The sequence below is a fragment of the Mycobacterium sp. PDNC021 genome (assembly GCF_048282635.1).
Taxonomy (GTDB): domain Bacteria; phylum Actinomycetota; class Actinomycetes; order Mycobacteriales; family Mycobacteriaceae; genus Mycobacterium; species Mycobacterium llatzerense.
In genome coordinates this window covers 108,852-164,789 of sequence record NZ_CP182502.1, presented here as the reverse complement: position 1 = coordinate 164,789, position 55,938 = coordinate 108,852, and the positions used below count along the sequence as shown (strand labels likewise).

54 protein-coding genes, 1 tRNA gene and 2 pseudogenes (2 of these 57 running past the window's edge) are annotated in these 55,938 nt (G+C 66.4%); 25 read left to right on the top strand and 32 right to left on the bottom strand.

The features are described 5' to 3' along the window. On the top strand, positions 1–29 hold the 3' end of the coding sequence (locus ACNO8X_RS00885) for a SulP family inorganic anion transporter (RefSeq protein ID WP_418003753.1). 1,729 nt of this gene lie to the left of the window's left edge; the window shows 29 of its 1,758 coding nt (coding positions 1,730–1,758); the start codon falls outside the window, past its left edge; the stop codon is at positions 27–29. A 9-nt stretch (positions 30–38) separates the two neighbouring features. Here ACNO8X_RS00885 and ACNO8X_RS00880 read toward each other — a convergent pair whose 3' ends face one another. The 5 genes from ACNO8X_RS00880 to ACNO8X_RS00860 are packed head-to-tail and all read right to left on the bottom strand — an operon-like array spanning position 39 to position 6,029. Next, positions 39–338, bottom strand: a complete 300-nt coding sequence (locus ACNO8X_RS00880; RefSeq protein ID WP_133762892.1) for a hypothetical protein — start codon at positions 336–338, stop codon at positions 39–41. Positions 339–357: 19 nt separating this feature from the next. Next, positions 358–624, bottom strand: coding sequence for a hypothetical protein (locus ACNO8X_RS00875; RefSeq protein ID WP_418003752.1), 267 nt, complete (start codon positions 622–624; stop codon positions 358–360). Between the two features lie 33 nt (positions 625–657). Further along, positions 658–3,507: an AMP-binding protein gene (locus ACNO8X_RS00870; protein WP_418003751.1), complete on the bottom strand. Its 2,850-nt coding sequence runs from the start codon at positions 3,505–3,507 to the stop codon at positions 658–660. Positions 3,508–3,558: 51 nt separating this feature from the next. Beyond that, positions 3,559–4,536, bottom strand: coding sequence for an alpha/beta hydrolase (locus tag ACNO8X_RS00865; protein ID WP_418003750.1), 978 nt, complete (start codon positions 4,534–4,536; stop codon positions 3,559–3,561). 14 nt (positions 4,537–4,550) lie between these two features. Further along, positions 4,551–6,029: a flavin-containing monooxygenase gene (locus tag ACNO8X_RS00860; RefSeq protein ID WP_418003749.1), complete on the bottom strand. Its 1,479-nt coding sequence runs from the start codon at positions 6,027–6,029 to the stop codon at positions 4,551–4,553. A gap of 377 nt (positions 6,030–6,406) precedes the next feature. Between ACNO8X_RS00860 and ACNO8X_RS00855 the strand changes: the two genes are divergently transcribed. Further along, entirely contained in the window at positions 6,407–7,861 is a 1,455-nt protein-coding gene (locus tag ACNO8X_RS00855; protein WP_418003748.1) for a DUF222 domain-containing protein, read from the top strand. Here ACNO8X_RS00855 and ACNO8X_RS00850 read toward each other — a convergent pair. Together ACNO8X_RS00850 and ACNO8X_RS00845 are read right to left on the bottom strand one after the other, a co-directional pair. Then, on the bottom strand, positions 7,858–8,373 hold the full coding sequence (locus tag ACNO8X_RS00850; RefSeq protein WP_418003747.1) for an MBL fold metallo-hydrolase: 516 nt from the start codon (positions 8,371–8,373) through the stop codon (positions 7,858–7,860). The genes ACNO8X_RS00855 and ACNO8X_RS00850 overlap by 4 nt on opposite strands. A 20-nt stretch (positions 8,374–8,393) precedes the next feature. Beyond that, the gene (locus tag ACNO8X_RS00845) at positions 8,394–9,803 is read right to left on the bottom strand and encodes a PLP-dependent aminotransferase family protein (RefSeq protein WP_418003746.1); all 1,410 of its coding nucleotides are present in this window, start codon (positions 9,801–9,803) and stop codon (positions 8,394–8,396) included. A 77-nt stretch (positions 9,804–9,880) separates the two neighbouring features. On the opposite strand from ACNO8X_RS00845, the gene ACNO8X_RS00840 reads away from it, so the two are divergent. Together ACNO8X_RS00840 and ACNO8X_RS00835 are read left to right on the top strand one after the other, a co-directional pair. Further along, positions 9,881–10,528, top strand: coding sequence for a pyridoxamine 5'-phosphate oxidase family protein (locus ACNO8X_RS00840; RefSeq protein WP_418003745.1), 648 nt, complete (start codon positions 9,881–9,883; stop codon positions 10,526–10,528). Between the two features lie 326 nt (positions 10,529–10,854). Next, complete coding sequence (locus ACNO8X_RS00835; protein WP_418003744.1) at positions 10,855–11,412, top strand: hypothetical protein; 558 nt, start codon at positions 10,855–10,857, stop codon at positions 11,410–11,412. 132 nt (positions 11,413–11,544) lie between these two features. Here ACNO8X_RS00835 and ACNO8X_RS00830 read toward each other — a convergent pair whose 3' ends face one another. The 5 genes and pseudogenes from ACNO8X_RS00830 to ACNO8X_RS00810 all read right to left on the bottom strand — a co-directional run bounded on the left by ACNO8X_RS00830 (position 11,545) and on the right by ACNO8X_RS00810 (position 16,288). Beyond that, entirely contained in the window at positions 11,545–13,281 is a 1,737-nt protein-coding gene (locus ACNO8X_RS00830; protein WP_418003743.1) for an ATP-binding protein, read from the bottom strand. Continuing rightward, positions 13,278–14,327: an SIR2 family protein gene (locus tag ACNO8X_RS00825; protein ID WP_418003742.1), complete on the bottom strand. Its 1,050-nt coding sequence runs from the start codon at positions 14,325–14,327 to the stop codon at positions 13,278–13,280. The genes ACNO8X_RS00830 and ACNO8X_RS00825 overlap by 4 nt, the downstream gene beginning before the upstream one ends. 163 nt (positions 14,328–14,490) lie before the next feature. Further along, the gene (locus ACNO8X_RS00820; protein WP_418006066.1) at positions 14,491–15,243 is read right to left on the bottom strand and encodes an ImmA/IrrE family metallo-endopeptidase; all 753 of its coding nucleotides are present in this window, start codon (positions 15,241–15,243) and stop codon (positions 14,491–14,493) included. A gap of 192 nt (positions 15,244–15,435) precedes the next feature. Then, positions 15,436–15,615, bottom strand: a pseudogene (locus tag ACNO8X_RS00815) (helix-turn-helix domain-containing protein); the annotation flags it as partial. Continuing rightward, entirely contained in the window at positions 15,584–16,288 is a 705-nt protein-coding gene (locus tag ACNO8X_RS00810) for a hypothetical protein (protein ID WP_418003741.1), read from the bottom strand. The gene ACNO8X_RS00810 and the pseudogene ACNO8X_RS00815, both read right to left, overlap by 32 nt. Positions 16,289–16,780: 492 nt before the next feature. On the opposite strand from ACNO8X_RS00810, the gene dnaK reads away from it, so the two are divergent. Genes dnaK through ACNO8X_RS00790 form a run of 4 tightly spaced genes read left to right on the top strand, consistent with a single transcriptional unit; the run spans position 16,781 to position 20,874 of the window. After that, positions 16,781–18,643 carry a molecular chaperone DnaK gene (gene dnaK, locus ACNO8X_RS00805; RefSeq protein ID WP_043390223.1) on the top strand — a complete coding sequence of 621 codons (1,863 nt, stop codon included), beginning with the start codon at positions 16,781–16,783 and terminating at the stop codon, positions 18,641–18,643. Continuing rightward, positions 18,640–19,287 (top strand): nucleotide exchange factor GrpE, encoded by a 648-nt coding sequence (grpE, locus tag ACNO8X_RS00800; RefSeq protein ID WP_418003740.1) that lies wholly within the window; start codon positions 18,640–18,642, stop codon positions 19,285–19,287. Before dnaK ends, grpE begins: the two co-directional genes overlap by 4 nt. A 28-nt stretch (positions 19,288–19,315) precedes the next feature. After that, complete coding sequence (gene dnaJ / locus ACNO8X_RS00795) at positions 19,316–20,506, top strand: molecular chaperone DnaJ (RefSeq protein ID WP_418003739.1); 1,191 nt, start codon at positions 19,316–19,318, stop codon at positions 20,504–20,506. Beyond that, positions 20,503–20,874 (top strand): heat shock protein transcriptional repressor HspR, encoded by a 372-nt coding sequence (locus ACNO8X_RS00790; RefSeq protein ID WP_418003738.1) that lies wholly within the window; start codon positions 20,503–20,505, stop codon positions 20,872–20,874. The genes dnaJ and ACNO8X_RS00790 overlap by 4 nt, the downstream gene beginning before the upstream one ends. A 4-nt stretch (positions 20,875–20,878) precedes the next feature. On the opposite strand, the gene ACNO8X_RS00785 is transcribed toward ACNO8X_RS00790, so the two are convergent. The 5 genes from ACNO8X_RS00785 to ACNO8X_RS00765 are packed head-to-tail and all read right to left on the bottom strand — an operon-like array spanning position 20,879 to position 25,037. Continuing rightward, a complete protein-coding gene (locus tag ACNO8X_RS00785; protein ID WP_418003737.1) occupies positions 20,879–21,604 on the bottom strand; it encodes a potassium channel family protein in 726 nt (241 codons plus the stop codon). Between the two features lie 37 nt (positions 21,605–21,641). Then, the gene (locus tag ACNO8X_RS00780) at positions 21,642–22,541 is read right to left on the bottom strand and encodes an aldose 1-epimerase (RefSeq protein ID WP_418003736.1); all 900 of its coding nucleotides are present in this window, start codon (positions 22,539–22,541) and stop codon (positions 21,642–21,644) included. Between the two features lie 14 nt (positions 22,542–22,555). After that, positions 22,556–23,722, bottom strand: a complete 1,167-nt coding sequence (locus ACNO8X_RS00775) for an FAD-binding oxidoreductase (RefSeq protein ID WP_418003735.1) — start codon at positions 23,720–23,722, stop codon at positions 22,556–22,558. Further along, entirely contained in the window at positions 23,712–24,356 is a 645-nt protein-coding gene (locus ACNO8X_RS00770; RefSeq protein WP_418003734.1) for a hypothetical protein, read from the bottom strand. The genes ACNO8X_RS00775 and ACNO8X_RS00770 overlap by 11 nt, the downstream gene beginning before the upstream one ends. Before the next feature lie 15 nt (positions 24,357–24,371). Continuing rightward, positions 24,372–25,037 carry a GAP family protein gene (locus ACNO8X_RS00765; RefSeq protein WP_418003733.1) on the bottom strand — a complete coding sequence of 222 codons (666 nt, stop codon included), beginning with the start codon at positions 25,035–25,037 and terminating at the stop codon, positions 24,372–24,374. Positions 25,038–25,228: 191 nt separating this feature from the next. Between ACNO8X_RS00765 and clpB the strand changes: the two genes are divergently transcribed. Next, a complete protein-coding gene (clpB, locus tag ACNO8X_RS00760; RefSeq protein WP_418003732.1) occupies positions 25,229–27,775 on the top strand; it encodes an ATP-dependent chaperone ClpB in 2,547 nt (848 codons plus the stop codon). Positions 27,776–28,049: 274 nt separating this feature from the next. Here the strand turns inward: clpB and ACNO8X_RS00755 are convergent, their stop codons facing one another. Both ACNO8X_RS00755 and ACNO8X_RS00750 read right to left on the bottom strand, forming a co-directional pair. After that, positions 28,050–29,126, bottom strand: coding sequence for a dihydrodipicolinate reductase (locus ACNO8X_RS00755; RefSeq protein WP_418003731.1), 1,077 nt, complete (start codon positions 29,124–29,126; stop codon positions 28,050–28,052). Positions 29,127–29,131: 5 nt separating this feature from the next. Then, the gene (locus ACNO8X_RS00750) at positions 29,132–30,118 is read right to left on the bottom strand and encodes a Rieske 2Fe-2S domain-containing protein (protein WP_418003730.1); all 987 of its coding nucleotides are present in this window, start codon (positions 30,116–30,118) and stop codon (positions 29,132–29,134) included. Positions 30,119–30,188: 70 nt separating this feature from the next. On the opposite strand from ACNO8X_RS00750, the gene ACNO8X_RS00745 reads away from it, so the two are divergent. From ACNO8X_RS00745 to ACNO8X_RS00725, 5 genes are all read left to right on the top strand, one after another. Then, a complete protein-coding gene (locus ACNO8X_RS00745) occupies positions 30,189–30,791 on the top strand; it encodes a TetR/AcrR family transcriptional regulator (RefSeq protein WP_418003729.1) in 603 nt (200 codons plus the stop codon). Positions 30,792–30,857: 66 nt separating this feature from the next. Next, positions 30,858–31,670 (top strand): trehalose monomycolate transport factor TtfA, encoded by an 813-nt coding sequence (ttfA, locus tag ACNO8X_RS00740; protein WP_133762848.1) that lies wholly within the window; start codon positions 30,858–30,860, stop codon positions 31,668–31,670. Positions 31,671–31,712: 42 nt separating this feature from the next. Further along, positions 31,713–32,612 (top strand): hypothetical protein, encoded by a 900-nt coding sequence (locus tag ACNO8X_RS00735; RefSeq protein WP_418003728.1) that lies wholly within the window; start codon positions 31,713–31,715, stop codon positions 32,610–32,612. Continuing rightward, entirely contained in the window at positions 32,605–33,270 is a 666-nt protein-coding gene (locus ACNO8X_RS00730; protein WP_418003727.1) for a TrmH family RNA methyltransferase, read from the top strand. Before ACNO8X_RS00735 ends, ACNO8X_RS00730 begins: the two co-directional genes overlap by 8 nt. Positions 33,271–33,285: 15 nt before the next feature. Beyond that, a complete protein-coding gene (locus tag ACNO8X_RS00725) occupies positions 33,286–34,428 on the top strand; it encodes a glycoside hydrolase family 76 protein (RefSeq protein ID WP_418003726.1) in 1,143 nt (380 codons plus the stop codon). 7 nt (positions 34,429–34,435) lie between these two features. On the opposite strand, the gene ACNO8X_RS00720 is transcribed toward ACNO8X_RS00725, so the two are convergent. After that, the gene (locus ACNO8X_RS00720) at positions 34,436–34,750 is read right to left on the bottom strand and encodes a DUF732 domain-containing protein (RefSeq protein WP_418003725.1); all 315 of its coding nucleotides are present in this window, start codon (positions 34,748–34,750) and stop codon (positions 34,436–34,438) included. A 166-nt stretch (positions 34,751–34,916) separates the two neighbouring features. On the opposite strand from ACNO8X_RS00720, the gene ACNO8X_RS00715 reads away from it, so the two are divergent. The 3 genes from ACNO8X_RS00715 to chrA are packed head-to-tail and all read left to right on the top strand — an operon-like array spanning position 34,917 to position 36,863. Beyond that, positions 34,917–35,192, top strand: coding sequence for a hypothetical protein (locus ACNO8X_RS00715; RefSeq protein ID WP_418003724.1), 276 nt, complete (start codon positions 34,917–34,919; stop codon positions 35,190–35,192). Positions 35,193–35,241: 49 nt separating this feature from the next. Beyond that, positions 35,242–35,691, top strand: a complete 450-nt coding sequence (locus tag ACNO8X_RS00710; protein WP_418003723.1) for a lipoprotein LpqH — start codon at positions 35,242–35,244, stop codon at positions 35,689–35,691. A 17-nt stretch (positions 35,692–35,708) separates the two neighbouring features. Beyond that, positions 35,709–36,863: a chromate efflux transporter gene (chrA, locus tag ACNO8X_RS00705; protein WP_418003722.1), complete on the top strand. Its 1,155-nt coding sequence runs from the start codon at positions 35,709–35,711 to the stop codon at positions 36,861–36,863. A 6-nt stretch (positions 36,864–36,869) separates the two neighbouring features. On the opposite strand, the gene ACNO8X_RS00700 is transcribed toward chrA, so the two are convergent. After that, entirely contained in the window at positions 36,870–37,223 is a 354-nt protein-coding gene (locus ACNO8X_RS00700; RefSeq protein WP_418003721.1) for an Rv2640c family ArsR-like transcriptional regulator, read from the bottom strand. A 101-nt stretch (positions 37,224–37,324) separates the two neighbouring features. Between ACNO8X_RS00700 and ACNO8X_RS00695 the strand changes: the two genes are divergently transcribed. Continuing rightward, positions 37,325–37,750 carry an ArsI/CadI family heavy metal resistance metalloenzyme gene (locus ACNO8X_RS00695; protein ID WP_418003720.1) on the top strand — a complete coding sequence of 142 codons (426 nt, stop codon included), beginning with the start codon at positions 37,325–37,327 and terminating at the stop codon, positions 37,748–37,750. Then, positions 37,747–39,215: pseudogene (gene arsB, locus ACNO8X_RS00690) on the top strand (ACR3 family arsenite efflux transporter). The gene ACNO8X_RS00695 and the pseudogene arsB overlap by 4 nt, the downstream one beginning before the upstream one ends. Here arsB and ACNO8X_RS00685 read toward each other — a convergent pair. Beyond that, the gene (locus ACNO8X_RS00685) at positions 39,212–40,261 is read right to left on the bottom strand and encodes an oxygenase MpaB family protein (protein WP_418003719.1); all 1,050 of its coding nucleotides are present in this window, start codon (positions 40,259–40,261) and stop codon (positions 39,212–39,214) included. The pseudogene arsB and the gene ACNO8X_RS00685 sit on opposite strands and share 4 nt — an antisense overlap. Before the next feature lie 14 nt (positions 40,262–40,275). Beyond that, positions 40,276–40,905 (bottom strand): TetR/AcrR family transcriptional regulator, encoded by a 630-nt coding sequence (locus tag ACNO8X_RS00680; RefSeq protein ID WP_418003718.1) that lies wholly within the window; start codon positions 40,903–40,905, stop codon positions 40,276–40,278. Between the two features lie 66 nt (positions 40,906–40,971). Between ACNO8X_RS00680 and ACNO8X_RS00675 the strand changes: the two genes are divergently transcribed. Beyond that, the gene (locus ACNO8X_RS00675) at positions 40,972–42,879 is read left to right on the top strand and encodes an acyl-CoA dehydrogenase (protein ID WP_418003717.1); all 1,908 of its coding nucleotides are present in this window, start codon (positions 40,972–40,974) and stop codon (positions 42,877–42,879) included. Between the two features lie 6 nt (positions 42,880–42,885). On the opposite strand, the gene ACNO8X_RS00670 is transcribed toward ACNO8X_RS00675, so the two are convergent. The 6 genes from ACNO8X_RS00670 to ACNO8X_RS00645 form a co-directional block, all read right to left on the bottom strand. Beyond that, on the bottom strand, positions 42,886–43,434 hold the full coding sequence (locus ACNO8X_RS00670) for a DUF1254 domain-containing protein (protein ID WP_418003716.1): 549 nt from the start codon (positions 43,432–43,434) through the stop codon (positions 42,886–42,888). 13 nt (positions 43,435–43,447) lie between these two features. Beyond that, entirely contained in the window at positions 43,448–43,720 is a 273-nt protein-coding gene (locus ACNO8X_RS00665) for a hypothetical protein (protein ID WP_418003715.1), read from the bottom strand. A gap of 472 nt (positions 43,721–44,192) precedes the next feature. After that, a complete protein-coding gene (locus tag ACNO8X_RS00660) occupies positions 44,193–44,687 on the bottom strand; it encodes a hypothetical protein (RefSeq protein WP_418003714.1) in 495 nt (164 codons plus the stop codon). Between the two features lie 2 nt (positions 44,688–44,689). Beyond that, positions 44,690–46,681, bottom strand: coding sequence for a DUF4185 domain-containing protein (locus tag ACNO8X_RS00655; protein WP_418003713.1), 1,992 nt, complete (start codon positions 46,679–46,681; stop codon positions 44,690–44,692). A gap of 93 nt (positions 46,682–46,774) precedes the next feature. Continuing rightward, complete coding sequence (locus tag ACNO8X_RS00650; protein ID WP_043390286.1) at positions 46,775–47,140, bottom strand: hypothetical protein; 366 nt, start codon at positions 47,138–47,140, stop codon at positions 46,775–46,777. A gap of 6 nt (positions 47,141–47,146) precedes the next feature. Continuing rightward, on the bottom strand, positions 47,147–48,544 hold the full coding sequence (locus ACNO8X_RS00645) for a threonine/serine ThrE exporter family protein (protein WP_418003712.1): 1,398 nt from the start codon (positions 48,542–48,544) through the stop codon (positions 47,147–47,149). 156 nt (positions 48,545–48,700) lie between these two features. Between ACNO8X_RS00645 and ACNO8X_RS00640 the strand changes: the two genes are divergently transcribed. From ACNO8X_RS00640 to ACNO8X_RS00630, 3 genes are read left to right on the top strand one after another with little or no spacing between them, the layout of a single operon-like run. Next, a complete protein-coding gene (locus tag ACNO8X_RS00640) occupies positions 48,701–49,819 on the top strand; it encodes a hypothetical protein (protein ID WP_418003711.1) in 1,119 nt (372 codons plus the stop codon). A gap of 45 nt (positions 49,820–49,864) precedes the next feature. Beyond that, positions 49,865–51,091: an AAA family ATPase gene (locus tag ACNO8X_RS00635; protein WP_418003710.1), complete on the top strand. Its 1,227-nt coding sequence runs from the start codon at positions 49,865–49,867 to the stop codon at positions 51,089–51,091. Then, complete coding sequence (locus ACNO8X_RS00630) at positions 51,088–52,110, top strand: tetratricopeptide repeat protein (RefSeq protein WP_418003709.1); 1,023 nt, start codon at positions 51,088–51,090, stop codon at positions 52,108–52,110. Before ACNO8X_RS00635 ends, ACNO8X_RS00630 begins: the two co-directional genes overlap by 4 nt. Here the strand turns inward: ACNO8X_RS00630 and ACNO8X_RS00625 are convergent. From ACNO8X_RS00625 to ACNO8X_RS00615, 3 genes are all read right to left on the bottom strand, one after another. After that, the gene (locus tag ACNO8X_RS00625; RefSeq protein ID WP_418003708.1) at positions 52,107–52,511 is read right to left on the bottom strand and encodes an HNH endonuclease; all 405 of its coding nucleotides are present in this window, start codon (positions 52,509–52,511) and stop codon (positions 52,107–52,109) included. The genes ACNO8X_RS00630 and ACNO8X_RS00625 overlap by 4 nt on opposite strands. 44 nt (positions 52,512–52,555) lie before the next feature. Next, a tRNA-Thr gene (locus ACNO8X_RS00620) sits at positions 52,556–52,630 on the bottom strand. Positions 52,631–52,672: 42 nt separating this feature from the next. Further along, positions 52,673–53,986, bottom strand: coding sequence for a hypothetical protein (locus tag ACNO8X_RS00615; RefSeq protein WP_418003707.1), 1,314 nt, complete (start codon positions 53,984–53,986; stop codon positions 52,673–52,675). A gap of 133 nt (positions 53,987–54,119) precedes the next feature. Between ACNO8X_RS00615 and ACNO8X_RS00610 the strand changes: the two genes are divergently transcribed. Both ACNO8X_RS00610 and ACNO8X_RS00605 read left to right on the top strand, forming a co-directional pair. After that, a complete protein-coding gene (locus ACNO8X_RS00610; protein WP_133762436.1) occupies positions 54,120–54,839 on the top strand; it encodes a response regulator transcription factor in 720 nt (239 codons plus the stop codon). Positions 54,840–54,915: 76 nt separating this feature from the next. After that, on the top strand, positions 54,916–55,938 hold the 5' portion of the coding sequence (locus ACNO8X_RS00605) for a sensor histidine kinase (RefSeq protein ID WP_418003706.1). Its footprint extends 471 nt past the window's final position; only the first 1,023 of its 1,494 coding nucleotides appear in the window; the start codon lies at positions 54,916–54,918; its stop codon lies off the right edge, out of view.

The following is a 55,938-nucleotide window of genomic DNA, read 5'->3' as shown; positions in this document are numbered from 1 at the left end:
GCGTCGAGGAGCTGTACTACCTGGTCTGACGGGACCCGCTACTGCGGAGGCAGCACCGGCGGCCGGCAGATGTTGTTGATCGGGTCCCACCAGGCGCCGTCGCGGCAGTCGAGCGGTGTCGTCGAGACCGGCGGCCGGCAGCTGTTGATGTTCGGGTCCCACCAGCCGCCGGGACAGTTCTGCACCAGCGGCGCCTGGCACCGGTTCTGCACCGGGTCCCACCAGGTGCCGTTGTCGCAGTCCGCGTGACTCACGGCGGGGGTGATCGCCGCGGTGATGGCCATGGGCGCCAAGGCGGCCGCGGCGATGATGGCGACACGCTGCAGAGACTTGTGCATGCCTTCACCCTAAAGGGCTTCAGTTACAAGGCAAGTCGCCCGGCGTGTAGTAGGGCACCCCGGCCGGGGTGTAACACGGCGGCCGGCCCGCGGCAGCCTGGGCGGCCGCGTCCTCCGGAGCGGCGGCGGCCACCGCGGCGTCGCCGGCGACGTTCGTGCACCCACCGGCACTGACGTGCCGGCCGCCGACACTGCCACACACATCGGCGTGCGCGACCGGTGTACCGACGGCCGGTATGGCCGCGGACGTCAGCAGGAAAAGCACTGCAGCTGCGGACTTCTTCATGGGGCGATTATTGACGAAGTCGTCAGGCTGATGTCAGTTTTCCTTGTAACTGCCGTCGTCGGTGCGGGTGAAGGAGCGGCCCGGGGGCGGCAGGGGATCGCGGCGCAGCGGCCCGGCGACGGGGCGGTGCCACGGCGTCATCGGCACTTCGTCGACGACGCGGACGAAAGCGGGCCGTTGCTCGGCCGGCAGGTTCGCCAGCGCCTCGTTCAGGTCGGTAGCAGAGATGTCCCGCCCGTCGACCAGTGACAGTGCCGTCACCGCGATGTCGTCGTCGCCGTCCCGAACCCCGTAGGTGTGGACCAGGTCGACGGCCGGCAGCTTGCCGATGGCCGCGGTGATCACCAGGGACGCCACTACGCCGTCGGCGGTGTGGATCTGGGTGTCGACGGAGTCGATCAGCCAGTAGTCGCCATCGGCGTCCCGGCTCACCAGGCTGCCGCTGGAGAACCAGGCGTCGCCGGCGTCGAACACGTTCCGGATCGGCGGCGCGGAGGCGGTGGTCGCCGATCCGATCTTCACCAGCAGTAGCCCGGTCTCGTCGTCTTCGCAGCGGATCGCGTAGCCGTCGTCACCCGAAATGACTTGTTGCGCTTCGGGGTCCCAGCGCACCACCGCCACCGTCGCGCTGCCGGGTAGCGGCCGGCCCAGCGACCCGGGCTTGGCCGGGTTGATGTTGGCCAGGATGGCCTCGCCCTCACTGGTGGCCCAGAAGTCCAGGACGCCGGCGGGTGCGAAGCGATCCAGCACCCGGCGCCAAAGTCCGCGGGGCATACCGGAACCGACGAACAGTCGTACTGAATGGTTGCGCTCAGCGGGTTGTGGCGCGGCGTTGACCAATGGTCGCAGTTGCGCCCACGTGTAGCAGACGATGGTGACGCCGTAGCGGCGCACTTCGGTCCAGAACGTGGTCGGGTCCAGGTCGGTCGCCATGGCCAGGCGGCTACCACCGGCGACTGCGCCGCCGATACCGGTGAGCAGTCCGGAGGTGTGGTAGATCGGGTTGATGCAGTAGACGGTGTCGGAGTTGGTCAACTCCGCCGAGGTCGCGGTGCCGTACGCCGATAATCCGAAGCGGCCGTTGGTGACTCGGATGGGTCGGGGGTCGCCGTCGGGGCCGCCGAAGAAGATGAACGCGAGCTCTCCGGCACGGCCCGGGTTGGGGCGGTACCAGTCCGGGATGCGCACGGCGTTCGTCTCACCGATCTCGAGCGCGGTGAGCGTGCGGTCGCGATGCAGGTAGGGCGTGTCGAGCAGGAAGGTGTGCAGCGGGCGCCCGGCGAAGTCTGCCTCGGAGTGTTCCGGGTCGGCAATCACCCTGTTCACCTTGCCGAGTTCGACTTCCCGCGCGGTGTCGGCATCGGGCCGCAGCATCACCACGACTGCGCCGACACGGTTCAGTGCGACCACCACGGCCAGCGCCGAGGGGCGGGTGCCCATCATGACGCCGACGTGCTCACCGGCCCGCACGCCCGCGGCGAGCAGGCCACGCACCACGGCGTCGATGCGGACCTTGTTCTCGCCGTAGGTGTAGCTGCGGTCCTCGTACATGAAGCTGACGTCGTCGGGAGCGTGCTGGGCCTGTTCATCGAACAAGAGCGCCAACGAGATTCGCGTATTCGCGTCGAGGCTGCGGATGCGCGCCAACCGCGGCATCTGGCGTGCCACCGTGCCGAACATGCCGCGCATGTTGCCTACTGAGCGGGCCACCGAACCGGCCACCGTGCGGCCGGCGTCGATCAGGGTCTGGACGCCCTCGGCCGGGCCGGCGGACGCCGTCTCGGCGACGGTGGTCGTCGTGTCGACCTTGATGACGTGCTCCGGCAACGGGCCGAGGCCCTCGGCGTACCGCATCCAGTCGGCCACCAACGGCCAGGTGTGGTTTGTCGCGGTGCTACCCACTACCAGCCCGAAATGCCCTGCGTGCAAGGTGCTTTCGAAAATCTCGGTGCGCGGTGCGGCGCCGACGATCCCGCGGACCGATGCGGGAGGGGCGATTTCGTCGACTTCCCCGACGAATGCCAGGATCGGCGAGGTGATGTCGGCGAGCGTGACCGGGCGTCCGGCGATGCTGAAGCCACCCGTCAACATCCGGTTGTGGACCAGGAACTGCTGCAAGAACTCGGCGAGGGCGGGCCCGGGCCACGCCACCCAACCGTCGTTCATCAAATAGCGGCGCTGGCCCTCGCGGGGCAACAGCGCGTCGCGGTCGTGCAGCGCGAACAGGAACTGCAGCTGCCCTGTCACCGCCTTCACCGGGTCGAGCATCTGGAAGCCCAACCGGGTCGCCCAGCCCGGCACCGACCGGCCACGCAGCACGTTCTCCATGACGAAGCCCATGCCGGGGATGGCGAGTTCCGCGGGGACGCCCATCGGGGCCGTCTTGCTCAGGTCCACCGGGCTGCCGAACGTCACGACGCTGCCGATGCCTTCGCTGCGCCGGTACGCCGACGCCTGGTAGCAGAACATGCCGCCCTGCGAGTACCCGGCGAGGTGCACCTTGGTTCCGGTGGTGGCGACGATCTCGTCGATGGCCGCGTCGATGGCCAGCACGTGATCGGCCAGGGTGCGCTTGAGCCCGCCAGGCTCCTGCTCCGGCGAACCGAAGTCGATGGTCCACGGATCGATGCCGTGCTCGATCAACGTGCGCACCCCGCTGGCCTGCGGCGACACGTCGAACACGTCGGCGGTCAGCATCAGCGGCGGCACCAGCAGCACCTGGGGCCGGCCCATCTCGCCGTCGGTGCGGTACCGCCGCAGCTTGTGGATCCGGCCCTGGGCGACGACGTCGTACGGCGACGGCTCTTCACCCGTTTCCAACCCGCCGTAGCGGGCCACTTCCAGCCAGTTACGAGTCGTTGCCACAACCCTGTCGAAGATCACGGTCCGCCCTTTCGATCAACACTCGGTGCAGATCATGCCAAGCGGACGCGCTCACCATGGCAGTTTGACCGCCAGTCTGGGTGATGGCGGGTTCGTCGACCGCAAATGCACGTCGGTGGAGCGGATCGGATCGAGCACGCGGGTCAGGAACGTCAGCTCGTCGGCGAGGGCCGCCTCGTGGCACGGCCCCGAGTAGAAGTCGAAATGGTCGGCCGGGTACTCGCACAGATGGGCCAGGTAGCCGGCCTTTTTCGCGGCGCGGCGGGCGGCGTCGGGCGGAGCGATGAGGTCGTTGGTGCCGACTTGGACGAGCAGCGGGCACTCCAGCCGGCTGGCGTGCACAGTCGGTCGGTTGAACGCGATCTCCAGCACCGTGCGGGCGGTGAATTCGTTGCGCCAGGTCGGGCCGGCCATGGCCAGGTAGGCCTCCTCGGCGCCGGGCGTGGTGAGCACCGCGGCGGCGCCGTGCTGCCCCGTGAGTGGCAAGTTGTGCGGACGGCGACCGAGCCGCGCCCCCGCGGCGTCGAGCATGCCGTGGGCGACCAGACGGGCCAGCGGCCCGGCGCCGGCCTCGTGGAATCCCTGCACCAGGGCGGCCAGGCCGTCGGTCGCCGGACACAGCGACACCACGGCGGCCACCCGCTGGTCCTCGGCGGCAACGGCGATGACGTGCCCTCCCGAATAGGAGGTGCCCCATAGCGCGATGCGATCCCGGTCGACGCCCGGCAGATTTCTGGCGGCGTCGATGGCGGCGTGGTAGTCCTGCCGCTGTTTCTTCACCGAGATGTATTGACGCGGTTCGCCTTCGGAATCGCCGAAGCCGCGATAGTCGAACACCACCACGTCCATCCCGGCGGAGGCGAAGGGCTCCGCGAACGCGAGCAGGCCCGAGTCGCGGGTCCCACCGAAGCCGTGGGCCATGACCACGCACGGCCGCCCGGTCTGTCCGGCCAGCGCGTCACTCTCAGCGGTCAGATGCCAAGCGGCACAACGCTCGCCGTGGCTGAGGAAGAAGAAGTCGGTTGTCATGATCGCTCCTTCGGTCAGACCACGGGCAGGGGTGCGGCAGCGGGCGTGAAGACGAGAGCCGGGTCTTCGATAGGCCCGTTGCGCAGCCGCTCCTGGTCCATTTCGTAGGCATGTTTGAATGCCCATGGGCCGTAGGTGCCGCCGCGCGGGAACTGCGCCACGGCCCGCTGGACGTAACCGGAAGTCATGTCCAACAACGGAACTCGCTCCATCGTGCCGTCTTCCAGGATCGGGACCACCTTGCCGTAGCCATGCTCGTCCATGTAGTCGAGCATCCGGCAGAAGTGCTCGCACACCAGATCGACCTTCAACGTCCAGGCGATATTGGTGTAGCCGACCGCGAACGCAAAATTGGGTACCCCGGAGAGCATCATCGCCTTGTAGACGGTGAGGTCGGGCAGGTGGAGCGAGTGCCCGTCGACGCTCAGCGCGATCTTGCCGAAGGGCGTCATGTTCAGTCCGGTCGCCGAGATGATGATGTCGGCGGCCAGCTCCTGCCCGGACTTCAGCACGATGCCGTTCCTGGTGAACCGGTCGATGTGGTCGGTGACGATCGAGGCCTTACCCGACGCGACCATCTTGAACAGATCGCCGTCGGGCACCATGGCCAGCCGCTGCTGCCATGGGTTGTACTTGGGTGTGAAGTGCGTGTCGACGTCGAAATTCTTGGGTAGCTGACGAGCTACGTTGGCGATCAACAGCTTTCGCATGAGCTTGGGGTAGCGCATGCACATCTTGAACATTCCGCGGTTCAGCGAGATGTTCTTGCGCCGCACGATCTTGTACGCCCGCTCGTGGCCGAGCACCTTGTTGAGCACATTGGCGATCGGGTCGGATGCCGGAATCGAGAACACGTAACTCGGGGAGCGCTGCAGCATGGTGACGTGCGCGGCCTTGTCGGCCATGTTCGGGATCAGTGTGACGGCCGTGGCACCGCTGCCGATGACGACGACGTTCTTGCCGGTGTAGTCCAAATCCTTCGGCCACAGCTGGGGGTGGATGACCGGGCCCTCGAAGTCGTCGCGGCCGGGGAAGTCGGGGATGTACGGGTTCTCGTAGTCGTAGTACCCGGTGCCCAGGAACAGGAAGCGCGAGGTGAAGGTCTCGGTCTTGCCGTCGTGGGTGGTCGTGACGGTCCAAAGCCCTTGGCGGGAATCGAAATTCGCCGAATCGACGTGGTGGCCGAACCGGAGGTGGTCGGCGAGGCCGTTCTCTGCGACCGTCTGCTGCAGGTAGTCCAGGATGATGTGCCCGTCAGCGATCGACTTGCGGTGCGTCCAGGGTTTGAAGCCGAAGCCGAAGGTTGGCATGTCCGAGTCGGAACGGATGCCCGGGTACTGGTGCAGGCTCCAGGTACCGCCGATCGCGTCCCGCCCCTCCAACACCGTGAACGACGTACCCGGCCGAAAAGTCTTGAGGTGATAGGCCATGCCGATACCGGAAATCCCGGCGCCGATGACCAGAACGTCAACGGGAGCGGTGATGGTGGTCATGGGCACTCCTTTGCCGGCCCGGCGGGTGTACCTGGACTGTAATTCCGTGACGCCGTGTCCACGCTGGGTTTGGCGGGGCCGGCATTGCACCGTTGATGCTTAGGTGGGCTGGGTAATCCGCGACCCGGCGTGCCGGTTCTCCGACTGCCACCCCTTCTCATGGAGGCGTCGTCGGCGGACCCTCGACGATTAGATCGGCTAAGGGCTGAACGGGGCGCTGAGGCGGCTAGGTGGCCTAAGCGTCGACGGTCACGCGGTCATCCCACGTCCCCGTCCAATCCCGCTGCGGCGCTTGTGTTTAGGTGTCCTAACCGTCGCCGATGCAAGCTCGCACTCTCCGCGGGTTCTTGTCGGTAGGCGGGAGTAGAGTCGCACAGATGTTCGAATTTGATAGTGATCCCCACGCCGAGCCCGCGGCGGTCGACGCGATCACCCTCGCCACCCGGGAAGAGAACGCGGCCGGTGCCCGCCGCCTGGCCGCGATCGGTGACCTGTGGGCGCTGCGGGCTCCTGATGATGATGTGGAAAAGCGGTATTGGGCGATCGACGGGTATTCGGGGCTGGTGGTCGAGGTCGCGGCCGCTCTTGGGGTGTCCCGCAAGCGGGCGCAGGCGCAGGTGGACCGGGCGGTGATGCTGCGCACCCGGCTGCCGAAAGTGGCGGCGGTGTATGCCAAAGGTCTGATCGATGCGGTGCTGGTCGCGATGATCGTCTCGCGCACCGATTTGGTCATCGATGACGACGTTGCCCAGCAGGTCGACGCCGACCTCGCGGCCAAGATTGTGTCCTGGGGCCGGTTGTCGAAACCGAAGATGGAACAACGCATCGACGCGATCATCGCCGCTTCCGACCAAGCGGGGGTGCACGCCCCCCAACCTCCGTCGCAGGCCCGCTACCTCGACATCCGTGTATCCGGCCCGGGAAGTGCCAATGTCTGCGGCACGGTGGATGCGGCGACCGCCGCCGTGCTGGACGCCGCCCTCGATGACCTGGCCCGCCGGGTGTGCAAGAACGATCCGCGATCGCATGATCAACGCCGCGCCGCCGCCATGGACGCCCTGGCCCGGGGTGGCCGGCTGCAGTGCCAATGCGGGCAATCCGACTGCGAGGCCGCGGCCACGCCGAATCTGCCGGCGCCGACCGTCGGGACCCGCTCGGTGATCCACGTGATCACCACCGCCGACGCCCTCGACGGTGGTGGGCCGGGATTCCTGCCGGCGTACGGGCAGATCCCCGCAGGCCAGGTGGCCCAACTTGCCGAGGGCGCGACGCTGCGGCAGGTGCACACCCCGCCCGATGTCATCGAACCGCGGTATCGGCCGTCGGCCAAGCTCGCGGAGTTCGTGCGGTGCCGCGACCTGACGTGCCGATTCCCCGACTGTGACCGGCCGGCCGAAGCCTGCGACATCGACCACACCGTGCCCTACCCAGCTGGGCCGACGCACCCGTCAAACCTCAAGTGCCTGTGCCGGTTTCATCACTTGCTCAAGACGTTCCACGGTTGGACCGATCACCAGTTCCCGGACGGGACCGTGGTGTGGACCGCGCCCACTGGGCACACCTACGTCACCAAACCTGAAGGTGCGCACTGGTACCCGCAACTCGGCAAGCCGACCGGCGCAGTCGAAATCACTGGGGAGCCGGTGCGGAAACCGGGGCGGGGGTACTGCATGCCCAAACGCAAACGCACCCGAGCCCAAGAACGCCAAGAACTCATCAATGAGACGCGGATGTTCAACGAAGAACACATCGCCGACGACGAATGGCGCCGCCGCCTCGAACTCGAAAAGATTCTGGCCGCAGAACAATGGGATGAGCCGGCGCCGTTCTAGGCGGTGGCTGCCATTTCGGCGTAGCCCTCGGCGAGCGCCCGCAATTGAGCGGCGCCGTCGCCGGTGTAGGACGAGCCGTGCATGAGGGCCAGGGTCGACGGATTCAGGGCGGCGAGCTGCTCGGGTGTTGGCGCGAGGTTGGTGGTGAGGCCGGTGGCGTGGAAGATGGATTCGGCCTCCAACGCCGGTGCCACGCAATCGGATTCGGTCAGCGCCGGGCATCGCCCGGTGTGGGTCAGAAGATCGCCGGCGAGCAGCGTGGAGGTGGTCTCGTCGAACCACAGGCCCGCTTCCCAATTGTGGGGAACATGCGGCGTGGCGATGAATCGCAGCCGGTGTCCGCCGATATCCAGCGTGTCACCAGGGGCGGCGATGGGTGGGCGGTCGCACATGTCGACCAGTGACAGCATCAACGCGAGCCCGCCGTGCACAACCTCGGCGTGCGGAGCGGCGGCCAGCAACAGGTTCATCGCGCCGCACTCGTCGGCCTCGAGATGTCCGAACGAGATCATTCATCTGCCCATGGTGCGCCCTAGTTGAGCGCCGCGGCGACGGAATCAGCAAAGCGCTTCGCAGTCGATCGGTCGATCTGCGCGAAGCCGACCGCGAGGCCATTGATCACGTAGTCGGCCCGCTGGGGAAAGTCTGACAGCGGTGCGACGAGGAGGCCGCCGGCCCCGAGCCTCCCGGCCACTTCGCGGTCGCGACGGTCACCCGGCAGCAGGATGGCGACGTGTAGGCCCGCTTGCACTCCGAGCACCTCGAGGTGCGGGCAGCGTGCTTCGAGTTCGGTGATCAAAATATCTCGGCGACAACGATATTCACGGCCGGCCCGGGCCAGGTGTCGTTGCAGTTCGCCGGCGGTGATCAACTCCGTGAGGGCGGCGCGCGTGATGGCGGATAGCGCGATCCGATGGTCGCGGAGATAGCTCTGAACCGCGTCGCGCAGGGACAGTGGCGGCACCAACCAGGCGGCGCCCAGGCTCGGCGCGAGGATTTTCGACGCGGTGCCGACGTAGGCGACGTGTGCCCCGGCGCCCGGTATCGACCGGATGGCAGGCAAGGGAGCAACGCCGTAGCGAAACTCGCCGTCGTAGTCGTCTTCGATGACGATCGACCCGGTCCTCTTGGCCCACGCGACCAGTTCGGCGCGGCGATTCACCGAGAGCCGGTGCCCGAGCGGGTACTGGTGTGCCGGTGTCGTGTAGACGATGCCGGCCTCGTCGCCGAGGCTGTCGACGCACAGCCCGTCGTGGTCGACGGGTACGAAGATCGGGTGCAGGGCGGCCCGGGTGAACTCCTCCGCTGCGGCGGGGTAGCACGGCGACTCGAGATAGCAGCGGGTCAGGCCGCTCACTGCGGCCAGCGTCTGAAAGGCCGCAGTCGACCCGGGAACGTCGAAAACCGCGTCGGTATCGATGCCGCGGCTGATGCGGAGATGGTGGGACATGGCGGCGGTGAAGGCGTCGTCGGTGTCCTGCCACGGTGACAGCGTCGTGGGCTGGGACGATGCCGCCGTCCGCCATGCGCGGGTCCAGGCTCGCATGTCGATGAGCCTGGTGTCCGGGGAGCCGGGGCGCAGATCAACGACGGAGTCGGTCTGGTGCGCCGCAGCAGCAGCCGCCGGCACGACACTCTCGTCGAGGCGGGGCGCACGGCTGGACAGCCCTGCCCGGGCGGCCGCTGTGGCGCCGGCAGTCGTCCGAGTTCCGGCGCCGGGCACACCTTCGAGGAATCCGGCAGCGACCAGCTCGTCGTAGGCGGCAGCGACCATGGTTCGTGAGGCCCCGAGCTCGTGGGCAAACGCGCGGGTCGACGGCAGCCAGTCCCCGTCGCCGATCTGTCCGGCGGCGATCAACGCCACCAGCTGACTCGCGATCGCCCTGGCGCTGAGGTCGGTGGTGTCGAGCGGCAGATGCACCGCGCGGGTGTGACGGGCCATCCCGTCAGAATAGTGGCCTCTCGAAAATTGGGTTTCCGGCTATTTCAACCAGGCCGCAATCATGGTGATCTTGAATCATGGAAAAGCTCACCCGCAAATACGGTCGGCAGTCCACGGCCCGCGCTGCTCTCGAAGAGTTCCTCGACGAACAGTGGTGGGGCGTGCTGAACGTCGGCGCAGTAGCGCGTCCGAACGGCAAGGTCAGGCCGCTCGCGGTGCCGACGCTGTACGTGCGTCACGAGGACCGGATTCTCATCCACGGTTCGACTGGCGCCGGTGCGTTGGGGGTCAGCGGCAAGCCGGTCTCGGTCGCCTTCTGCGTGACGGCCATGGATGCACTTGTGGTGGCGCACAGCACCTTTGACTCCTCGGTGCACTACCGTTCCGCGGTGCTGTACGGCGAGGCGGAACCCGCCGGCCGCGCGGATCGCGAAGCCCTGCTGGAGCGGTTCAGCGAGCTGCTGATCCCCGGACGCACCGCGGAGGTGCGCGCGATGCTGCCGAAGGAGGTCGCGGCGACCAACGTCATTTCCCTGCCGATCGTCGACGGCGACTGGGTGTACAAGGTCAACGGCGGCCCGGTCGACGAACCGGACGAGGAAACCACCGCCTGGGCGGGCATCGTGCCGTTCTCCGTCACCTACGGCGCACCGCAGCGCGCGGAGTGGTCGACGGCGGAGCTACCGGAGTCGGTGCGGGCGATGGTCGCTACGGGGGGCGCCTAACCAGGGCCGTCGCGGCTGGATAGCATTCTTGGTGTAGGAAGTCGCCGAATGCTCCGGAATCAGTTCAGCACGACCTGGGAGTTTCCAAAATCGTGTCGCCTCGGCACTAGTTGCCATGGCCTGGTGCTACATACCAGAACGCACCATCCAATGTGGGCTGGGGAGTCGTCAACGGTCGCCTGGACTTATGGCGCGATATGACGGGGTCGTCCTGGCCGGTCAAACCACAACATCCGCTACCGCGCACTGCTGCTCAACGGCGCGCCGGCGTGGGCGCCGGCTTGCGCAGTCGCGGGTCCGAGTGTTGTCAAAGTACCGTGCCGATCATGGCCAAGCGGGACCTCGACAAGTCAGCCAGTCGATTCCTAAGCGCGCTCCGGCGCACGTCGGCCGGCTTGGAGCAGCAGCGACAGCGGATCCTCGATCGCGCCGCCACGGCACCGCGCCTGCTTCCGAACAGTCAGTTCTCAGTCATAAACCTCACCGGCGACCTCGGGAACGATCTGGACTACTACATCTGCGAGCTCGCTCGGCTGCAAGACATTGGCAAGTCGATGATCAAGGTATTCGGTCGGCCCCAGGAGCTACTTGATGCACAGGCGAAGTTCGACGTGGGCATCCCTAGTCTGCGGGTGATCCGCAACCCGTTGACGCACCCGAACGACAACGACGAACTCGACGAGGTCGCCTGGTTCAGCTCGGCCGTCAAGCTCAAGCCCGACGGCAGCGTCGAAGAGCTGGTCGATCCCCGCTACGAGCAACACGAAGTCGCCACCGCCTACTGCCTAGCTTTGACACAGTTTCTACGCGCCCGCGTTCGATTGGCGATCGCCGTGGATCCACCCAAGCCGATTGACCAACAGATCGCCGATCGAATGCACTAGACGTACGAGGCCGGCGCTGATTCCCAATACGTCTGGAATGCCTCGGCGAAGGGCTGAGCCGATGTGCTCGGGAACAGCTGAGAGTGGGTACATCAAACGTTCCGGATTCGGTTCGGTGGTCCGGTAGCCAAACTATCGGCGCGACTGCGCGCGCATCGCTTCAACCGCGGCGACTAGATCCGCCTTCTCGACGGGCTTTTCGTTCCATTCGGTCCAAAAGTCCTTAGTCGCGCTGGCCGGCTTGATCTTTGGAACATCGAGCTTGATGCGCGTCGGCAAGATGATGGCGTCTCCGAGGAGGAGTGCTTCGCCAACGTCGAGCAGAGGCAGTGCCGCGGTGAGGCCGTCCATGCTGTCGGGCATGAGGCGTTTAACGACCGCCTGATCTTGGTCATTAGTCAGCCTGAGGACCACGAAGTTGTTGCACTGCGACAGAACGGTCTTGCTTACATCTGAGGGACGTTGGCTCACGACGAGTAGTGAAACACCGTATTTGCGGCCTTCCTTCGAGATTCGCTCGAAGACATCGAGTGCCCGCAGTTCGGCCGCGTCGGCATTCCCGGAGGGAAGATAGAGGTGCGCCTCATCGCAGACCAAGGTGATTGGGGTTCGCTTCTTTTCATCGGTCCAGAAGTGGATCTCGTACAGCAGGCGCGCCAGTACGCCGACGACGATTGGCAGCACGTCGCTGGGGACCTCGCTGAAGTCGATGATCTTGATGCCAGGGTCTGTGCCGAGGAGTCGGCCTGCGAGGTCGTGGAGCCATTCGTATCCAACTTCGTCCTCGGGCGGGCTGAACATGAAACCGTGGCGGCGGTCCTCCAATCGGCTCTTCATCCGATTGACGAAGCGAGTCAACCGTCCGAAGAACGGACCTTGCTTATCGCGTCCATTCGCCCCAGGGACCATCTCGGCGTCGTCGCCCTCTAATCGGGATACGAGTTCCTTGAGGCTGTATGGGACTGGGGAGTCGACCGTGAAAAGTGTGGCCAACTCTGCATGGTCGTTGGCGATCAGCCGCTCATGTTTGAGCTCGCGTACGTGATGCGTCAGGCGTGCGGCTTGGTTGGGTGCATTCTCCTCCGAACGATCCAACAGCAACGCCTGCATCTCCTCCTGGTTCAGGAGCCACCACGGAAGGTATAGAACAGCATCGTCTTTCGCGCCAAGGTCGCCAGGCCCCGCGATCCGGAATCGTCGCGCGATTGGATGGTCACCCTCGCTCAGCGGCGTGTACTCGCCGTGCATGTCGAACACGATGAGATTTGGATGGGCCAACGCGTGCGCCCGCTCAAGAATTAACGCGACGGCCCAACTCTTGCCTGAGCCGGTGCTACCAAGAAGCGCTGCATGACGTTGAAACAGTCGGTCGCCGTCCGCGACTGCTGCCGCGGTTGGGTCGGCAACGAATGTTCCCAATCTGAGTTGTTTGCCGGGTTGCAGTTGCTTCGCGAGAAGCCCCATCAGTTTCTGCAAGTTGAGGCCATCAACAACCCAGCAGAGCGATTCGACGAGTGGGTAACTATCGGCACCACGCTTGAAGGTATCTCGCTTGGTGCCGTCGACCGTTCGGTAGGTACCCAAGAGCACTACTCGAAGCAGGTCGCGCTGTCGTGTCTCGACAGGAATATCGCCTTCTGGCGTGCTGTCATCGACAAGTGCTTCATCGTGTAGGTCACGCGTGACTCGATCGAGGACACCGACGAGGTACTCCGAAGAGTTCGAGCCTTGGAAAGCAATCAAGCTGCTGACGCCGATCCGCGTTAGTCGCTCATGGTCGAGCGCCTCGGCCCAAACGCTTGAGGTATCCACACGGAAAGCGCGTCCGAGTGCATCGCTCTCAGCGAAGTCCAGTGTGGAATCAGTCATATTGCGAGCACTTCCTTTGCGAGATCTTCGAGATTCCAAAGGGGAAGGGGTATTTCGAGTAGCTCGGAGCCCTGTGTCATGAGGCAGGTTTCAGGCGTTGCGCCCATCTCGATCGCGACGGCCGCAGGATTTGAGTTCATGTAGTCGCGGGCGCGGTCTGTCAGGTTGCGACTAATCACAACGCTGGGCACTTCGGCGAAGCGCGTCCGGATATGTGTTTGGAGATGCTCATCGTTGAATCCGTACCCGATGAAGAGGAGCGCGGCAGCATTGTCGATCGCTTCATTGGCCCGTTTTCTTTGTGCGTCAAACGGTACTTCGTAGCCGAGCCGATACTTGTTTCCGCCAGGAGCGATGATTTGTCGCGTTCCGCGCAAGGCGAGGTCGCTCCGGAGGCACTCGCCGTTGTGGCTGAACCAATCTAGGCTGCCGTGCGGTTTCGATAGACGGATGTGAGGGCGCGGTCGAACTGTGAGTCTGGAGCTCTTGCCCGCAAAGGGCTGGCGTTGGAGGAGCTCGTCGCGGCTCAATGACTCGTTCAATCGTCCGACTGTGTGCCCGTAGAACATCGTGTCGACCCTCACGGCCGCCCGTGCTGCATGCACTTCAATCAGGCGGTCGTAGTTGGTGGTAATTACATCGGCCACGTCACTGGTCCGGAGGATGTGCGCAAATAGTCGTCCGAATGCAGAAACTGTGCTGTCTGAGAGGATTTGCGAGATTGCCGCCGTTTCGGCTTCCTGAACCTGGCTCGCGATGACCGAAGTCAGACAATCTGCGAGGCTGTCGGCCAAGTTGCCCTCACCAAGGGCGGACTCCAGTCCCGCACCTGCGGCGAGTTCTGTGCTGATGCGTTCCCACTGGGACTTCCCCTCTGGGCACAACTCGTCGATCGCTGCAGGTATCGCCCGCTGTAATCGCTCGGCAAGGGCGCCCATGCTGGGCAGCCCGTACTGACACGATGCGCCGGACCCCACGACAATCGTCAGGCCACGGCGAAAGACGCCTTGTATAGCGCTGTACAGATCGTCGGCGGTGATCCCCATGTCAGCCCCGCCCCCGTGCAGCCCTTCGCTAGCAGTGCTGCACGACAGCGCCACTCCGCGTTTGGTCGGATCGTACGACCAGTGGTGCGTTGATCGTTGGATCAACCTCCTGCGAGTGTCGCAACTGGACTCAGATCAAAACGCGACCATCTGCTGACGATCGTCAATGAACCAACCGCAGCTGCGAATGTCTCATCGTCGAGGAGGTGTTCATGGCAGGCGCATCCACACCGGCAACGGCGGCGCCAAGCTCGACGCCGAACGTCAACGCTCGCACTTCCTGGACGGGCACACGTAGGTCCGCGGCAATCTGTCGTGCGGTGACGGTGCCCTGAGGGCCGAGAATTTGGGGAAATACCCGTGACATCTCGTGGACCGGCATCCCGCCCGGCTCGCCCCTTCGGAACCCGCGACCGGATAGTTCGATACAGGTGTTGCGGTAGGCCCAGTCGGTCATGCGTCCCGCGCTGTGCGTCGCGTGCGCTAGCGCCATCGCCGACACCTTGAACCGGTCCCGCACCTCTAGCAACTCCGAAATCGAAGGGTTGGTCCGCAGGTATTCCGGGATGGCGTCACGGGGGATCAGGAACTCGGAGGCAAACTCATTGGCCTCGCGCTCCTGTGCTGTGTCGTCGCAGGCAGCGGCTGGATGTAGCACCAGGTGCCCGAGTTCATGGGCCACATCGAACCGCATCCCCTCCGGGGACCGTCGGCGGGCCAGGAACACGAACGGCTTGTCCTCGTGCCACGCGGAATAGGCGTCCACTTCCTCGGCGATAGGCGGCAATGTGTAAACCCGCACGCCGCGTGATTCGGCCAGCTGCACCGCGTTGGGCAGCGGCCGTGTGCCCAACCCCCACTCGGCCCGCACCAGTCGTGCCGCAAGTCGCGGTTGTTCCCCGGGGTGTGTAGGCACGTCTACGAGAGGCAAAACGAATCGCCTGGATATCCACTGGTCGATCTCGATGCCGATCGACCCCGCAGCCACTGCGGCGCCGCGGTGTCGTGCCGTCGCTCTGCGGGCGGCCCGGAAACTGACAGTTCCCACCTCGATCTCGGGCGCACCCGGGAAAGTAAAGAACTCCGCCGGGAACTTCAGGGCCTGCGACAGAGTTTCCGCGGAATCACGGGGTGCCTCACCGGATTCGTACCGGGTGATCGACCTTGGCGTCATTCCAAGCGCCCGTGCGAGCTCAGCCTTGGTCAGACCTCGACGGGCGCGAGCTATGCGGATGCGGTCTGGATCGAGGAATCGGTCAGGATGCCCGGACGATGGTGAAGTCGACATCGTCGCCTCCCACGTCCAATGGCTGCTTGCCTGCCGCGGCGGGCCCGGGCTGGTAAGGGTTAAGGATTACACGGACCAGCCAGCCGGTGAACTGGCCCGTCTTCCGGTCGTCACCCTGCTCGTCGATACCTGCCGCCTTCGATACCTCCAATTGCACTCCGCCCTCGGCGCGGTGGTACAGCACAAACCATTGCCCCAAGGGTGGGTCATCTTCGATCGAGGTGGGGGGCGAGCCGCCCGACACTAATGCTGCGACCATGATCAAGTCCAGCTCCAGTTGGTCTTTGAGCGCAGCGATGGTGGCGGGTCCGCGGCGGTTGGCCGCGCGCGGGCCGTCGACGGACTCGGGATCGCCGGTCGCGTCGTTGCAACCGACAACCGAAAGGCTCACCTTGCCGTCGGCACGTTCGACAGTCGGGCGGTTGAGCTTGTCGAGCTGTTTCCACTCCCGGCCGTCCACCATGCTGCGTCGCAGGCCGCCCACGGTGCCGATCCATCGGGTGACGCCGGCCGATCCGCGGGGGTGGAAGGCGTCGACATCGGCGGCCCGAAGGTCACCGAGCTCAACACCCTGGTAGATCGCTTGAGTCGGGATCCCGAGGCGACGCAGGTAATCCTCGGCTCGATCAGCCGGGACGATCAACGGTGATGGTGCAGGTGCGGGGAGCGTCATAGGAAAGTCCTTACTGGGCAGGATGACGATCCTCATAGTTTTGCATGAAACCGGACAATATCGAGGTCAGTGCAGGTCGCGCGTGCGTGTCGCGCTGCCCCGTCCGCGACGCTGGGATGCGAACTGGCTGACCGCCCATCAACCGGCGGGCATTGACGCGGTCGAAATCCACTGCGACCGGTCATCGTCGTCGGCGATGAAGCTGACATCGGTTGCTACGCCCTTGCGGGGATCTCACCCCCCGACTGTGCCCGAAGCCGATACGTTGATGGCTTTCCAAACGCTTCCGTCAGCTAGATGACAATCCGACAACTTATGCGGATTCCTACATTGGGGAATCGGGAATAGATCGGGAAGTGCCCCCGTTGGACTCACCGACACCAAGTTGAGTGCATTCGGCTCAAGTTCGGCTTGACAGACGGCCCCGTCCGATAGCAAGCTTGAGCGCAGTTCGCTCAGATCACCCAACAATGTCTATCAGGAGGCATCACTATGGCTCGTGCGGTCGGTATCGACCTCGGGACCACCAACTCTTGCGTCTCGGTGCTGGAGGGCGGCGACCCCGTCGTCGTAGCCAACTCTGAGGGCTCCCGGACCACCCCGTCGGTCGTCGCGTTCGCGCGTAACGGCGAGGTGCTGGTCGGCCAGCCCGCGAAGAACCAGGCAGTGACCAACGTCGACCGGACGATCCGTTCGGTCAAGCGTCATATCGGCACTGACTGGACCGTCGAGATCGACGGCAAGAACTACACCTCGCAGGAGATCAGCGCGCGCACGCTGCAGAAGCTGAAGCGTGACGCGGAGGCGTACCTCGGTGAGGACATCACCGACGCCGTGATCACCGTCCCGGCCTACTTCAATGACGCTCAGCGTCAGGCCACCAAGGAAGCCGGCCAGATCGCCGGCCTCAACGTCCTTCGCATCGTCAACGAGCCCACCGCGGCCGCCCTGGCCTACGGCTTGGACAAGGGCGAGAAGGAACAGACCATCTTGGTCTTCGACCTCGGTGGTGGCACCTTCGACGTCTCGCTGCTGGAAATCGGCGAGGGCGTCGTCGAGGTCAAGGCGACCTCCGGTGACAACCACCTCGGTGGTGACGACTGGGACGAGCGCATCGTGCAGTGGCTGGTCGACAAGTTCAAGGCCACCAGCGGCATCGACCTGACCAAGGACAAGATGGCGATGCAGCGTCTGCGTGAGGCTGCGGAGAAGGCCAAGATCGAACTGAGCTCGAGCCAGAGCACCTCGATCAACCTGCCGTACATCACCGTCGACGCCGACAAGAACCCCTTGTTCCTCGACGAGCAGCTGACCCGTGCCGAGTTCCAGCGCATCACGCAGGACCTGCTCGACCGGACCCGCCAGCCCTTCCAGTCCGTGATCAAGGACGCCGGCATCTCGGTCTCCGACATCGACCACGTGGTCCTCGTCGGTGGCTCGACCCGGATGCCCGCCGTCACCGAACTGGTCAAGGAACTGACCGGTGGCAAGGAGCCCAACAAGGGCGTGAACCCGGACGAGGTCGTGGCCGTCGGTGCCGCGCTGCAGGCCGGTGTGCTCAAGGGTGAGGTGAAAGACGTTCTGCTGCTTGACGTCACCCCGCTGTCCCTCGGTATTGAAACCAAGGGTGGCGTGATGACCAAGCTGATCGAACGCAACACCACCATCCCGACCAAGCGGTCCGAGACCTTCACCACGGCCGACGACAACCAGCCGTCGGTGCAGATTCAGGTCTTCCAGGGTGAGCGCGAGATCGCTGCGCACAACAAGCTGCTCGGCAGCTTCGAGCTGACCGGCATCCCGCCGGCCCCGCGTGGCGTGCCGCAGATCGAGGTCACCTTCGACATCGACGTCAACGGCATCGTGCACGTGACCGCCAAGGACAAGGGCACGGGCAAGGAAAACACGATCAAGATCCAGGAAGGCTCGGGCCTGTCGCAGGACGAGATCGACCGGATGATCAAGGACGCCGAGGCGCACGCCGAAGAGGACAAGAAGCGTCGCGAAGAGGCTGACGTCCGCAACCAGGCCGAGTCGCTCGTCTACCAGACGGAGAAGTTCGTCAAGGACCAGCGCGAAGCTGAGGGTGGCTCGAAGGTTCCCGAGGACACCTTGACCAAGGTCGACGGTGCCATCGCCGAGGCCAAGACCGCGCTCGCCGGCACCGACATCGCCGCCATCAAGACGGCCATGGAGAAGCTGGGTGTCGAGAGCCAGGCCCTGGGCCAGGCGATCTACGAGGCCACCCAGGCCGAGCAGGCCGCCGGTGCGGGCGCGGGTGCTCCGGGTGCCGCTGCTGCCGACGACAACGTCGTGGACGCCGAGGTCGTCGAGGACGATCAGGAGCACAAGTGAGCCAAGACGATTCGCACGAGCCGGTGACCATCACCGACAAGCGGCGCATCGATCCGGAAACCGGCGAAAAGCGTGAGGGCGCTCCGGCGTCGGCCCCTGAGGGGTCGACGCCGGAGGCCCCGGCCGCTGGTCAGGGTGGCGAGGCCGCCGAGGCTCCGGTGTCCGACGAAGCCGCAGAGCTCAAGGCAGACCTGCAGCGACTCAAGGCTGAGTACGACAACTACCGCAAGCGGGCGATCCGTCAGGAGCAGGCCGCGGCCGAACGGGCCAAAGGCATTGTCGTGCAGCAGTTCTTGCCGGTGCTCGACGATCTCGAGCGGGCTCGCGCCCACGGAGATCTGGAGTCCGGGCCGCTGAAGTCGGTGGCGGACAAGCTTTCCGGCGCGCTCGACAGCCTCGGTCTCTCGGCGTTCGGCGCCGAGGGCGACGAGTTCGACCCGTCGCTGCACGAGGCCGTTCAGCACGAGGGCGACGGCTCCAACCCGGTGTTGGGCACCGTCATGCGTCGCGGCTACAAGCTCGGTGAGCAGGTGCTGCGGCACGCGATGGTCGGTGTCGTCGACGCCGAACCCGCAGCTGATGCGCCCGACACGCCCGCCAATGCCACCGCTGCGACCGAACAGAAACCACAATCAAACGAATAACCGAGCGACGCTGAGGAGGTGACGCGACATGGCTCAACGGGAATGGGTCGAGAAGGACTTCTACAAGGAACTCGGCGTCACCTCTGACGCCACGAAGGATGAGATCAAGCGCGCCGCGCGCAAGGTGCTGGCCGACAACCATCCGGACCGCAACCCGAACAACCCGGCAGCCGAGGATCGCTACAAGGCGGCGACCGAAGCCAAGGAAGTTCTGACCGACGACGCCAAGCGTGCCGAATACGACGAAACCCGGCGGCTTTTCGCCAACGGTGGATTCGGCCGCCGCTTCGGTGGCGGCGGGGGTGGTGGCGGCTTCGGAGGTTTCGGTGGCGAGACGTCGGACTTCAACCTGGGCGACCTGTTCGACCAGGCCGGGCAGACCGGCGGCGCCAACATCGGCGACCTGTTCGGCGGCCTGTTCGGCCGGGGTGCGCAGCAGCCGCGTCCCAGCCGTCCGCGCCGCGGCAACGACCTGGAAACCGAAACCGAGCTGAGCTTCCTGGAAGCGACCAAGGGCGTGGCGATGCCGCTGCGCCTGACCAGCCCGGCACCATGCACCAACTGCCACGGCAGCGGCGCGCGTCCGGGCACCAGCCCGAAGGTGTGCCCGAACTGCAACGGCGCGGGCGTCATCAACCGCAACCAGGGTGCGTTCGGCTTCTCGGAGCCGTGCACCGATTGCCGCGGCACCGGCTCGACCATCGAGCACCCGTGTGACGAGTGCAAAGGCACCGGCGTCTCGACCCGGACGCGCACCATCAACGTGCGCATCCCGCCGGGCGTGACCGACGGTCAGCGCATCCGGCTCGCCGGCCAAGGTGAGGCGGGTCTACGCGGGGCGCCCTCGGGCGACCTGTACGTCACCGTGCACGTCCGGCCCGACAAGGTGTTCGGGCGCGACGGCGACGACCTGACCGTCACCGTTCCGGTGAGCTTCCACGAGTTGGCTTTGGGAACAACGCTTTCCGTGCCGACGCTGGAAGGCAAGGTCGGTGTTCGGGTGCCAAAGGGGACCTCTGACGGACGCATCCTGCGGGTGCGTGGGCGCGGTGTGCCCAAGCGCGGCACCGACGCCGGTCACGGCGACCTGCTGGTGACGGTGAAGGTTGCCGTGCCGCCGAACCTCGAAGGTGAAGCGGCCGAGGCGCTCGAGACATATGCAAAGGCGGAGCGGGCCAGTGGATTTGATCCACGGGCAGGATGGGCCGGGTCGCTATGAGCGCCCGGCGCAAGGCCGAGGAAGCCCGCACCTTCCTGATTTCGGTGGCCGCCGAGCTGGCCGGTATGCACGCACAGACGCTGCGTACATACGACCGGCTCGGTCTGGTCAGCCCCGAGCGCACCTCGGGCGGCGGGCGGCGGTACTCGCAGCACGACGTCGACCTGCTGCGCGAGGTGCAGCGCCTGTCCCAGGACGAGGGCGTCAACCTGGCCGGCATCAAGCGCATCATCGAGCTGACCAACCAGGTCGAGGCGCTGCAGTCCCGGCTCACCGAGGTGACCGCCGAACTCGAACGCGTCCGCAAGCCCAGCACCGCTCTGGTGCTGTGGCAGCCGCGGCGGGGCGGTAGCTCGCAGCGGGGTTAGACGTTCAGTCGGCGACCTTCTCGCGCAACAACTCCCGCAACTGGGCGATCTCTCCGCGAAGGTCTTCGATGTGCGCTGCGGTCACGGCGTCTTGTTTCTGGTCATCGTCCGACACGGTCTGCACGATCCACGACGCGATGGTCGCCGTGATCGAACCGACCAGGCTGATGCCGCCAATCATCATGAGACTGGCCATGACTCGGCCGGTGGTGGTGACGGGATACATATCGCCGTAGCCGACGGTGGTGATCGTGGTCATCGCCCACCACACCGCGAGTCCGAAGCTGGTGATGTGGGCGTCCGGTGCGCCGCGTTCGGCTTCGTACACCGCTAGCGCCCCGACGTATACGAGCAGCACGGCACCGGAGATGGTGTAGATGATCACCTTGCCCCGGATGGCGCTGCCGATGGCCTTCTGCAGGGCGCCGACCAGGACGACCAGGCGCAGCAGGCGCAGCGGCCGCAACAGCGGCAGCAGCACGATGGCCAGGTCCACCAGATGCCGGAAGAACCACTGCTTGCGGTTGGGGGCCAGGTAGAGCCGTGCCGCGTAGTCGGCGGTGAACACCGCCCACGCCAACAGGGTCGCCAATGTCACGAGCCGCGCGACCAGTCCGTGCGGCTGAGCGAGGACCTCCACGCTGTACGCGGCCAGGAACACCGCGGCAACCGCGGCGAGCGGCCATTCGGCCCGATGTTCCCACCTGTCGAGGCGGTCTTGCGTAGTCACGTCAGAAAGTGTGCGGCACCGGCGAACTTTTCGGAACTCAGTTGACCGAGATGGAGAAGCGTGCCACCGCTGGTCGGCCCGGGGACGCCACGCGGTAACCGTCGCGACGCAGCGCATCGGTGGGCGCGGCCATGGGCTCGATGGCCACCAGTGCGTCGCCGGGCGGCGCGAACAGTTGTGCGGCGGGGTAGCCGGTTTCGAACGTCACCGTGATCCGGTGGTCGCCGCCGCTGAGAATGAACTGCGCGCCGTCGGGCACCTGGTCGAAACCGTCGTCGTAGACGGTGTCGCCGAGCGGCGCGGAACTCGCCGGCCAAGCCTCAACCACACCGGAAGGCAACCCGCGATCATCGGTCGGCAGGTGTCGCATCCCCGGCGTCTCCAGCACCCAATCCTGCCGAGGCACGCCGGGAATGGTCAGGTACGGGTGATAGCCGAAGCACAGCGGTACCGCCGCCGACGTGGACGGCCGGGTGGTGGTCTCGACCGTCAACCTGCGGCTCACCAACGTGACGCGCTGCGTCAACACATGCGGGAACGGGAACGACGCCAGCAGGCCCGGCCGGTTGAAATCGACTGCGGCAGTTACTGCGTTCGGCGACTGCTCGGTGATCACCCAGCCCGGGTAGGCGGCCAGGACGCCGTGCATGGGCGAGCCATGTTGGTCGACGCGCACGCCGCCGGAGCCAGGCGTCAACGTGACGACCGCGCCGTCGACGTCATAGGTGGTGGCGCCCAACCGATTCGCCCACGGATACAGCAGCGGGATGCCCATGGTCTTGGCGTTGGTCAGGTAGGCAGCCAGGCCGCGCCGCTGGCCGAGGAACTCGACATCGCCATCGGAAAAAGACGTGCCGATCATGCCGGCGGCGGGGACGAACGTCGCCGTCATTGCGGACTCGGGGTCGCTCAGTACGACGGTGTCGAGTTCGGCCATCGGTTCCTCCAGTGTCAGTGGGCCAACGGATCGTGCTGAATGCGTTCTGGTGGTGCGCCTTTGGCGATCAGGGCGGCTTTGGTCGCGGTGACCATCTTGGGCCCGCCGCACAGCAGGATCTGCCGGTCGCCCCAGCTGCCGTAGCTGGTCACCACGTCGGGCAGCAGCCCCGTCTGCCGGACGTGCAGCCCGCGCGGCGGCTGGACATCGGGGTAGTCGCCGGCCCACGGTGGGTCACTGGTGTATTCGGATACCGGCGTGACGGACAGCCACGGATTGGTCGCGGCGATCTCCCACAGCGTGCGCAGGTCGTAGAGATCGCAGGGGTAGCGGCCGCCGAAGAACAGGTGCACGCGCGGATTCTCGGCCTCGCGGCACAGGTTCATCAGCAGGGCCCGCAGCGGCGCCAGGCCGGTGCTGCCGGCCACCATGAGCACGTCGCCATCGGAGCGCGAAACATGCATTCCGCCATGGGGATTCGACAGCCGCCAACGGTCACCGGGTGCGGTCTGGTTGACGATCGCGGTGCTGACCATGCCGCCGCTGACCGACCGGATGTGGAATTCGATGGCACCACTGGCATCGGACGGCATCGAGGGACTCAGGTGCCGCCAGCGCCGCGGCCACTGCGGCACCTGCACCGCGACGTACTGCCCGGCGTGATACGACAGCGCCTGGTCCAGTTGCAGCCGGACCACCGACACGTCGCGGGTGACGCGCAGATGCTCGACGACGGTGCCGTCGACGTAGGGCGGGGTCTGTTCGGAATCGGCGGCGCCGCGCATGACGCCGACGATCAGGTCGACCGCGTGCGTGGTGGCCTCGGCGACCCGCGCGTCCCAGCTCGCGCCGAGCTCGTCACGCAGGGTGACCAACAGCGCGTCATGTAGCGCCGCGTAATGCTGTTGCCCCACACCGTATTTGCGGTGATCTCGGCCGAGCTGTGCCAGGAACGCGACCGGTTCCTCGGCGCGCTGCTCGATGAACTCGCCGAGCACCCAGAACAGCGCCTGGCTGAACGCCGTGCGCTGCGTGGCCAGCTCCGGGGGGAACAGGTCGCGCGCCGACAGGTCGCCGGCGAACCACCGGGAGTAGAAGCGGCCGATCACGTCGTCCCCGCCGTGCGCGGGGTCGACCGCGGCGCGCACCGTCATCAGGGCTTCGCGGTCGTCAAGCCCCATCGGGCATCGGCGAGGTGGTGTCGAAGTGGTTCTGCCCCAACGTGCTGACGAAGGTAGGGCCCAGCAGGTCGAGTTCGCGCCGGTGCGCGTCGGCCCACGTGCCGTACGGCTGGTGCGCCAGGTATTCGTTCCGGAACCGGTCGTCCTCGGACACCTCGGTGACGCAGAACGTCGGGATCGCCAGGTCGACCACCGGCCCGCCGCGCTCGACCTCGGCCAGCAGCAGCGGGGCGTTGCCATTCAGGAACCGGTCGATGATCCAGCCGTCCTCGCCCAGCCACACCGAGTACCGCACCTTGGTGACGACATGGTCGGCGCGACGGACGATTTCGCCGGCCACCAGCGGATCGAGTTCGCGCTCGGCCTCGTAGCGGGTGCCGCCCGCGGCCGGGCCCTTGGCGGTCATGGTGCCGATCGAGTCCTCGCTGATGGCCTCGATGAGGTCGATCGCCGCATTGCTCAGATCGGCGGGGGCGGGCCCCTGGACGCGCACCCGGACGGCGTAGCCGTCGGACGCGAACAGGTACGCCTGCACGATCAGGGCAGGGGTCGGGTCGGACGCTACGACAGCGGGCAGTTCGCGGACGAGGAACTTTCGTTCGAACTCGAAATCGCCGAAGCCGGATTCGGACATGCTTAGACGGTAGTCCTAGAGGTGGCTGAGACCCTTGTATGCCACGAGGAGTCCGATGATGATCAGGATTCCGGCGACCAGCACGGCGTGCTGACGGTGCAGCCAGGCGCCGAGACGGGCCATGGCCGGGTCCAGCCGCTCACCGGTGGCGACGTAGGTGAGGACCGGGATGGCGACTGAACTGCCTGCCACCACCGCGAAATACAGCACCGACGCCCAGGTCGCCGCTTGCGGGAGTTCGTCGGTGCTGATCGCCAGGCCGGCGGCGATGCACATGAACAGCACCTTGGGGTTCACCACGGCGAGTACCGCTGCGGTCACGAATCCCCGTGCCGGAGTGACCGTGGTCAGCTTGCGCATCCACGCCGGCTCGTGGGCGTCGTGCTTTCGGGTCGCCCATCGGTAGATGCCGAAGGCGACCAGCAGGGCGCCGATCACGATGCGCACCCATGACGCCGTGGTCGACGGGTGGCCCGCCGCGGGCATCAGTTCGGACAGTTGGACGAACACGCCGGTGAGCACCGCGATGGTCAGCAGCCACCCGGCGAGGAAAGTCAGACCGGTGATGCGGGCGTGGGGTGATTGCAGCACGAGCACTGCGGGAATGATCGACAGTGGCGATAGCGCGATCACCAGGGCCAGGGGAATCAGTTCGGTCAGCACCGAAACCCAGTCAGTCATTCACTGCACCCCTTCGCGTCGCGACCAGTATGGACGGGGATCGGGCGGAAAGGCATTCGGGCCGTCATGAAAAGGTCTTGTGGCCGTATTGAAAACTCGTGGAAATTTTCTAGACTTGAGCGGAACAGACTCAACCTTGACGGCGTTGAAATCAGCGACAAGCATTTTTCTCTAGACGAAAGGGAGGTGTCGTGGACTCGTTCAACCCGACCACGAAGACTCAGGCGGCGCTGACCTCAGCGTTGCAGGCGGCGACAGCCGCCGGAAACCCGGAGATCCGTCCGGCGCACTTGTTGATGGCTCTGCTGACCCAGAACGACGGCATTGCCGCACCCCTGCTGGAGGCTGTCGGCGTCGAGCCCGCGACCATCCGGGCCGAGGCCCAGCGGTTGATCGACCAGCTGCCCAGTGCGAGTGGCGCCAACTCGACGCCGCAACTGTCCCGTGAGTCGGTCGCGGCGCTGACCGCTGCCCAGCACCTGGCCACCGAGATGGACGACGAATACGTCTCCACCGAGCACCTGCTGTACGGCCTGGCCAGCGGCGACTCCGACGTCGCCAAGATTCTGGTCAACCACGGCGCCGCGCCGCAGACGCTGCGCGACGCGTTCGTGAAGGTGCGCGGCAGTGCCCGCGTCACCAGCCCCGATCCCGAGGGCAGCTACCAGGCGCTGGAGAAGTACTCCACCGACCTGACCGCGCGCGCCCGGGAAGGCAAGCTCGACCCGGTCATCGGACGCGACAACGAGATTCGTCGCGTGGTTCAGGTCCTGAGCCGGCGCACCAAGAACAACCCCGTGTTGATCGGTGAGCCCGGCGTCGGTAAGACCGCGATCGTGGAGGGCCTGGCCCAGCGCATCATCGCCGGCGACGTGCCGGAGAGCCTGCGCGACAAGACCGTCGTCTCCCTGGACCTCGGGTCCATGGTGGCCGGCGCCAAGTACCGCGGTGAATTCGAGGAGCGGCTCAAGGCCGTGCTCGACGACATCAAGAACTCGGCCGGGCAGGTCATCACCTTCATCGACGAGCTGCACACCATCGTGGGCGCCGGCGCGACCGGCGAGTCCGCGATGGACGCCGGCAACATGATCAAGCCGATGCTGGCCCGCGGCGAGCTGCGGCTGGTCGGCGCGACCACGCTCGACGAGTACCGCAAGTACATCGAGAAGGACGCCGCCCTGGAGCGCCGGTTCCAGCAGGTGCTGGTCGGCGAACCGTCGGTCGACGACACCGTCGGCATCCTCCGCGGCCTCAAGGAGCGCTACGAGGTGCACCACGGTGTGCGCATCACCGACTCCGCGCTGGTCGCGGCGGCCACACTGTCGGACCGCTACATCACCAGCCGGTTCCTGCCGGACAAGGCCATCGACCTCGTCGACGAGGCCGCGTCGCGGTTGCGCATGGAGATCGACTCCCGACCCGTCGAGATCGACGAGGTCGAGCGGCTGGTCCGTCGTCTCGAGATCGAGGAGATGGCGCTGTCCAAGGAAGAGGACGACGCCTCGAAGGAACGGCTGGAGAAGCTGCGTTCGGAGCTGGCCGACTACAAGGAGAAGCTGGCCGAGCTGACCACCCGGTGGCAGAACGAGAAGAACGCCATCGACATCGTCCGCGAACTCAAGGAACAGCTGGAAGACCTGCGCGGTGCGGCCGACCGGGCCGAGCGCGACGGCGACCTGGCCAAGGCCGCCGAGCTTCGGTATGGCCGGATCCCGCAGCTCGAGAAGCAGCTCGACGCCGCGCTGCCGGTCGCCGAGGCCCGCGAGAACGTCATGCTCAAGGAGGAGGTCAGCCCCGACGACATCGCCGATGTGGTGTCGGCCTGGACCGGCATCCCGGCCGGCCGGATGATGGAAGGCGAGACCGCCAAGCTGCTGCGCATGGAGACCGAGCTGGGGCACCGGGTGATCGGTCAGGAGCTCGCCGTCCAGGCCGTCTCCGACGCGGTGCGTCGCAGCCGGGCAGGGGTCGCCGATCCCAACCGGCCGACGGGCTCGTTCATGTTCCTGGGCCCGACCGGTGTCGGTAAGACCGAACTGGCCAAGGCGCTGGCGGAGTTCCTCTTCGATGACGAGCGCGCCATGATCCGCATCGACATGAGCGAGTACAGCGAGAAGCACGCGGTAGCTCGCCTGGTCGGTGCCCCTCCGGGCTACGTCGGATACGACGCAGGTGGTCAGCTGACCGAGGCGGTACGCCGCCGGCCGTATTCGGTGGTGCTGTTCGACGAGATCGAGAAGGCGCACCCCGACGTGTTCGACATCCTGCTGCAGGTGCTCGACGACGGCCGGTTGACCGACGGTCAGGGCCGCACGGTCGACTTCCGCAACACCATCCTCATCCTCACGTCCAACCTGGGCGCTGGGGGTACCGAGGAGCAGGTGATGGCGGCGGTGCGCTCGCGGTTCAAGCCCGAGTTCATCAACCGCCTGGACGACGTCATCATCTTCGAGGCGCTCAAGCCCGAGGAGCTGGTGCGGATCGTCGATATCCAGCTGGCTCAGCTGCAGAAGCGGCTGGCGCAGCGGCGGTTGACGCTCGAGGTGTCGCTGGATGCCAAGAAGTGGCTGGGTGACCGCGGCTTCGACCCGCTGTACGGCGCCCGTCCGCTGCGTCGCCTGGTGCAGCAGGCCATCGGCGACCAATTGGCGAGGAAGCTGCTGGCCGGCGAGGTGCACGACGGCGACGTCGTGCCGGTCAACCTCAGCGCCGACGGCGAGAGCCTGGTGCTCGGTTGATCTAGCCCGCCGAGCGGACGTGAAAACCCCCTATTTCACTGGAAATAGGGGGTTTTCGCTGGGGCACCCTGGGGCGCCGGCACAGTCAAGTGGTCGTCGCAACAAATGTGGTCGGAAAAGTACATGAGTTCAATCGGATTGGGCATTCGCAAGTGGAGATTGAACTCAGGGACCTCTGAGGTGCCAAAAAAGTACCTGTTTTCAATCAGTTTGGTTGCCAGTGCCGCGTGATTGAAGCTAGGTACTTATCGCGACGCCGACGTTGATTCCGCGGTTATAGGGCGAAGCGGCCGGCGAATCCGCGCAGTGGCACGTCGGCGCTCGTCAGCAGTCCGGGCGGCGCCTTGACCACCGAGGCGATGACGTTGAGTGCGGGTAGCCCGGTCACCGTCATCCCGATCGAGGCGAAGGACTCCGGATCCGACAGGTCCACACCGGGTTTCGGGTAGATCATGTGCTTGTTGTAGACGCAGGGATCACCCTTGATCTGGGTGATGTAGCAGCCCTTGATGTTCCAGTTCGGTTCGGTGTGCGGCGTCATCTGCCATTCGAGATGGGTCTCGATGCGCGGTACGCCGTCGACCATGCCCTGGTACTTGATGTAGTTGCCGCCCAACGATCCTTTGGGCAGCGTGTACCAGCCCAAGTCGACATCCTTGGTGCAGGCGCCGAGCTCGGCGCTGAACTTCACCTCGTCGAGCTCGAGGCCGAAGCAGTCGGCCATCATCAGCACACTGTCGGCGAACACCCGGGTGTACTTCTCCAGCTTGGCCGGGATCGACGGATCATCAACGGGCAGACCGTATCCCACCTCGATCCAGGTGTCCTTGCTGTGATGGCACGACACGTCGACGGACTCGATGGTGGTCACGTTCTCGATCTCGGCGACGTCGGCCGAGCACACCACGCCCAGAATCTGATTGACGCCGGGGTTCATGCCGGTGCCGTAGAACGTAGAACCACCACGTGCGGCCGCTTCCGCCAGGACCTGGGTGACCGGTCTCCCGGAGGGGTGCGGGTGGTTGGTGTCGCGGTGCCAGCCGGTGATCCAGTCCGCCGTGGTGACGATATTGATCCCGGCCTCAAGGACTTTCACGTACAGGTCTTCGTCGGGGAAGACGCCGTGGAAGGTGAGGACGTCGGGACGCGCGGCGATGATGTCATCGACCGACCCGGTGGCGACGACGCCGATCGGTCCGATCCCGGCGATCTCACCGGCGTCGCGCCCGACCTTTTCCGGTGTGTAGCAATGCAATCCGACCAGCTCTAGGTCGTCGCGCTTGCCGATGCGCTTGATCATCTCGGTGCCGACGTTGCCGGTCGCCACCTGGAAGACACGAATCTTGGACATCTGGCTCAGCCCTTCTGATCGGGATAGAACTGCATGGCCCACTTGCGGATTGCGGTGAAGCCCTCGTATTCGGCGGTGGCCAGCGCCGGCGGATCGGAGTAGCGCTGGTGTGACCAGATGTGGATGTCCTGGGTGAACTGCCGGATCACCTCGTCGCCGAACGCGGTGGCCCGCTCGGCCGCGCGGGGACTGTCCTTGCCGGGCGTCCGGCCGATGTAGACCATGAACCGCACGTCGGAGGTGGACTCGTCGACGGGCGTGACGGCCGAGATCGTGCGGTTGTCGATCATGCCCCAGCTCTTGGTGACAGCGATGCCCAAACCGCCGTTGATGGCCTCCACGCCGCTGCGCACATCGTCGATCGACTGCTGGTCGCTGCCCTCGAAGGTGATGGTGAAGTCGACGTAGGAGATCGGCGCGGCGAAGTCGTGCCGGGTGAACACCGGCACGATCGGCGTCTGGTGCACGAACTTGAAGTGCGCGAAGTCGACGCCGTTCTCCAGCACGTACTGCGGATGCAGTTCCAGAGTTTCGCGGAACAGCCGCTGCTGGGGGTAGTAGTCGGCGGCGGTGCTGCCGTCGTTGAACGATGCGAACACGTCGGGCGCCTCGAAGAACGGTTCGCGGCCTTCGGCGTCGTGCCAGATGTAGATGGCCTCGTTGCGCTCGGTGACGGGGTAGGTGCGAATTCGGCGGCCGCGGTTGGGCCGGTCCTGGTACGGAATGCAGACGTTGTGGCCGGCGGCGTTCCACTGCCAGCCGTGGAACGGGCACTGGATCGCCTCGCCGACGACGTGGCCGCCGAAGCCGAGGTGCGCGCCGAGGTGCTCGCAGTAGGCGTTCATGACGGTGACGGCCCCGGATTCGGCGCGCCAGGCGACCATCTCCTCGCCGAAGTACTTCATGGCGTGCACCGCGCCCACGCTGATCTGGTCGGACCAGGCGACCTGGAACCATCCCGTCGGCTTCATCGGCAACTGGGGTTTGGCCATGGTCCGAATCGTAGGAGGTTCTGTGAAACTTTGGAAGAGGGTTCTGTGAAACTGGGGTAATCTCTGCCAGATGACCGCCGCACGCCGCACCAACAGGCGCGGCGATGCCACGCGGGAAAGCATGTTGGAAGCCGCACGCAAGGCGCTGGCCACCGGGGACCCGGGCGCGGTATCGGCCAACCGGATCGCCAAGGAGATCGGCGCCACGTGGGGTGCGGTGAAGTACCAGTTCGGCGATATCGACGGGTTCTGGGCCGCGGTCCTGCGCCGCACCGCAGAGCGTCGCGCGGGCATGCTGAGCCACCACGACACCGGCGCTACGCTGCGGCAACGGGTCGCGACCATCATCGACCTGCTCTACGACGGACTGACCATCGGCGATTCGCGGGCCATCGAGAATCTGCGCGCCGCCCTGCCGCGCGACCATGCCGAGCTGGAACGGCTCTATCCGAAGACCGCCGCTGAGCTGTCGTCCTGGGGGCAGAGCTGGCTGCAGACGTGCCAGCAGGCCTTCGCCGACCTGGACGTCGACCCCGAGCGGGTGCGCGAGGTGGCCTCGTTCATCCCCGGCGCGATGCGCGGCATCGCCTCCGAGCGCCAGCTCGGCACGTACACCGATCTCGAGGTGGCCCGGCGGGGGCTCACGAACGCGATCGTCGCGTACCTCAAATAGCATGTGACCAGCTTGTGACCAAACCGAGTTCGGGCATTTCGGGTACCAGCCAGTAGGCTTGGCCCGATGGTCCCGCTTTGGTTCACGCTTTCCGCGCTCTGCTTCGTGGGTGCGGCGGTGCTGCTGTACGTCGATATCGACCGTCGACGCGGCCTTGGTAGGCGCCGAAAGTCATGGGCGAAGTCCCATGGATTCGACTACGAACACGAGACTCCCGACCTGGTCAAGCGGTGGAGCCGCGGCATCATGTCGACCGTCGGTGAGAACGTGCTCGCCCGCAATGTGGTGCTCGGGCAGATCCGCGGCGAGGCCGTGTTCATCTTCGATGTCGACGATGTGGCCACCGTCATCGCCCTGCACCGCAAGGTCGGCACCAACGTGGCCGTGGACGTCCGGCTGAAGGACATTCCGGAGCCGCGCGAGAACGACATCTGGCTGCTCGGCGCCATCGGCCCGCGCATGGTCTACTCCACCAACCTCGATGCCGCCCGTCGCGCCTGCGACCGCCGCATGGTGACGTTCTCGCACACCGCCCCGGATTGCGCCGAGGTCATGTGGAACGAACAGAACTGGACGCTCGTCTCGCTGCCGATCACCAGCACCCGCGCTCAGTGGGACGAGGGTCTGCGCACCGTCCGCCAGTTCAACGACCTGCTGCGCGTGCTGCCGCCGGTGCCGTCCGGCCAGAACAGCGTCGCCGGCCAGGCTGTCGCCCGGCGTAGCGGTTCGCCGAGCCGTCCGCTCAGCGCCGGCCCGATGCGCCAGAACGAATTGCCCGCCGGCCGCAGCAACCAGGCCCCGGGCCGCGCCGACATCGGTCGTTACACACAGTTCGCGGAGGCCCGCAACGGCCGTAACGCGCCCAACTATCAGCGCTAGTGCCCGACAGGGCGGCGGGGTGCTCGCAGTAGCCTGATCCCCATGTCGGGTTTGCGCGGACTGACCGCAGCGTTGTTGGCCGTTTTGTTGGTGGGCTGTTCGAGTAGCTCCGCCAGCACAGTCATCTTCGGTGCGCCCAGCGTGAAAGTCGGCGAGTCGCAGGCGCTGCTGGGCTGGAACGTGTCGGTGTCCAACCTGCGCTTCCAAGATGACCAGGTGCTGATCGACGTCGACCTGGCCGCGGCGAAAGCCGGCGGCGAACACGCCAGGCCCGAGACGCTGCGCTTCGGCCTGTACGGCGCGCTGGCGCACCCCATCGAATCGAACGTGATCGGCGGCTGTGACGGCGTCCCGAACCTGAAGATCAATCCGGCTGTCGTCCAGAATCCGGACAAGGTCACGGGCACAGTCTGTTTGGGTCCGATGCGCGATCAGGCGCAGGTGCGTGGCGTCTACCTGTATTCGCCGGCCGACCGGATCAAGGACACCACGGTGGCCTACGGTGCGGCGTATCCGGTGGGGCTGACGCCGACCAACGAGGCCGACACCGGGCTGACCCTCAAGGCCACCAGCGTCGACGGGTTCCGGGCCGACGGCGGGCAGCTGATCCCCGCGGCGCTGGGTGATCCGGCCGCGTTCACCGGCAAGGGTTACATGCTGCTGGGTCTCGAAATCGGTGGTCTGGCAAGCAGATACAAAGACGATTCGGCCAAGCGCGGAGGGCCGTTGATGATCGCGGTGGCGCCGACGCTGCCGCCGCCCGGACTGTCGCATGCCTGCGACGTCTACGGCGCGACGCTGCTGGTGCTACCGGACTCGAAGGTCGGCGCGATCTCGACCCGAGCCTCGTTGTGCACGCAGGGTGACATCAACCAGGCGCTGCTGTACGCCACCGTCACCGTGGTGGGAACCCATGCGGCGGTGTGGATTTCGCGTGAGTGATCACGACACCGAGCACGCTGATGTGCCCGGCCCCACCGAGTGGGGAGCCGGGCCCGGCGTCGGCCCCTGGCCGGGCGAGCTGCCCGACGATCCGCGTTACGACCCGGAGTTGTTGCGCGAGGGCGACACTCGCAACGTCGTCGATGCCTACCGCTACTGGACGCGGGAGGCGATCGTCGCCGATATCGATCAGCGCAGGCACCCGTTGCACATCGCGATCGAGAACTTCGGCAACGACGCCAACATCGGCGCGGTGGTCCGCACTGCGAACGCGTTTGCGGTGGACACAGTGCACATCGTCGGCCGCCGGCGGTGGAATCGCCGGGGCGCCATGGTGACTGACCGCTACCAGCGGCTCGTGCACCACGCCACCACCGCGGAATTGCTGGCCTTCGCCGACGATGCGGGGCTGACCCCCGTGGCTGTCGACAACGTGCCCGGCTCGGTACGGCTGGAAGAGACGACGCTGCCCCGCGCCTGCCTGTTGATCTTCGGGCAGGAAGGCCCCGGCATCACCCACGACGCCAAGACCGGGTCGATGATGACGGTGTCCATCGCGCAATTCGGCTCGACCCGGAGCATCAACGCCGGGGTGGCCGCCGGGATCGTCATGCACACCTGGATCACTCAACATGCAGCACTGGATCGGGCCTGGTAGGGCAGGATGTATCGCATGGATCAGCTTTGGGCTAACCGTGCGGCCAGCGCCGAAACGGCTGTGTTCAATCGGCATATCCGCCGGCTCTGGGGGATGCCCGGCACCCAGCTGGGCGTGGTGGCCTGGCCGTCGACGCGGGCCGACCGGATGTTCAAGAGCTGGGACTACTGGTGGCAGGCGCACCTACTGGACACCATGATCGATGCGCAGCTGCGCGATCCGCAGGAGTACCGCATCGCCCGGATCGCCCGGCAGATTCGTGGACATCGGCTGCGCAACAACGGGGCCTGGACCAACAACTACTACGACGACATGGCGTGGATGGCGCTCGCACTGGAGCGCTCCGGCCGGCTGCTCGGCGTGGCGCGGCCCAAGGCGCTCAAGACGTTTGCCGACCAGTTCCTCAATGCCTGGGTGCCCGAGGACGGCGGCGGTATCCCCTGGCGCAAGCAGGATCAGTTCTTCAACGCCCCCGCGAACGGCCCGGCCGGCATCTTCCTGGCCCGCTATGACCGCCTGCGGCGGGCGCAGCAGATGGCCGACTGGATCGACGGCACGCTGATCGACCCCGATACGCATCTGGTGTTCGACGGCATCAAGGCCGGTTCGATGGTGCGCGCCCAGTACACCTACTGCCAGGGAGTGGTGCTGGGCCTGGAAGTGGAGCTGGCTGTGCGCACCGGGGATGCGCGGCACTCTGAGCGGGTGCACCGCCTGGTGGCCGCTGTCAAGAACCACATGCTCGACGACGGCGTCATCAGGGGCGCCGGCGGCGGCGACGGTGGCCTGTTCGGCGCCATCCTGGCCCGCTACCTGACGTTGGTCGCCACCACGTTGCCCGGGGATTCCGAGGACGACGAAGCCGCCCGGACGACGGCCCGCGAGTTGGTGTTGACGTCGGCGCAGTCGGCGTGGGACTACCGGCAGTCCGTCAACGGCATCCCGCTGTTCGGGGCGTTCTGGGATCGTGCTGCCGAGCTGCCGAAGGACACCGGAGACAAGGCGAAATCGGTTGACGGCGCGGGGAATTCGTCCGATATCCCGGAACGCGACCTCTCGGTGCAGGTGGCCGGCTGGATGCTGATGGAAGCGGCCTACGCGTTGGGCGCTGACGGCGACGCTGAGACTGAGACTGAGGCCGAGGCCGAGGAGTCCTGACCGACGGCTACTTCGGCGTCAACTCGCGGCAGTACGCGTAGATGGCCAGCCCGCCGAACTTGACGGCATCGTCGTTGGATAGGTTTCCGGCGTTCTTCTTCAGATAGCTCAGCGCCGAGTTGACGCCCCCGCTGCGCATGGCGCTGCAGGTGCCGTGCGCGAGCTTGATGGCCGTGCTGTTCGGCATGAGGATGCCCTTGTCGTGCATTGCTTGCAGGAACATCGGGTCGATCTGGTCGTCGGCGTGGGCGGGAACCGCCATCACGATGGTTACCGCCGACGAGACCGCCGCGAACAGAGCTGCTGTGCGTGTGCGTTTCATTCGGATCCCCCATGCAAGATCGGTTTGCTGACAGGTTACGCGAGGCCCGCCCATCCGGGGCGGAGTCGGTTGTTGGCGGACACCGGAATTTCTTCAGACGCGTCAGCGTCATATGCTTAGACCGCATATTGCATTTTGTTTTTTTTGCTTATTTCGGAGGTTGGCCATGGCCACGTTCAAGAAGATTGCGTTGATTACAGCACTTGCGGGAAGCATCGGAGCTGCGCTTTTGGGTGTCGGTGCGGGAGCGGCCGGTGCCGCTCCGTCGCAGGATTCCGCCGTCATCCCGATGGACCGTGGCCACGGCCACGACGACTGGGACGATCACGGCCGTGGTTGGGGTGGTCCGGGTTGGCGCGGTGGTGGCTGGGATGGTCCGCGGGTGTACGTCAACCTGCCCTGCGTGACTGGCCCCGCCGGTTTCGTCACTGTTTGCCCATAGTTCTTCGCCGCTGACGATTCATCGTCTTCGCGCCGGGTAACCCCTATTGGTGCGCAAGAGTGTCGTGATCTGTGTGGTGTCCGTCGGGCTGACCGGTTGTTCGACCTACGAATCCGAACCGAATGCCGGCTCGTTGGAATCAGGGATGCGTGCGCCGCAGGTCATCGTCGACGGACAGACCCGGCAGGTGACCGGTGGAGTCACCTGCAACCAGGCGGGCGACCACATGACGATCGGGATCGGGGACGTCTCCAGCGGGGTCGGTGCGGTGGTGACCACGAGCAATCCGCCACAGGTTCGGACCGTCGGGCTCGGCACGGTAGATGGTGTCGCGCTCGGGTTCACGAATTCCGAACCCGGTGAGGCGAACAACGCGGGGGCCGCGGTGCGGGGCAAGTCGTACACGATCCGCGGCACCGCCGACGGCAGCGACCTGAGTGATCCGCAATCGCCGCGACAGGTGAGCAAGAGCTTTGAGATGGACGTGACGTGCCCGTAGCACCAAGATGATTGGTCGTGACGGCACCTGAGGATGCATCGCCCCGAGTAACGCTGGGCACGGTCCTGAGGGAGTGGGGCACCATCGGGTGCATCGGTTTCGGGGGCCCGCCCACGCACATCAAGTTGCTGCGCAGCCTGTGCGTGGAGCGGCGCCGCTGGATCGGCGCCACCGAATTCGAGGACGCGATCGCGACCTGCAATCTGTTGCCGGGGCCGGCGTCGACGCAGCTGTCGATCTACTGCGCCTGGCGGGTTCGCGGTCGGCTGGGTGCAGTGGTCGGTGGCGTTGCGTTCATCGTTCCGGGGCTCATCGTCATCCTCGGACTGGCTGCGCTGTTCCTGGCCGGCTCACCACCGCGGTGGGTACTTGCCGCGGGGGCCGGCGCGGGTGCGGCGGTGGCTGCTGTCGCGGTGCATGCCGGTGCGGCTCTGGTCCCGGCCAGTTGGCAGCGGCGCACCAGCTCCATCCGGTGGCCGGTGTACCTCGCGCTGGGTGCGGTCGCGGCCGCATTGCTGGGGCCGTGGCTGGTGGTTGTGCTGTTGGCTTGTGGCGTAATCGAATTGGCGCGGACGACGACCCTGCCCAGGTCCGGCGCGCGCAGCATGCCGGTGCTGGCGTTTCAGTCGCTGACTTTGGGCACGCTGGGTTCACTGTGCTGGGTGGCGTTGAAGGTCGGCGCGCTGTCGTATGGCGGCGGCTTCGTCATCATTCCGCTCATGCAGGGCGATGCCGTCGACCACTACCATTGGATGACTGGGGCGCAGTTCCTCAATGCCGTTGCGCTGGGCCAGATCACGCCGGGGCCGGTGGTGCAGACCGTCGCCGTCGTCGGCTACGCCGCCGCGGGTCTGGTCGGCGGGCTGCTGGCCTCGGCGGTGGCCTTCAGTCCGTCGTTCCTGTTCATCCTGTTGGGCGCCAAGCACTTCGACCGGATTAGGAGCAACAACTACGCGCGGGCATTCCTGGACGGTGCCGGTCCGGCCGCCGTCGGTGCGATCCTGGGCTCGGCGGTGCCACTGGCCATGTCGATCAGCCAGACCTGGCAGTACGTGGTGCTGGGCGCCGCGGTGGTCGCGGTGTTCAGTCGCGTGAATGTCGTGCTCACGTTGCTGCTGGCGGCTGGGGCCGGCGTCCTCGCCGCGGCGTTCGGCATGCCGTTGCCGAGCTGAGCCCTGTCAGCAGCAGTTCGGGTCGAGGACCCGGCACAGTGCGGCGAGCGCGTCCCGGCGGGGAGTGTGGTGCACGTTCATGCCCTGTCGTTCGGAGGTGACGAACCCGGCCGAACGCAGCTGGCCGAGGTGGTGGCTGACGGTCGACTCGGCCAGGCCCACCGCGGCGGCGAGGGAGCCGGTGGTGCAGGGCTCGCCGCAGGTGAACAGCAGGGACATCAGTTTCACGCGCGCCGGGTCGGCCAGTGCTTTGAGCCGCATGGCCACATCGAGCGCGGCGTCGTCGTCGGTCGGGCTGGCGGCCACGGGTGCACAGCACAGCGGCTCGGACATATCGATGACGGGCAGTGCCTTGGGCATGTGGCCGATGCTACCCCAGTTTGTTGACATATATCGAAAAGGTGCGTAGAACAATGCTGCAGGCAGATTCGATATACGTCACATACCCCAGGAGGTCTGCAATGTCTCGTATCCAGCTCGCCCTGAACGTCGACAACTTAGACGAGTCGATCGCCTTCTACCGCAAGCTCTTTGGCGCCGAGCCGACGAAGGTCAAGCCCGGTTATGCGAACTTCGCGATCGCGAACCCGCCGCTCAAGCTGGTCCTGCTCGAGAATCCCGGGCACGGCGGGTCGGTCAACCACCTGGGTGTCGAGGTCGAATCCAGCGACACCGTGCACGCGGAGATCGCGCGCCTGACCGACGCAGGGATGTTCACCGAAGAGGAGATCGGCACCACGTGTTGCTTCGCCACCCAGGACAAGGTCTGGGTCACCGCGCCCGGTGGTGAGCGCTGGGAGGTCTACACCGTCCTAGCTGACTCCGAGACGTTCGGTGTTGCCCCCAATGAATCGGACGATGCGGTGTGCTGCGGGTCGCAGGCATGACACAGACCGCTGACGCCGGTGCGGCGACAGTTCGACTCTCGACTCTTGATCGGTACCTGCCGGTCTGGATCGGGTTGGCGATGGCGGCCGGGCTACTGCTCGGCCGCTGGGTCCCCGGACTGGACATCGTGCTGGAAAAGGTTCAGGTGGACGGCATTTCGCTGCCCATCGCGCTGGGGTTGCTGATCATGATGTACCCGGTGCTGGCCAAGGTCCGGTACGACCGTCTGGACACCGTGACCTCCGACCGCAAGCTGCTGGTGTCCTCGCTGGTGCTGAACTGGGTGCTCGGGCCGGCGTTGATGTTCGCGCTGGCCTGGCTGTTCCTCGCCGATCTGCCGGAGTACCGGACCGGGCTGATCGTCGTCGGCCTGGCCCGCTGCATCGCGATGGTGATCATCTGGAACGACCTGGCTTGCGGCGACCGCGAAGCCGCCGCCGTGCTGGTGGCGCTGAACTCGATCTTCCAGGTGCTGATGTTCGCGGTGCTCGGCTGGTTCTACCTGTCGGTGCTGCCGGGCTGGCTGCACCTGCCGCAAACGGCCATCGCGACCTCGCCATGGCAGATCGCGAAGTCGGTGCTGATCTTCCTCGGGATTCCACTGGCCGCCGGCTATTTGTCGCGCCGGTTCGGCGAAAAAGCCAGGGGGCGTGACTGGTACGAGTCGACGTTCCTGCCCCGGATCGGGCCGTGGGCGCTGTACGGACTGCTGTTCACCATCGTGATTCTCTTTGCGCTGCAAGGGCATCAGATCACCACTCGTCCGTGGGACGTGGTGCGTATCGCGCTGCCGCTGCTGGTCTACTTCGCGATCATGTGGGGCGGTGGCTATGTCCTCGGCGCTGTCCTCGGACTCGGCTACGAACGCACCACGACGTTGGCGTTCACCGCGGCGGGCAACAACTTCGAACTCGCCATCGCCGTGGCGATCGCGACCTGGGGTGCGACCTCCGGTCAAGCCCTGGCGGGCGTCGTCGGACCGCTGATCGAGGTGCCGGTGTTGGTCGGGCTGGTGTACCTCTCGCTCGCACTGCGACCACGTTTGAGGAGCAACCACCGATGAGCCCGAAACCGAGCGTCCTCTTCGTCTGCGTGCACAACGCGGGCCGGTCGCAGATGGCTGCCGCGCTGCTCACGCAGCTGTCCGACGGGCGCATCGAAGTGCGTTCTGCCGGAACAGCACCCGCTGATCAGATCAACCCGGTCGCTGTCGCGGCCATGGCCGAACTCGGCATCGACATCACCGCGGGGGTACCCAAGGTGCTCAGCGCCGACACCGTGCAAAGCAGCGACGTGGTGATCACCATGGGCTGCGGAGACACCTGCCCGTATTTTCCGGGCGTCTCCTACCGCGACTGGAAACTCGACGATCCGGCGGGGCAGCCGCTGGAGGCCGTCCGGCCTATCCGCGACGCCATCGCCGACCGGGTGCGGGACCTGGTCGACGAACTCCTGCCCGGCTAGGCCAGGCTGCCGAGGTAGGCCTGTGACTCGATCAACCCCTCATCGCTGGGTGCCTGTCCCTCACCGAACACGCGCTGCTGCTGCTTGGCGCGCAGATCGTGATGGGCATCAGCAGGCCTGGCGTAGCCGTAGCGCGTGCGGGCCTCGTGCGGGGTGAGCACCTCGTCGGACACCGGCGCGATGCCGAGGATGTACGGCGCGGCCACCGGGGCCACCGACGGCGCGATCAGCTGTGCCACAGCGATTTTCAGCCGGGGATTCGCATCGACGATCCCGTATCCCAGCTTCAGCAGCGGGCGCACGGCGATGTCGACCACCCGCGGCTGGTTGAAGCCGCTGAGCTTGCGCATCCAGCGGGGCATGGTGGCGATGGTGCCTGCGCGCAGGACGAGGTTGATGAGCTCGACGACGGGCCGCAGCGGCAGCGGTGCCGGTGGCAGCACGACCTTGGCGTTGAGCAGATGGTCCATCATGCTGCGCGCAGCTTCGCTGACGGCCAGGTGCGGGCGCATCTCCTCGAAGTAGGCGCGCACGCCCTCGCTGGTGCGTGGGACGTCGGCCGGGTCGCAGGTCTGGAACTCGGCCGCGATGGCGCACTCTTCCCAGTACTGGTTCTCTTCCTCCGGGGTGAGCTTGCCGCCGCCGTACATCTCGTAGGCGGTCAGCACCGAATGCCACCCGGTCAGCAGAATCCACAGCTGCGAGTGGGGGTTGTTGGCGTCGTACTTGTTGCCGCTGACCGGCTCGGTACCGATGGCTTTGGAGTGCACCTTCACCAGGACGTCGGCGGCCTTGATCACCGTCTCGCTGTCGCCGAAGGCAACGGTCGCGAAGTACCGCACGGTGCGGTCGTAACGGGTGCGAGGCCGGTCGTAGTTCGCCTGGGTGGCGTCGACCGCGGCGATCAGGGACGGGTCGAGTTCCTCCACCACGACGGCGCGCTGCAGGCCGGTCACGGGAGTTGTGGTGTGTCCCCACACCTTCCACGTCACGGTGCCTGGGCCGAAGAATCCGTAGTCCGCGAGGGGCTGGACGGGCTGGGCCATGTCGTTTCTCCTTACTAGGCTGCCGCGAACGCGCGGCACATGAGTCGTCCGTAAAACTCGCCGAGACTGTCTGCGTCCCAGTCGTTCTCGGGGTCCAGTAGGGACCGGACCGCAGCCTCGCTCGATGACACGAACAGTTCGGTCAAGATCGGCATCTTGCGATTGAGATCGGCGGTCTGCCACCACGTGGTCAGCGCCGGGGCGATCCAGCGCGAGGAGCTGGCAGTGAGGGCACGACGCGTTGCCGCGACCATGTCGGCAACCGCGGGATCGACGTGCGCCAGATATACGAAACGCCAGGTGTCCGGCTGGCTCTCGACGGCGTGCAGCAGTGCGCGGTACCCGTCGATGAAGGCGGCTTCCGGGTCGTCGCCGCGGCCGGTGTGCAGCGCCGCCAACAGGGTCTCGCGCAGGGCATCGCCTTCCCGATCCAGCAGTGCGGCAAGAAGTTCCACCCGGTCGCTGAAACACGAGTACACCACCGGCCGGGTGACGCTGAGGTGTTTGGCCACCGCGCCGATGGTCACTGCCGCGGTGCCGGATTCGGCCGCGATCCGCAACGCGGCATCGAGGATCTGCGGCCGCCGGCGCTCGGGGCCCAGGTGGGCTGCCCGTTCCCGGGGCGGCGTCGCGGCGGTGGTCACACGGCGAATGTAGCACGATTATTCACACTTGAAGGATTTTGCTTCACTATTGTAGGATTTCTCCACATGACCATGCTCAACCCGCACAAGCCGGACTTCGCCGACTTCGACGAGCGGACCCAGCAGATCTTCTCTGCGACCATCGAGTTCTTCGAGAGCCACGGCAAGGCCTGGCTGACGCAGCAGGACCGGGACCGCGTCTGGTACGCGGAGTTCATCGAATTCCTCAAGAAGGAAAGGGTTTTCGCCACCTTCCTGACACCCGCATCCGAGGCCGGCGGCGACTCGGACAAGCGCTGGGACACCGCGCGCAACGCCATGTTCAGCGAAATCCTGGGCTTCTACGGCATGCAGTACTGGTACGTCTGGCAGGTCACCATCCTCGGGCTGGGCCCCATCTGGCAGTCGTCGAACGCCGCTGCCCGCAAGAGCGCCGCCCAACTTCTGGAGGCCGGCGAGATCTTCGCGTTCGGCCTGTCGGAGAAGGAACACGGCGCCGACGTGTACTCCACCGACATGGTGCTGACACCCGTCCAGGAGGGCTACCGCGCAAACGGCGGCAAGTACTACATCGGCAACGGCAACCTGGCCCGCATGGTGTCGGTGTTCGGCCGCCGTGCCGACAAGCCGATCCTGGACAGCTCGACCGCGCTCGACGGTGGCAAGCCCGACGAGGATTTCGAAGGGTATCTCTTCTTCGCGGCCGACAGCCAGCACGCCGACTACAAGCTGCGCAAGAACGTCGTCAACGGCCAGATGTATGTCGCCGCTTTCGATCTCGAGGACTATGCAGTCTCCGACGACGACATCCTGCATGCCGGCAAAGGCGCGTTCCACGCTGCGATCAACACCGTCAACATCGGCAAATTCAACCTCGGGTTCGGCGCCATCGGCACCTGCGAGCACGCCATGTACGAGGCCATCACCCACGCCGAGAATCGAATCCTGTTCGGGCAGCACGTCACCGAGTTCCCACAGATCCGCCGCATGCTCACCGAGGCCTACGCCCGGTTGGCCGGCATGAAGCTCTACAGCGAGCGGGCCATCGACTACATGCGGTCGGCGTCGGCTGCCGATCGCCGGTACCTGCTGTTCAACGCCATCGAGAAGATGACCGTCACCCGCGAGGGCGAGAAGATCGTCACGCTGCTGTCGGACACCATCGCCGCACGCGGTTTCGAGAACGACATGTTCTTCCCGATGGCGCTGCTGGGTTCGGTCGGCCTGCCCCGCCTCGAGGGCACCGTCCACGTCAACATGGCGCTCTCGCTGAAGTTCATGCAGAACTTCATGTTCCGTCCCGCCGACGCCGGCCTGCTGGCGCTGCAGCAGCTTCCCGTCGAGTACTCGCCGAACGCGGCGACGCGGGCCGTGGCCAACGGTCTGCGCGCCGCCGGTTCGGCCGTGGTGCCGCAGATCGCGCGGATTCCTAGGGCCCCGAAGGCACTACGCGCCGAAGAGCTACCGCAGGTGCGCCGCCGCCGGGACTTCACCAACGACGACTTTCTGTTCGCGCAAGGCCCCAGCCGCGGTCTGGGCCGGGTCGCCTTCGTGGACTGGCGTGACGTTCTCCAGGAATTCGCGCATCTGCCGAACGTCGCGGTCTTCCTCAAGCAGGCCAACGGTTTCCAGACGCTGCTGGCGGCCGCCACGCCTACTACGCAGCAGCAGGACGACGTCGACTTCCTGTTCTCGATCGGTGAGCTGTTCACCTTGCTGCCCTACGCGCAGCTGATCCTCGAACAGGCCGCGATCGACGGCACTGACGACGAGCTGCTGGACCAGCTGTTCGAGGTCCTGGTCACCGACTTCTCCCGGCACGCCACCGCGCTGCATTGCAAGACCAGTGCAACCCCCGCGCAGAAGAAGCTGGCACTGGACCTCATCGCCGAACCCGTGGGAGACCAGGACCGCTTCGAACGCATGGTGCGCACGGTGCGGGACCTGGCCGGCCGGTACGAGATGGCGCCCTGACGGGCGCTAGCGGGGCGGCTTCCGTCGGCTTGTCGACGCCGGTGCGAATTGCTTTGCGTACAAACCCAACGGCAGCAACGAAATACGGTCCAGCGTCGCCTGTGCGGCCGCGCGATCCTTGGGCGTGCCCGTGCACTCGATGCGTCCCAGCAGCCAGATGATCGGGGCAGGGGACCGGTGTTCGGTGATACCCGCAGGAAGTTCTCCGTTCCAGCTGGGGCCCGTGATGGCATACGTCTGCGGTTGGGTCCAGGCGACGTGTTCGGCGGTTTCGTCAAACACGTCGGCTCGGCCTGAAAGTACTTGGAACAGGTAGCGGCGGTCGGAATCGCCCGGCAGGGTCAGCACCCAGGGTTCGTTGTTGACGTCAAGCAATCTGTCGACATACAGAGCGTCGCGCATCGGCATGAGCTGATGGAGTGGGCATCGGCTGGGGGCGCTGTCGGCGGCCTGGGCACGATACGCGCGGTGCCCTGCGGGCCAGGCCATGATGACCAGTGCGGCCACTGCTATCGACAGCGTGCCGCACCACGGCAGAATATCGGCTGCTGACATGACTGCCGAACCGCTAGCAGGGGGCGCCGGGCGGCGTGTAGTACGGGACGCCTTCGTCTGTGTAGCAAGGAACTTCACCGGCGACATACGGGACGTGCGCCGCCGCGATGGCGGTGCCCACCGCCACGTCGCCGGCGATGTTGGTGCAGCCGCCGGCGGAGAAGTGGCGGCCGCCGGCGCTGGCACAGACGTCAGCACCGGCAGTGGGGGCCACCAGTAGTGGCGCCACTGCCAGGGCCGCGCCCATCAGCGGGACGGATACCAGCGCGGTGATACGTGGGCTCATGGTGCTCCTTGGGTTGATGGAGATGAAACGGTCTCGCGTTGAATGATTTCGCGGGTGATGGGAAGATTCACTACTTGAACGTTTGCTGGATGTGAACGTGCTGGGGACGGGATGGCGAAGGTTGCCGGAGTCGCCGCAGCCGTTATCTCGATTCGGCCTGGCGGCCTCCGCCGTACGCCAGGGCGCTCCCATCTCGTCGTTGTGGTCGACGCATCGCCTGGACCTGCAACGCGACGCTGCGTCAGTCGATCACGGGAATTGACTGTGCTGCACCATGGCGGTGTTTGTCTTGATATTTCGCGACAAATTTTTGACAGTTAGGGACATATCGGTATTTCGGAGGTGGGGCCGACAGATTTCGACGTGTTGGTTGCTGAACTTGGTAGTGGCGGCAACACCCTGCTTTCCGCGGCAAGCGTTGCGGGTCAGGACATCGGCGTCAGCGGGCGCTGGAGTGCCCAACGCTGAGCGCTCAGCCGGTCCGCGTCCATAAGCAGTACCCCGAGAACTCGACGGAGTACGCAGTGGGTGCGACATCGAAGTGCACCGTTTGGTCCGCTGCGCCGTCGGTCACCACGGGCGCACCGACCACGCCGGCGCTGATTACCGCGCGCTGCTCGACATGGCACCGATTCCCCGGGCCGAGCGGGGTGCCACTCCACTTGCCGGACATCAGGTTTGGATTACGCATGCCCTGACCGTGCAGCGCGATGACCGGGCCGGTGCTCCACCACCGGTCGCTGGGTTCGGCGGGTAGTGCGACCGGCTGCCAGCGGCCCTGGTGGCACTGCAGGGGAGTGTTGGCTCCTGATGCCGGCGCCGGCGTCGTCGGCATGGTGGTGGCCTCGTCGGCCGTCGGCGGACAGAGCTGATCCTGTTGCGGTGCAACGGGATCAGCCGCGCACAGGGGCGCCACCGCGGTCGCCAGGGCAACTGCGGCAGCGGTCAGGACGGTCGCGCGGATCACGGCTACAGCTTGGTGAGATCGGTCTTCATCAGCATGACGTTGTACTCACTCCATAAGGACAGGTTCCAGTACAGGTCGGTGCCGGTGCCGAGGGTCGACGGCGACCACGGCTGCATCATGGGCGCGTAGATGCCGCCATTCTGTTGCGGCATCAGCACGGTGGCCGCGGACCAGGTGCCCTGTGGCGCATCCGCGGTGCGCAGCACGACGTTGTTGAACTGGTCGGCGTAGAGCGTGACGTACTTGCCGAGCGTCGGGTTGTACTGCACCGACATCTCGCTGACGTGGTTGCCTGCCTTGGCGACACCGCACGCCCCGGTGTCCTGGCCGAACACCACGCCGGCTTTCGCCGGGTCCTTGTACCAGCCCTGTTTGACCGCGCCCCAGCCGAACCAGCCGCCGGCGCTGCCCTTGTTGTAGTACTCGTACTTGGACGCGTCGAGGATGTCGGTCTCGGCCACCCGCGAGATGTAGGCAGCTCCGCCGCGCCCATTCGGGGTGCCGTACGAGTAGACGTAGCCGTCGCCCGGGCGGACCAGGGCCGCCTGCTGGAAATTGGCGTTGCCGCCCCAGTTCTGCCGGACGCTCTGCGGTGCGATGGTCCAGTTCTCGCCGTTATCGGTCGAGTACGCCATCGCCGAATAGTTTGTCGTCCACTGGCCGGGCGCGCCCCACTGCTTGACCGACATGAAGCTCAGGTACTGGGTGGCGCCGAATTGGGTGCCGGGCGTCGGCACCGAGATGCCAGAGGTCGGGATCAGCGTCACGCCGGACGGCAGGCCTGCGGGGAGTTTGGCGGGCAGGATGATCTGGCGGGCCGTCGTCGGCGACGACAGCGGGGTACCGCCGAACATGTTGCCGTTGAGCCACTGGCCGGCCGGGATCGATATGCCGTCGGCGAGGTTGGCATCCGACGAGCGGAACAGGATGTTGTTCAGCCAGTTCCCGGTCATGTTGGGGCCGCTGAACGTGTCCCCGAAAGCCATCAGAACCTGGTGCTCGTTGATCGGGGTACTGGGATCGTCGGCAATACCGTTGTCCCACACGGTGCCGACGTCAGTGCCCCAGACGCCGAACCGGTTGTAGGTGTCGTTGGGGGCGAAGTTACCCGTCACCCAGTCGACGAAACTCGTTGACGGACTGAGCTGTTGACCCGGTGTGGGCCAGGCCGGACGCGGATTCATGACCGCGGTGAGCGCGGCCAGGGGGTTGCTCAGCACCTGGCCGGTGGTGGTGAGGGCGCTGACGATGTTCTGCGGCTTGATCGCCGTCAGGAGGTTGTCGATCTCTTTGCGGGCGAACGCCAGCACAGTCCACGCCAGGGTCGGCTGGGTCGGACTGCCTGCGGGGTTGAACGCCCAATTCAGCGCGCCGGAAACGGCTTTCATCACGGCGGCCACGGGGTTGAGTGCCTTGGCGGTGGGTGCGGTGACGTTCGGGGTGAGCAGGTTCGTCGTCGCGCTGACGGGAGTCGGCGACGCGGTCACCGCGCTGGTGGTGACCTTCATGACCGTCGGCGCGACGGCGTCCACGCCGACGGGTTTGGGTGCCGTGGTCTGCTGGGCGGCGGCGGCCGGCTTGGCGGTGGCAGGCTTATCCGGCGTCAGCCGTGGGCGTTTCGGGGCTTTCGGGACAGCAGCGGCCGGGGGTTGCTTCCCGCGGTCGCGGCCCTTGGTCGGTTTGTCCGGCTTGGTTTCGGGCTGGGTTTCCGTCTTGGGGTCGGACGAGGTGCCGTCGGTGGTCCCCGTGGCCGGCGTTTCGGTCTTGTCGTCGTCTTTCGTGGGCTTGGTCTTGCCGCGACGGGGTTTGGTCGGGTTGGCGGAAGTGCCGGAGGCCCCGGCGTTTTCGCCCGAGGAAGCTGCTGCTGGGCCGGCGGGCGCGCCGGTGTCGGCCTGGTCCGCCCATGCGGCGCCCTGACCGGAGGCGATCGCGGTCCCGATGCCGAGTGCGACGGCGAGTCTTCCGACGCGGCCGACGTATCTTGCGGCGCTCATCGTGTCTCCCTGTTGTTCCAGCTAATTAACCTATGGAACAACATGAGGACGCGCCGCGGGGGAGTTTGAGCGGGTTGTGTCCGTCTCGATACGTCAGCGGAGCAGGCCGGCTTCCCGCAGTGCGTCCTCGTACAACTCGATGGCGTGGTCGATGCCCCGGTCGACCCAACTGTCGACGAAGGCCACCCGGTCGGCGATCAGCTGGATGCCGGTGGCCCAGCGCTCGAAATCGCCGGTGCGGCGCAGGATGTCGATCTGCACGCGGGTGCCCTTGAGGTGGATGAAGCCACCCAATTCCGTGGTCTGCGGGCGCAGCACCGTGACGTCGAACTCTTCGATCCGGCCGTCGTCGACGAGTGCCTGCAAGTAGCCACGGGCATCACGTAGGGCCGCGAGGGCCTGGAGTTCCCGTCCCTGGGTGGGCAGCCCCCAGGCGATCCAGATTCCGGTTTCGGACATGGCGCCCTACGCTACGCGCGGGCCGAGCAGTCGGCGGGGAAGTCGCGGGCGTCGCATGGTGCGCGCCACCCATTCGCCGAGCGTGACTCCGGCAGCCAGCGTGCAGCCGACCATGACGGCGGTGAACAGGTTGGAGATGGCCGCCAGCGTCTGGCCGGCCATGATCTCGGACAGCCCGCGATAGACCGCGAGACCGGGCACCAGGGGCGTGATGCCGGCGACGGACACGATGATCGGTGGGACCACCGCGCGCCGGGCGAGTAGGCCACCGGCGAGGCCGACGACCGTGGCGGCGACAGCGGAGGCGACGATCGGACCCAGCCCCGCGTCCAGGATCGTCCCGACCAGTCCGGCCCCGACGGCGCCCGACGCGAACGAGGTGGCCAGCGCCTTGAGGGAGGCGTAGCTGGCGAGGGCGAAGGCCGCGGCCGCGAGGCCGCCGGTGAGCACCATGATCGGCAGCGGTGCGTAGGGGAACACCTCCTGCTGCATCGGCGGCAGGCTGGCGCCGAGGGCGGAGGTGAGTCGCAGCGCGATGCCCACACCGCCGACCAGACCCGCGGTGTAGACCATGACCTCGATGAACCGTCCGGCCGCTGTGACGGGTGCACCGGTGATGGCGTCCTGCACCGACCCGACCAGTGAGAGCCCGGCCATGAGCACGATGATGCCGGACACGATGATGCGGTACGGCGCGACGACGGCGCTGTGTTCCATGGCCAGCTTGTAGATGAACGCGGCCGGTACCGTCGCCATGAAACCGCCCATGACCTGCTGGAAGAAATAGGGCAGGCCGAGCTTGCCGAGCGCGACGTTGGTGCCGTAGATCGCGGCGGTGGTGAAGAACGAGACGACGGCGAGCGTCGGGCTGCCGCCGAGCATGAGCGTCACCGCGGCAGCCATCAGCGCCCAGCCGGACAGCGCGACCTTGCGCGAGTACGGATGGTCGGCGGCGACGATGTGATCGAGCGCCGCACGGGCGGGCTTGAGGCCGAGATGCCCGCGGCCGATCCGCCGGAGCAGCGTGTCCACCTGTTCGAGGCGCGTGTAGTCGAGCGAACGGTATTTCACCGTGCGCATGTAGTTGGTGGGCGGCAGGCCCGGACCGCGCCGAGCGGAGACGTGGATGGCGTTGTAGGTGACGTCGACGGCGCAGTCGGGCAGGCCGTAGGTGGCGGCGACGAACGCGATCTGCTTGCTGGTGTCGATGGCGCCGGTGCCCGAATCCAGGAGCACCTCGCCGACGTTCATCGCCAGCTCCACGACCTCGGTGACGGCATGTTCATCGCTCAGGTCGATGGGCTGCGCAGACGTGATGACGGGCAGGCCCGCGGTGTCGGCGGTGGACGGGCGGTCGCCGAGTATGCGGCGTCGCGCGGAGGCGACGCGATCACGCAGTGTCACACCAGAAGCGTAGGTCCCGAAGGTCGGGCCGCATTGCCAGTGGGCTAGATCACCGGCCGGCGGCGTTCGGTTGTGCCGCGGTCCGCCGACTACACCTTGGACAGGCTCGTCGTCGTGGATGGGCGGGGGTTCTGTTGCGCACAGGGGGAATTGGGCGTGGGTGATTCGCTGCCGGGTGACCGGCTGTGGCGGCGTGCTGCTCGCTGGTGGCCGGTGCTGCTGGCGTTGGCGGCCACGATCGCGCTCGCGATCGGCGGGCAGCATTGGTTCGCCAGTGCCGGCCGTGCAAAACCTGTAGGTGAATCTGCCGCGTCGTTGGCGCAGCGAATCGCCGACGCGGCGACGGCGGCATTCAGCGGATCGACCACGATCGCGGTCGCCAACCCAGCGGTGACACCCGACCAGAGGGCCGCGGGACTACCTGCCGATCCGGTGGCAGGCCTGACCTCGGTGACGCCGGCCGGACCGGTACAGCTGGTCCTCCCCGACGGTCTGGATACCGCCCGACGCACGAGCAGCGGATCGATGGTCTACCCCGATCATGGCGCGGGGTTTGATTTCTTGGCCGAGAACACCGGCACCGGGACCCGCACGGTGGCTCGCATCAACAGCCCGACCGGGGTGCGGATGGTCACCATATTCGTGCGCACGCCCGCCGACACCGTGCTGCTCGCCCATGCCGACGGATTTGTCACCATCAACCGGGCCACCGCGACGGCGGAAACCGTCGGGATGTTCGCTCCGGCCGAAACCCGCGACGCCGCAGCACAACTCGTGCCGTCGTCGTACCTGGTCCGCCGGCTGAGGCCGGGCCTCTACCAGTTCTCTGAGGTCATCGATCCGCGCTCCGACACTGCCTGGCCGGTTTTCGTGGATCCGCCATTGCAGGTAAATGGGTTGTTCGACTCGATCGCCGGCACGGAGTCCAGTGCCGCGGTCGTCGTCGCCGGGGCCGCGGTCGCGGTGACCGGTGTGGGTGGGCCGGCCGGTGCTGCCGCGATCGCCGCAGCAGAGGCCAACGTCGGTGCCGCTGGGCGGCAGATCGCCGCAGAAGCCATGCCGGACAACCACACTCTGGGGGTCGTTTCCACGATCGCCGACACGGCCACCATGCTCACCCCTGGCGGTGCGGCCAAGAAGGTCGCCGAAGAAGGCGCCGACATCGTCGCCAAACAGGTACTCACGCAGACTGACGACGTCATCGACGCCGCCAAGGCCGTCCCCAACCCAGCACAGCTGCGCGAGGACATCGCCGCCGTCGGCTCCGTCGGGTGAACCGACCTAGGATTGAGGTCAGCGTGGGGGCGAGGGGGATGAAAAGTGACCGATGATCCGGTGATCGCACAGTTGGTGCAGGCAGTCGAGCAGAGTCCAGACGCGCTGGCCCTGCGCCTGCACCTCGCCGGAATGCTGGCCGAACGGGGCAGGCACGCCGAGGCATTGGCGCACTGCGGCGCGGTACTGGCCGCCGACCCGACCGACAACACGGCGCAACAGTTGTTGCAGCAATGCACTGCGGCACTGGCCGCCCCGGCGCCGGCGCCTGAACCCGAAGTACCGCAACCGAAGTCATCGTTCGACTGGGACGCGGCCGAGGATCAGGTATCCGACATCGTCAAGCCCGCTTTTGTCGATGAACCCGCGCAGGCCGTGGGAGAGGACGACTTCGAGGCGGTCACCCGCAGTGAGGTGCGGCTCGCCGACGTCGGCGGCATGGACGCTGTGAAGAAACAGCTCGAACTCTCGCTGCTCGGACCGCTTCGCAACCCAGAACTGATGAAGGCCTACAAAATGTCGGCTCGCGGCGGTCTGCTGCTCTATGGGCCGCCCGGGTGCGGGAAGTCGTTCATCGCCAAGGCGGTATCGGGCGAGCTGGGCGCGAACTTCTATCAGGTCGGCATCGCAGATGTGCTGCACCGCTGGTTCGGCGAGAGCGAACGCAGCATCCGCTCGGTCTTCGACACCGCGCGGCGTAACGCGCCGTGTGTGCTGTTTTTCGACGAGGTCGACGCACTGGGCCACCGCCGGTCCGCGTTGAGCGGTACGTCCGGTATCCGGACCATCGTCAATACCCTGCTGGAGGAACTGGATTCGGCCTCGGCGAGCAACGACGGGGTGTACATCCTGGGCGCCACCAACGCGCCATGGGATGTCGATGCGGCGCTGCGTCGGCCAGGACGGTTCGACCGGATGGTTTTCGTCGGGTTGCCCGACACCGCGGCCCGGGCCGGCATCGCGCGGCTGCACCTGCAGGATCGTCCGATCGAGGGAATCGACCTCTCTACGGTGGCGGCCCGTACCGCGGGCTTCTCCGGCGCGGACCTGGCTCATGTCTGTGACACCGCAACGCAATTGGCGATGGCCGACTCGCTACACACCGGGCAGGTGCGGCCGGTGCGGATGTCCGATGTGGAGACGGCGCTGCAGCAGGTTCGCCCGTCGACCGGTCCGTGGTTCGATACCGCCCGCAACGTCGTCGAATTCGGCAATCGGGACGGTACCTACGACGAACTGGCAAAGTACTTGCGCCGCAACAAGATTCGGTGACAGCCGACGCCGCCGATGCCGCGCTGCAGCAGGCGCGGTTGTACCTCGACGTTGACAACCATCAGCGCGCCCGCGAGGTGCTGGCTGGTGCACTTTCGATGGCGCCGGATGATCCGGTGCTGCTCATCCTCGATGCCCAGGCCGCCGTCGGGCTCGGCGACCACATCGGTGCCGAGCGCCGCCTCTATGCGGCACTGAAATCGGTCCCCGACAATGAGCATGCGATTCGCTTGTATGCGTTGGCGCTTCGCGGGCAAGGGCGACTGCACGAGGCGAAGTGGATGGCCTGGCGAGCGGTCTGCGGCAACCCGAACGAGTACCGAACCCACTTGGTGTACGCCCAAATCCTGTCGGATGAAGGCTGGCTGGATGCCGCGCTGACCGAGGTCACCGAAGCGATCCGCCTGGAGCCCTCAGATCCGGATCTGTTTGTCCTGCGGGGAAACATCTTTCGGAAGCTGTCTCGAACCGCCGAATCGGATGCCGAATACACTGCCGCGCTCCGGCTGCAACCCGATCACGCAAATGCGACGCACAACCTGGCGGTCAACCGGATGGCGCGGGGACGGCTCTTGGGCGCGCTGCGGGGCTTCCTCGGTGCCGGCACGCTCGACCCTGCCCTCGGCGGTCTGGCACGCCGAAATATCGCACTCGCGATGGCCCGGTGGCTGCGGTGGTGCACTGTCGGCGTGCTGTTCCTGCTGTGGCTGCTGCTCGTCACGGCAGCTCCGGGCAACACGCTGGGTATGGGACCGCGGGTCGGGATCGCCGTGGTGACCGTGGGTCTTGGCGCTGCTCTGGGAAAGCTGGTGGTCACCGTCGGGCGCCGGACCTTGGCTTCGGCCCTGAAGAGCCAGCCACTGCTGGCGGTGCGTCTGGTGATCGTTGTCGTCGCGGTGGTGCTGGGGGCTCTCACGACAGTCAGCCCGCGACAGTTGGAGGTGGTACAGGTCGGTGCTCCGATGCTGCTCGTCGTCAGCATCGTGCTGGCCTGGGTAAGCCGCTTCACGCGGCACTAGTACGACTGCCCATTGGCGTATCGCTCGCGACGGAAGTGGCGGCCGTTGCCGCGGTTACGGCTCTTGTACGTCGGCAGCTGTGAGTCGCAGTTCGGGCAGACCAACCGCAGGTTCTCCCGGCGGTTGTTCGTCGGGTCGCCGTCGATGTGATCCAGTACCAACGCCAGCGGCAGGTCTTGCCAGGATGTGTCTCCGCCACAGATCGCGCAGCAGCCGGATTGAGCGTCTCCGATGTATTGCCGAACATAGTGATCCTGGTAGGTGCCGAGGGACGCCTCTCCGGTCTCAAGCCACCGTTTCGTCTTCGCGTCGCGGCGGGCCGACGCCTGGCATGCGTTACTGCAGTAGACCTTTTGGCTGCGCTTCAAGAGCGGATTACCGCAAGCGAGACATGACCTCATGGGCGGACGCTACGACGGGCCACCGACACGTAGACACGGGATGATGGAGCCTCCTATCGGGATTGAACCGATGACATTCCGCTTACAAGGCGAACGCTCTACCACTGAGCTAAGGAGGCATGCGGTCCGAGAAGGCTCGAACCGCCCAGAATCCTAACCCGTCAGGGTGCCTGGGTGGATCCCGGCTGGTCCTGGCCGTTCTCGTCCACGACCCGCTGCGAGGCCGCGGCCCGAGCCGCCGCGCGCCTGCCGCGCTGACGGCTCCCCGGAATCCGGCCGGCGATGTTGCTCAGCGGATTCACCGCGTCGTTGAGCACGAGCACCGCGTCGTACAGCTTGTCGACGGTCGGGGCGAGCCCAGCGAGTACGGGCGCCAGTTGGTTGAGGTTGTCGACGACGTCGTTCAACTTCATCAGGGCGCCGTCGGGTGCGGTGAGGACGTCGATGGCGCCGCCTTCGTCGAGCAGTCGTTCGGCGATGCCGCCCTCGCTGAGCAGTCGGTCCACCAGGCCGCCGTCGGCGAGCATCTTGTCGACCGATCCGCCATCGCCGAGCAGGCGGTCGGCGATGCCGTCCGCTCGCAGCACCCGATCGACCACGCCGTTGTCGGCCAACAGTCGGTCGGCGATGCCACCTTCGCCGATCAACCGGTCGGCGATGCCCTCCGGTCGAAGGACCCGGTCCACAATGCCGCCGTCGGCGAGCACCTGGTCCACGACGCCGCCTTCGGCGAGACCGCGGTCGGCCACCCCGCCCGGGGCGAGCACCCGGTCAAGGATGCCGTCGGTGGACAGCACGCGGTCGACGACACCGCCGTCGGCGAGGACGCGGTCGGCTGGGCCGCCCGGTTCGAGCAGTCGGTCGACGATGCCGCCGGTACTCAGCAGTCGGTCCACCACACCGTCGTCGGCAAGGAAGCGGTCGGCCGGTCCGTCCTTCGCGATCAGGCGGGCGGCGATGCCGTCCTCGCTGAGTACCCGGTCCACGACACCGTCGGGGGCGAGCACCTGTTCGGCGAAGCCGCCCGGGGCGAGCACTCGCGACAACGCGCCGTCGTCGGATGTCAATTGGTCCAGCAAGCCACCGTCGAGGGTCAGCTGGTCGATGATGCCGCCTGGTGCCAGTGCTCGCGTCACGGCACCACCTTCCGCGGTGAGGCGGTCGAGGAGGCCGCCGTCCTGGCTGATCTGGTCGACCAGACCGCCCGGGCGTAGTAGTCGATCGAGCACGCCGCCCGGCGCCAGCGCCCGGCCGAGGGGAGCGTCGTCGTCGATCAGTCGGGTGAGGCGACCGGCCCGGCTGAGCGCGTCGTCGAAGCCGAAGATGCGGCTCATCGACGGGGCGACGATCGCCGGCCCGCTGCCGTTCAGACCCCGCTGGACGGCGGTGACGGTGTCGCCGGCGATTTCGAGGCTGGCGGAGGCGATGCGGAGCGGTGTCGAGGCCAGGTCTGACAGGGCTTTACCCAAATCCATCGGCCAAGTGTATGGCGCCGGTCACATCCGATGTGGCCGAGGTGCGAGAGGTCTGGCAAATGCCTGCGCGACTCACAGTATCTTCACAGCCACCAGGCAGGGAGGATTTAAGGCCTGCGAGGACCATGGCTGCATGGCCATGGCTGCACTTCCCGAGGCGACGCCCGAAGCACGGATTCTGGTAGTCGACGACGAGACCAATATCGTCGAGCTACTTTCGGTGAGCCTGAAGTTCCAGGGCTTCGAGGTGCACTCCGCCTCCAACGGCCCCGCCGCGCTGGACAAGGCCCGCGAGGTCAAGCCGGATGCGGTGATCCTCGACGTGATGATGCCGGGCATGGACGGGTTCGGCGTGCTGCGCCGGATGCGGGCCGACGGTATCGATGCGCCGGCGCTGTTCCTCACGGCCCGCGACAGCCTGCAGGACAAGGTCGCCGGTCTGACGCTCGGCGGCGACGACTATGTCACCAAGCCGTTCAGCCTCGAAGAGGTGGTGGCGCGGCTGCGGGTGATCCTGCGCCGCACCGGCCGTGGTGTCGAAGAGCCGCGCAGCGCCCGGCTGACGTTCGCCGACATCGAACTCGACGAAGACACCCACGAGGTGTGGAAGGCCGGGGAACCGGTCTCGCTGTCGCCCACCGAGTTCACGCTGCTGCGCTACTTCATCATCAACGCGGGCACCGTCCTGTCGAAGCCGAAGATCCTCGATCACGTGTGGCGTTACGACTTCGGCGGTGACGTGAACGTCGTCGAGTCCTACGTGTCGTACCTGCGCCGCAAGATCGACACCGGCGAGAAGCGCCTGCTGCACACCCTGCGCGGTGTCGGCTACGTGTTGCGCGAGCCGCGGTGATGAGCGCGCGCGCGAAGAACAGACAACACTGAGCGCTTTGCGCGATTCCTGGGTGGACATCGCCAACAATGGAGTGATGACACGCCTGCGTTCACGCGGCATTCCGCTGCGGCTGGGGCTGGTCGCCGCGACCGTCCTGCTGGCGGCCTGCGGTCTGCTGGCCTCCGGCATCGCAGTCACGTCGATCATGCAGCACAGCCTGGTCAACCGCGTCGACGAAACCCTGCTCGACGCCTCCCGCAGCTGGGCGCAGGAGCCGCGGCGGATGCCCGCCACTCCGATCGAGGGCCCGAACCCGGCACGGCCGCCGTCGAACTTCTATGTGCGCGGCATCGATCCCGACGGCCGGGTGTGGATCGCCGTCAACGACAACGATGCGCAGCCGTCCCTGCCGGACAGCAACGACGTCGGCCCGGTGCCGACGACGGTCGGCTCGATCCATCATTCGGATGTCAAATGGCGGGCCATGACGGTGCGCGGCCCGGCCGGCGAACTGACGACGGTCGCGATCGACCTGTCCGACGTGACGTCGACGGTGCGGGCGCTGGCCTGGTCGCAGGTCGGCATCGGCGCCGCGGTGCTGTTGATCCTGGGCGTCGCCGGGTACGTCGCGGTGCACCGCAGCCTGCGGCCGCTCGTCGAGGTGGAGCGGACGGCCGCCGACATCGCCGCCGGGCAGCTCGACCGTCGTGTGCCGGCACGGGACTCGCGGACGGAAGTCGGCCGATTGTCGTTGGCGCTCAACGGAATGCTCGCGCAGATTCAGGGCGCGGTGGCCTCATCGGAGCAGTCGGCGGAGACGGCGCGTACCTCCGAGGAGCGGATGCGGCGCTTCATCACCGATGCCAGCCACGAGCTGCGGACGCCGCTGACCACGATTCGCGGCTTCGCCGAGCTGTACCGGCAGGGCGCTGCCAGTGACGTCGAGATGCTGATGAGTCGGATCGAGAGCGAGGCCCGCCGGATGGGTCTGCTGGTCGAGGATCTGCTGCTGCTGGCGCGGCTGGACCAACAGCGGCCGCTGGAGCAGCGCCCCGTCGACCTGTTGATCCTGGCCACCGACGCGGTGCACGACGCCCGGTCGATCGCACCGTTGCGG

Excerpts from the sequence above, each read along its gene's own strand:
- ACNO8X_RS00880 (WP_133762892.1), bottom strand. The coding sequence starts at position 338 with ATGCACAAGTCTCTGCAGCGTGTCGCCATCATCGCCGCGGCCGCCTTG.
- ACNO8X_RS00875 (WP_418003752.1), bottom strand. The coding sequence starts at position 624 with ATGAAGAAGTCCGCAGCTGCAGTGCTTTTCCTGCTGACGTCCGCGGCC.
- ACNO8X_RS00865 (WP_418003750.1), bottom strand. The coding sequence starts at position 4,536 with ATGACAACCGACTTCTTCTTCCTCAGCCACGGCGAGCGTTGTGCCGCT.
- ACNO8X_RS00860 (WP_418003749.1), bottom strand. The coding sequence starts at position 6,029 with ATGACCACCATCACCGCTCCCGTTGACGTTCTGGTCATCGGCGCCGGG.
- ACNO8X_RS00855 (WP_418003748.1), top strand. The coding sequence starts at position 6,407 with ATGTTCGAATTTGATAGTGATCCCCACGCCGAGCCCGCGGCGGTCGAC.
- ACNO8X_RS00850 (WP_418003747.1), bottom strand. The coding sequence starts at position 8,373 with ATGATCTCGTTCGGACATCTCGAGGCCGACGAGTGCGGCGCGATGAAC.
- ACNO8X_RS00845 (WP_418003746.1), bottom strand. The coding sequence starts at position 9,803 with ATGGCCCGTCACACCCGCGCGGTGCATCTGCCGCTCGACACCACCGAC.
- ACNO8X_RS00840 (WP_418003745.1), top strand. The coding sequence starts at position 9,881 with ATGGAAAAGCTCACCCGCAAATACGGTCGGCAGTCCACGGCCCGCGCT.
- ACNO8X_RS00835 (WP_418003744.1), top strand. The coding sequence starts at position 10,855 with ATGGCCAAGCGGGACCTCGACAAGTCAGCCAGTCGATTCCTAAGCGCG.
- ACNO8X_RS00830 (WP_418003743.1), bottom strand. The coding sequence starts at position 13,281 with ATGACTGATTCCACACTGGACTTCGCTGAGAGCGATGCACTCGGACGC.
- ACNO8X_RS00825 (WP_418003742.1), bottom strand. The coding sequence starts at position 14,327 with ATGGGGATCACCGCCGACGATCTGTACAGCGCTATACAAGGCGTCTTT.
- ACNO8X_RS00810 (WP_418003741.1), bottom strand. The coding sequence starts at position 16,288 with ATGACGCTCCCCGCACCTGCACCATCACCGTTGATCGTCCCGGCTGAT.
- dnaK (WP_043390223.1), top strand. The coding sequence starts at position 16,781 with ATGGCTCGTGCGGTCGGTATCGACCTCGGGACCACCAACTCTTGCGTC.
- dnaJ (WP_418003739.1), top strand. The coding sequence starts at position 19,316 with ATGGCTCAACGGGAATGGGTCGAGAAGGACTTCTACAAGGAACTCGGC.
- ACNO8X_RS00790 (WP_418003738.1), top strand. The coding sequence starts at position 20,503 with ATGAGCGCCCGGCGCAAGGCCGAGGAAGCCCGCACCTTCCTGATTTCG.
- ACNO8X_RS00780 (WP_418003736.1), bottom strand. The coding sequence starts at position 22,541 with ATGGCCGAACTCGACACCGTCGTACTGAGCGACCCCGAGTCCGCAATG.
- ACNO8X_RS00775 (WP_418003735.1), bottom strand. The coding sequence starts at position 23,722 with ATGGGGCTTGACGACCGCGAAGCCCTGATGACGGTGCGCGCCGCGGTC.
- ACNO8X_RS00770 (WP_418003734.1), bottom strand. The coding sequence starts at position 24,356 with ATGTCCGAATCCGGCTTCGGCGATTTCGAGTTCGAACGAAAGTTCCTC.
- ACNO8X_RS00765 (WP_418003733.1), bottom strand. The coding sequence starts at position 25,037 with ATGACTGACTGGGTTTCGGTGCTGACCGAACTGATTCCCCTGGCCCTG.
- ACNO8X_RS00755 (WP_418003731.1), bottom strand. The coding sequence starts at position 29,126 with ATGTCCAAGATTCGTGTCTTCCAGGTGGCGACCGGCAACGTCGGCACC.
- ACNO8X_RS00750 (WP_418003730.1), bottom strand. The coding sequence starts at position 30,118 with ATGGCCAAACCCCAGTTGCCGATGAAGCCGACGGGATGGTTCCAGGTC.
- ACNO8X_RS00745 (WP_418003729.1), top strand. The coding sequence starts at position 30,189 with ATGACCGCCGCACGCCGCACCAACAGGCGCGGCGATGCCACGCGGGAA.
- ttfA (WP_133762848.1), top strand. The coding sequence starts at position 30,858 with ATGGTCCCGCTTTGGTTCACGCTTTCCGCGCTCTGCTTCGTGGGTGCG.
- ACNO8X_RS00735 (WP_418003728.1), top strand. The coding sequence starts at position 31,713 with ATGTCGGGTTTGCGCGGACTGACCGCAGCGTTGTTGGCCGTTTTGTTG.
- ACNO8X_RS00725 (WP_418003726.1), top strand. The coding sequence starts at position 33,286 with ATGGATCAGCTTTGGGCTAACCGTGCGGCCAGCGCCGAAACGGCTGTG.
- ACNO8X_RS00720 (WP_418003725.1), bottom strand. The coding sequence starts at position 34,750 with ATGAAACGCACACGCACAGCAGCTCTGTTCGCGGCGGTCTCGTCGGCG.
- ACNO8X_RS00715 (WP_418003724.1), top strand. The coding sequence starts at position 34,917 with ATGGCCACGTTCAAGAAGATTGCGTTGATTACAGCACTTGCGGGAAGC.
- ACNO8X_RS00700 (WP_418003721.1), bottom strand. The coding sequence starts at position 37,223 with ATGCCCAAGGCACTGCCCGTCATCGATATGTCCGAGCCGCTGTGCTGT.
- ACNO8X_RS00695 (WP_418003720.1), top strand. The coding sequence starts at position 37,325 with ATGTCTCGTATCCAGCTCGCCCTGAACGTCGACAACTTAGACGAGTCG.
- ACNO8X_RS00685 (WP_418003719.1), bottom strand. The coding sequence starts at position 40,261 with ATGGCCCAGCCCGTCCAGCCCCTCGCGGACTACGGATTCTTCGGCCCA.
- ACNO8X_RS00675 (WP_418003717.1), top strand. The coding sequence starts at position 40,972 with ATGACCATGCTCAACCCGCACAAGCCGGACTTCGCCGACTTCGACGAG.
- ACNO8X_RS00670 (WP_418003716.1), bottom strand. The coding sequence starts at position 43,434 with ATGTCAGCAGCCGATATTCTGCCGTGGTGCGGCACGCTGTCGATAGCA.
- ACNO8X_RS00665 (WP_418003715.1), bottom strand. The coding sequence starts at position 43,720 with ATGAGCCCACGTATCACCGCGCTGGTATCCGTCCCGCTGATGGGCGCG.
- ACNO8X_RS00655 (WP_418003713.1), bottom strand. The coding sequence starts at position 46,681 with ATGAGCGCCGCAAGATACGTCGGCCGCGTCGGAAGACTCGCCGTCGCA.
- ACNO8X_RS00650 (WP_043390286.1), bottom strand. The coding sequence starts at position 47,140 with ATGTCCGAAACCGGAATCTGGATCGCCTGGGGGCTGCCCACCCAGGGA.
- ACNO8X_RS00625 (WP_418003708.1), bottom strand. The coding sequence starts at position 52,511 with ATGAGGTCATGTCTCGCTTGCGGTAATCCGCTCTTGAAGCGCAGCCAA.
- ACNO8X_RS00615 (WP_418003707.1), bottom strand. The coding sequence starts at position 53,986 with ATGGATTTGGGTAAAGCCCTGTCAGACCTGGCCTCGACACCGCTCCGC.
- ACNO8X_RS00610 (WP_133762436.1), top strand. The coding sequence starts at position 54,120 with ATGGCCATGGCTGCACTTCCCGAGGCGACGCCCGAAGCACGGATTCTG.